The organism is Xenophilus sp. Marseille-Q4582 (assembly GCF_916700565.1).
Classification (GTDB): domain Bacteria; phylum Pseudomonadota; class Gammaproteobacteria; order Burkholderiales; family Burkholderiaceae_C; genus Xenophilus.
The window spans coordinates 717204-772579 of sequence record NZ_CAKAKO010000006.1 but is presented as its reverse complement, the minus strand read 5'-3'; the positions used below and the strand labels follow the sequence as shown (position 1 = coordinate 772579).

The following is a 55376-nucleotide window of genomic DNA, read 5'->3' as shown; positions in this document are numbered from 1 at the left end:
TCCATGCGCAAGATCCGCGCGGCCGCATGAACGCGCCTTTTGCCGGCCGCGACGAACGCGGCGGCATGCGGGGCGGGGACCGTCCCGCGGCCGGCGGCCGCGAGGGCGGCTTCCGCGGTGGCGCGCCGGCGCGGGGCGGCAGCGAACGCGGCGCCGCCTGGGGTGAGCGCGAGCCGCGCAGCTTCTCGGGCCACAAGCCGCATGGCGGCAAGCCCGCCGCCGGCCACGGCGGAGGGCGCGCGCCGGCGGGCCGCGTCTTCGTGCCGCGCAACCGCTGATCGCCGGGCGCATGCGCCGGCCCCCCGGCCGTCGGGCGCTGGCGGGCTTCAGCGCATCCCGGCGGCAGCGCCTTCGCGCGCGATGAGGCTGGCTGGAGCGGGCCGGTCCGCCCGCGGCCTCCAGGGCTTTTGCGGCGGTCTTAGACTGCCCGTCCCTTCATCGACCCGAGGACCCTGGCCATGCTCGACGACGATCTCCAACGCGATTTCGACTCCCTGCGCCCCGGCGAAAGCACCGAAGCCGGCGCCTCGCGGCGCACCGCCCTGAAGGCTGCGCTGGGCGTGGGCTACGCCGCCGCCACGCTGCCGGTGCTGGCGCAGAACGTGGTGCAGACGCCGGCCGAGGGGCTCACCGCCGGCCCCATCCAGTTCACCGTCAACGGCTTCCAGGTGCCGGCCTACCGTGCCGCGCCCGCCGGCAAGACCGGCCTGCCGGTGGTGCTGGTGATCCAGGAAATCTTCGGCGTGCACGAATACATCGCCGACACCTGCCGCCGCTTCGCCAAGGCCGGCTACCTGGCCATCGCGCCGGAGCTCTATGCGCGCCAGGGCGACCCCAAGGCCTACACCGAGATTCCCAGGCTGCAGGCCGAACTGGTGTCCAAGGTGCCCGATGCGCAGGTGCTGGCCGACCTGGACGGCGCGCTGGCCTGGGCGGCGGCCCATGGCGGCGATGTGTCCAAGGCCGGCATCACCGGCTTCTGCTGGGGCGGGCGCATCACCTGGCTCTATGCGGCCACGGGCAAGGTCCAGGCCGGCGTGGCCTGGTACGGCCGGCTGGTCGGGCAGGCCAGCGAGCTCACACCCCGACACCCGGTCGATGTGGCGGCCGAGCTCAAAGCCCCTGTGCTGGGCCTGTACGGCGGCAAGGACCAGGGCATCCCCCTTGACACTGTTGATAAGATGAAATCATCTTTGGCGGCGGGCAGTGCCGCCGCCAAGGCATCCCGGTTCGTCATCTATCCAGAGGCGGGCCATGCGTTCCACGCGGACTATCGGCCCAGCTACCAGAAGGCGGCAGCGGACGATGGCTGGCAGCGGGCGCTGGCCTGGTTCAGGGAACACGGAGTGGCCTGAGCGCCGCGCAGCCTGCCTGCTGCCGGCCGGCCGCCCGTGGGGCGGCTTTTTTCTGACTGGCAAAGGGGCTGGCGCCGATGGCCGGCCCGTGGTGGGCAACATGGATCTGGTGATCATTCTGGCCGCGACCTTGGTCGCGGGCGTGGGAAGCGTGTGGGTGGCGGGTGCGCTGTTGCGCCTGGGCGTGCGCGGCGGCGAGGGCGAAGAGCACGGGCCGCAGCATCTGCTGAGCCTGGCGGCCGGCGCGCTGCTGGCCACGGCCTTCATGCATCTGCTGCCCGAGGCCTTCCACAGCGCGGTGGACCCTTCGGTGCTGTTCGGCGTGCTGCTGTTCGGGCTGGTGCTGTTCTTCCTGCTCGACAAGGCCGAGCTGTGGCACCACGGGCATGAGCATGGCGAGGCCGCCCCGGCCGACGCGCAGGCGCATGCCGGGCATTCGCATGCCCATGGCGGCCATCATCACGCGCATGCGCATTCCCATGCGCACCGCCACGGCCATCCGCACCGCAGCGGCGGCTGGACGCTGCTGACCGGGGACAGCGTGCATTGCTTCGGCGATGGCGTGCTGATCGCTTCCGCCTTCGTGGCCGACTGGCGCCTTGGCGTGCTGGCGGCGCTGGCGGTGCTGGCGCACGAAGTGCCGCACCACGTGGGAGACCTCGTGGTGCTGCGGCGCAGCTCGCCCGATGCGCGCGTGGCGCTGCTCAAGGTGTCGCTGGCCGGCACCGTCACCGCGCTGGGCGGCCTGGCCGGCTGGTGGCTGGTGGACCAATTGCCGGCCTGGCTGCCGTACCTGCTGGTGCTGGCCAGCAGCAGCTTCGTGTACGTGGCGCTGGCCGACCTGATTCCGCAGCTGCAGCGCCAACTGAGTCCGCGGCAGACCGTGTCCCAGGTGGCCTGGCTGGTGGCCGGCATCCTGCTGGTCACGCTGGTGAGCCGGCTGGCGCACGGCGCGACCGGGCATTCGCATGAGCACGGTGGGCACGACCATGCGCCGGGCGCGCACAGCCATGCACACGACGAAGACGCGCATGCGAAGGAGGGCGATGCAGGCCATTCGCACGCCGATTCGGGCCACGGCCATGAACACGAGCATGAACATGGCACGTCGCCGGCCGCCGTGGCGCCGCAGACCGCGCCTGCGATGGCACCCGCTGCGCCGGCGCCCGAAGCGCAGCCGGCGCCCACCGTCCCCTCATCGGCCCCCGCAGCCCACCCGCATTCGCACGGCTCAGGCCAGCCGCATCGTCACTGAAGGCCAGGAACGCACGCCGTGCCGGCCGCTTCCTGCTCGTTCAGCGGCCCCGCAGTGCGGCGCGGCGGAAGCAGTGCTGCGCATGGTCCTGCACCATGCCCGTGGCCTGCATCCAGGCGTGCACGATGGTCGGGCCGACGAACTTGAAGCCGCGCTGCTTGAGCACCTTGGATGCGTGTTCGGACCGCGGCGTGGACGCCTGGACCGACAGCCCGTCGCCATGCAGCACGCGGCCTTCGGTGAAGGACCAGCAGAAGGCCGCGAAGTCTTCGCCGCGCGCCGCCATCTCGTTGTAGATCCTGGCGCCGCCGATCGTGGCCAGGATCTTGGCGCGGGCGCGGATGATGCCCGCGTCGCCCATCAGCCGTTCCACATCCTCGGGCCCGAACTGCGCCACCCGCTGGGGATCGAAGCCCGCGAAGGCCGCGCGCAGCGCCTCGCGCTTGCGCAACACGGTGATCCATGCCAGCCCGGCCTGGAAGCTCTCCAGCATGAGCATTTCCCACAGCATGCGCGGATCGCGCTGCGGCACGCCCCACTCGTGGTCGTGGTAGGCCTGCATCTGCGGATCGCTGCCGGCCCAGGCGCAGCGGGTCGGGGCGATCACGGTCATGCGATCACTTGTCGCTGTACTGGGTCACGCTGTCCGCGGCCATGCTGTAGCCGCTGGTGCCCATCATCGAATCGTTGCGCTGCGTCTGCAGGCGGCCCGTGATCCACACGGTGTCCATGGCCTTGAACTTGGCCGGTTTGACGGGGCGCACGTGCAGGATCTGGTTGGCCGGCGGCGGCGGCGTGTGGATGCAGGCCCCGAAATAGGGCACGAGCAGGAATTCGGTCAGGCCGGCCTTGTCCTCTTCCAGGGGCACCACGAAGCCCGGCAGCCGCACCAGCTGGCCATTGAGTTCGGGGCTGGTGGGCGCGTTGTTCAGCGCTTCCTGCAGCTTCATCAGCAGTTCGGCCGCGCGCGGGTCGGCGTCGTCCAGCGTCGCCAGGTCGATGCCCTTGAGGTCCTTCATCGGATCCCAGTCCTTGGGCACCAGCTCTTCCCAGGTGATCTGCCGCGCGCCGCTCGCGGGCTTGGCGGATGTGCCCTTGCCGCCCAGAGGATTGGCGGCGGTGGTCGCGGCAGGCGCCGGGCCGGCGGCGAGGGCCGGGCCGGCCAGCAGCGCGGCCAGCAGGAGGCCGATGGCAGAACGTGGGAGCTTCATGGCAAGTTCCAGGAACAAGAAAGGCGAGGCAGAGAAAGGGACGGCGCGTGACGGCGATTGTCCGCTCAGGTGCGGGGCGACAGCCCATCGGCCAGTGACAGGCGGTAGGCGCGGATGCCCGGCAGCAGGCTGGCGAGCCAGCCGGACAGCAGCACGGCGCCCGCGAGCAGCCATTCCTGCGACGTGGGGGCAGACAGCGAGAGCGCGAGCCCGTGCTGCGCCTGCAGCCAGGGCCCCAGCAGCAGCACGCCGACGGCCGCCAGCACGGCGCCCAGCAGCACACCGAGCGCGGTGACCAGGGCGCCTTCCAGCGCGAGCAGCGCCAGCACGTGCCAGGGCCCGGCGCCCACGGCGCGCAGCACGGCCAGCTCCCGCCGGCGCTCGTTCAGGCCGGCCAGCACCACCGACACCAGGCCGGCCAGGCTGACCACGCCGACCAGCGCCGACATGGCGAGCAGCGCCTTCTCGCCGGCGCCGATCACCTGCCACAGCTCGTCCAGCGCCACCCCGGGCAGGATGGCCATCAGCGGTTCCTGGCGGTAGGTCGAGACCCAGCGCTGCACCGAGAACACGGCGGCGCGGCTTTGCAGGCCGACCAGCGCCGCCGTCACGGTCTTGGGCGTGAGGTCGAACTTGCGCACCTGCTCGGCCGGCACCTTGAAGCCGGGCAGCGGCGCGCCGCCCGCCCAGTCCAGGTGCAGGGCTTCCATCGCTTCCAGGCCGATGTGCACCGTGCGGTCCACCGGCGTGCCCGTGCGCGCGAGGATGCCCACCACGGTGAACGGCTTGTCGCCATGCTCGGTCGCCAGCGGCCCGCTGGTGACGCCCGCGCCGTGGGCCAGCGTGATGGACTGGCCCAGCCGGTAGCCCAGCTGCTCGGCCACGTCGGCGCCCAGCACGGCGTCGAACAAGGCCTCGAAGGGCCGGCCCTCGCGCAGGGCCAGCGCCTGCTTCGCGCCGTAGCGGAAATGCGTGAAGTAGTCGGGCGTGGTGGCCAGCACCGGAAAGCCGCGGTGCGAATCGCCCAGCGAGATGGGCACCACCCAGGCCACGCGCGGCTGCGCCTGGAGCGCCTGCACGCTGTCCCAGCGCATGTTGTTGGTCGCGCTGCCGATGCGGAACACCGAATACAGCAGCAGCTGCGTGCTGCCGGTGCGCGCGCCCACGATCAGGTCGGTGCCCGACACGGCGGCCGTGAAATTGGCGCGCAGCTCCGTGCGCAGCCGCTCGGTGCCCAGCAGCAGCAGGGTGGCCAGCGCGATGGACAGCAGCGTGAGCGCGAGCGTGAAGCGCCGGTTCCAGGCGCTGCGCCAGGCGATGGACAGCAGCGCGCTCATGGGTTGACCCCGACTGTCGCGGCGCGGTTGATCCCGGGCAGCAGCACCTGGCGCGCGAAGCGGGCGGCGATGCGCCGGTCGTGGCTCACAAAGACCAGTGCACTCCCGTGTGCGCCGCAGGCCTGCATCAGCACGTCGAGGAAGGCGTCGCGGCTGTCCTCGTCCAGCGCGGAGGTGGGCTCGTCGGCGATCACCAGTTCGGGCCGGCCGACCAGCGCCCGCGCCGCCGCCACGCGCTGCTGCTGGCCCACCGACAGCTGTAGCGCGGGCCGCGACCACAGCGCGGGCGCGAGCCCCATGCGCGCGAGCAGTTCCTCGGCCTGCGCGCGCGAGCCCTGCGCGCGCCGCCGGGCCGAGAAACGCAGCGGCAGCAGCACGTTGTCCATCACGCTCAGGTAGGGCAGCAGGTTGAACTGCTGGAAGATGTAGCCCACGTGCGCCACGCGGTGCGCATCGCGCGTGCTGCCGCGCAGCCGGGCCCAGTCCTGGCCGCGCAGGCGCACCTGGCCTTCGCGTGCGACCAGCACGCCGGCCAGCAGCGACAGCAGCGTGCTCTTGCCGCTGCCGCTCGGGCCGTGCAGGAACACGGCCTCGCCGGGCGCCACGGCGAAATGGTCGATGTCCAGGCAGGGGGCGGCAGCGCCGGGCCAGGCAAAGCGCAGCGCCCGGACGTCGATCAGCGCGTCGGCGGCGTCGACGCTCACGGCGTCCAGCTCAGTCGGCTCGCGGGGCGCTTGAGGCTGCGCTTGTGCTGGCCCTCGGCGCTGACGATCTCGGCGTCGATCTGGCGCACGCGCGGGAAGGCCTTGAACAGCTCCAGCTCGATGAACTTCACGCGGTCAGCGGCCGTGCAGTTGAAGGCGAAGCTGGCCAGCATCTCGGCATGCTCGTCCTTGGGGGCGGCGTGCGCGCCCGGGCCGGTGCCCAGCACGGGCGCATCGAGCGTGACCGGCCCCAGCTTGCAGTTGCCGGCCGGGTCGATGCGGAACAGATGGTCGGCCGCGCGCAGGCGCGCGAGCGTCTGGTCGACGGTGTTCTTCTCGACATCGTTGCGCGGGCCGCGCTCGAAACCCACGAGGTTGTCCAGCGGCGTGCGCATCTCGATCACGATGGCCGGGCCTTCGACCGCCACGCCCAGCTCGACTTCGCCATGCACGTGCGCGCGCGGGCCGTGCGCGAGGGCCGCCCCGGCGGCCAGCAGCGCGAGGGCCACCAGGCCGGCGCGCGTGGCGAAGCGGGAGGCGGGAAAAGGAGGCAGGGCCGTGGGTCGGGGGTGGGTCATGCGTCTTCGTCCGTGCTTGTTCAGGCCTGCGCGCCCTGGCGCACCGGCAGGCTCGGGGTGTTGCTCCATTCGCTCCAGCTGCCGGCATAGAGCGCCGTGTCTCCGAGCCCCGCGATGCGCATGGCCAGCACGTTCGGCACGGCGCTCACGCCGCTGCCGCAATGGTGCACCACTGTCGCGGGGTCGCGCCCGGCCAGCAGCGCCTCGAACTCGGCGCGCAGCTGCGCGGCGGGCTTGAAGCGGCCATCGGGCCCGAGGTTCTCGGAGAAGGGGCGGTTCAGCGCCCCGGGGATGTGACCGGCGATCGGGTCCAGAGGTTCCACCTCACCGCGGTAACGGGCGGCAGCCCGTGCATCGATGAGCGTCTGGCCGGCCGCGTCGTCCAGGCGCGCCGCGACCTGCTGCGTGCCGACCAGCGCGACACGCGGCGGCTGCAGCACGAAGTTGCTCTGGAAATGCGCAGGCTCCTCGCCCTGGGCCAGCGGATGGCCGGCCGCCTGCCAGGCCTGCAGGCCGCCGTCGAGCACGGCCGCGGCGCCATGGCCGGCCCACTGCAGCATCCACCACAGGCGGCCGCAGTAGTTGGCGCCATTGCGGTCGTAGACCACGGCCTGCATGTCGTTGGCGAAGCCCACGCTGGACAGCCAGGTGGCGAAGCTCTCGCGGCTGGGCAGCGGATGGCGCCCGCCCGAGGCCGGCTGGCCGGCCTCCTGGGCGACCACCACCTGGCCGTCGCGGCCCGGCAGGCCGTGCCTGGCGCTGAGGGCCGTGTCCAGGTTCGCGTACACGGCGCCCGGGATGTGGGCCTCCAGATAGGCGGCCGGGCCGGCTTCGGGCTTCATGAGGTCGAAGCTGCAGTCGAAGACCATCAGCCGCGCCTTGTCGTTCATCAGGGCCTGCAGCTGCGGGACGGTGATCAGGGTGTCGTACATGGCGGACGGGTGAGAAGCGGACGGACCGGCCATTCTGACGTGGATGGCCGGGATGCGCAGTCGGCGCTCAGCGTTCTTCGGCCGGCGGCGCCTTGGGCACCGTGCGCTGGCGCAGGATGGTGGCCGTGACGCCGCTGCCCACGATCAGCGCCATGCCCAGCCAGCCCAGGGTGTCGATGGGGTCGTCGAAGAGCAGCACGCTGAACAGCGCCGCGAAGACGATGCCGCTGTAGTGCAGGTTGGCCACCAGCAGGGTGCCTGCCGGCGTGCGCGCGGTGCCGTAGGCGCGCGTCATGGCCAGCTGGCCCAGCGAGGCCAGCACGCCGATGGGCAGCAGCCAGGCGGCGTGCGTCCAGTTCCAGGGCGACATGCCCGTGAAGGCCATGCCAGCCAGGCCGAACACGGCGGAGCCGACCGCGAAATAGAAGACCACGCGCGCTTCGGGCTCGCCCAGGCGCGACAGCACCACCACCTGCATGTAGGCGAAGGCGGCCACCAGGCCGGACATGAGGCCGATCATGCTGGCGAAGCCCTGGTCCTGCGCCACCGTGGGGCGCAGCATCAGCAGCACGCCGCCGAAGGCCACCAGCACCGTGCACACCAGGGCGCCCTGCAGCGGCGGACGCGAGACGTTGCCGGGGCCGCCCACCGGCCGCGGGCGCGGCACCCAGGCCAGCAGCGCACCGGCGACCAGGAAGACGGCGATCCAGACGCTGCTCATGTAGTTCAGCGTCATGGCCGTGGCCAGCGGGATGTGGCCGATGGCGTAGAACCAGGCGCCCAGCGAGGCCGTGCCGACCAGGCTGCGCCAGGCATGCGCGCCCGGGTAGCGCGTGGCCAGCGAGACGCCCTGCGTGCGCGCCACGGCCGCGAGGAAGATCACGCTGATCACGCCGCGCCAGAACACCAGCTCGAAGCTGTTGAAGCCGGCCGAGGCGAACTTCACGCACACGCCCATCAGGCTGAAGAACAAGGCCGAAGCCACCATCCAGAGGGCTTGCATCAGGAACTTTCAACTCCCCAGGCCGCTTCGCGTCCCCCCTCTCATTCGGGAGGGGGCGCACCCGCGGGCCTGGCGAAGCCAGTTCCCCGGGTGCCCTGGGGGTTTCGCTGCGCTTGCCGGCCGGGATCGCGCGGTCACGTCGCGGGGCGGGCGCAGTGGGGTGGAGGGAAATGCGATCGCTGCCGGGTTGGGCGCGCGTCAGCGGCCGGCCAGGCGCGCCAGCGCGCCGGGCTGGGCCTGGAGCCGGCGCCGGTACCACTCATGGAAATGCTGCATGCCGTCTTCCATCGGACTCTGGTACGGGCCGACTTCGTTGTCGCCGCGTTCGTACAGCGCCCGGCGGCCGGCGTCCATGCGCTCGCCGATCTCGTCGTCCTCGATGCAGGTTTCCATGTAGGCCGCCTGCTGCGCTTCGACGAACTCGCGCTCGAAGGCGACGATTTCCTCGGGGTAGTAGAACTCCACCATGTTCAGCGTCTTGTCCGGCCCCTGCGGATGCAGGGTGGAGACGGTGAGCACGTGCGGATACCACTCCACCATGATGTGCGGGTAGTAGGTCAGCCAGATGGCGCCGTACTCGGGCGGCCGGCCTTCGCGGTACTTCAGCAGCTCTTCGTGCCAGCGCTGGTACACCGGGCTGCCCGCGCGGCCCAGCCGGTTGGCCACGCCCACCGTCTGCACCGAGTATTCGGGCTTGAACTCCCAGCGCAGGTCCTCGCAGGTCACGAAATTGCCCAGGCCGGGGTGGAAGGGGCCGACGTGGTAGTCCTCCAGGTAGACCTCGATGAAGGTCTTCCAGTTGTAGTTGCACTCGTGCATCTCCACGCGGTCGAGCTGGTAGCCCGTGAAGTCCAGCGCCGAGCGCGGGCCCATGTTCGCCAGGTCGCTGTCGATGTCGCGGCCGTTGTCCTCGAACAGCAGGCCGTTCCATTCGCGCAGGCCCCAGGTGTGCAGATTCAGGCACGGGTCTTCGGCGAAGTGCGGCGCACCCAGCAGCGTGCCGGTGGGCGAGGGGCCGGCGGCGTTGTAGGTCCAGCGGTGCAGCGGGCAGATGATGTGGCCGCCGGTGCGGCGGTCCAGCTCGCCGCGCCCGCGCAGGATCACGGCCTGGCGGTGGCGGCACACGTTGGACACGAGCTCGATGCCGCGCGGCGTGTGGATCAGCGCGCGGCCTTCCTTTTCCTGGGGCAGGGCGTAGTAGTGGCCGGCCTCCGGCACGGCGAGTCGATGGCCCACGTAGCGCGGACCCTGGGCGAAGAAGGTCTGCATTTCGAGGGCGTACAGCGCCTCGTCGAAATAGGCAGAAACCGGAAGTTGGCTGGAAGCCTGCTGCAGCTGAAGACTTAAATCAGACATGGGTGACCTGACCAAGCTCCCCACAGGGAGGTACGGAAGAAGACTCGATGACGCGCCAGAGCCCCGCCTCATTCCTGCGACTGAGCTGGCATGCCGCACGGGCAGGGGCCAACGTCTCCGCGGAAAAAGTTGCGCCGGCCAACCCGGAAGGCTGCCGGCGCGGGGATGAAGCGGGATTGTACCCCGGTTTTATCCGCCGGCCTTCTCCTTTCGTCCCGTCGGAAATAGCGGGCGCGGCGCGGGCCGCGGCGGGCGAGCCGGGGCGGCTCCTAGAATGGCCCGTTTCGTTCACCGTCTGCCGCATGCCGAAGGCCTCTTCTTCCTCCGCCCCCTTGCCCGCCACCCCCTTGCCCGACAGCTACGAAGCCGGCGTGCAGGAGCTGGATCAGCTGGTGGCCGCCCTGGAGGGAGGCCAGTTGCCGCTGGACCAGCTGCTGGTGAGCTACCAGCGCGGCGCGGCGCTGCTGGCCTTCTGCCGCGAACGGCTGCAGGCGGTGGAAGACCAGATCCAGGTGCTGGACGCCGGCGTGCTCAAGCCGTGGCAGGGGGCATGACGGTGAGTGCCCCCTGGTCCGCGGCCGCGTTGGCGGCCTGGTCGGCGCCGCGTCTGGCGGCGGTGGAAGCGGCGCTCTCGCGCTGGGTGGGCGTGCAGGCGCCGGCCGGCCTGGGCGATGCCATGCGCTATGCGGTGCTGGACGGCGGCAAGCGCCTGCGCCCGCTGCTGGTGCTGGCCGCCAGCGAGGCCGTGCAGCCCCAGGCCAGCGCCGACGCCCGTGCGGGCCTGGCGCAGGCGGCGCTGCGTGCCGCTTGCGCGGTCGAGCTGATCCACGCTTACTCCCTGGTGCATGACGACCTGCCATGCATGGACAACGACGTGCTGCGCCGGGGCAAGCCGACGGCGCATGTGCAGTTCGGCGAAGCGCCGGCCCTGCTGGCCGGCGACGCGCTGCAGGCCCTGGCCTTCGAACTGCTGGTGCCCGACGACGACGCCATCCCGGCCCGCGTGCAGGCCCGCCTGGCGCGCCTGCTGGCGCGCGCGGCCGGCAGCCAGGGCATGGCCGGCGGCCAGGCCATCGACCTCGACAGCGTGGGCCGGCGCCTGGACGAGGCGCAGCTGCAGCAGATGCACCGCCTCAAGACCGGCGCGCTGCTGCAAGGCAGCGTGGAAATGGGCGCGGCCTGCGCGGGCGATCTGCCGGCGCAGGCGGCGGCCGCCCTGCGCGACTACGGCGCCGCGCTGGGCCTGGCCTTCCAGGTGGTGGACGACATCCTCGATGTGGTCGCCGATTCCCAGACCCTGGGCAAGACGGCCGGCAAGGATGCCGCCGACGACAAACCCACCTATGTGTCGCTGCTGGGGCTGGACGGCGCCCGCGCGCGCGCGCAGGTGCTGCTCGCGCAGGCGCTGGACGCGCTGTCAGGCTCGCAGTTGTCCGACACCGCCGCCCTGCGGGCCCTGGCCCACATGGTGGTGGACCGCGACCGGTGACACCCCCCGGCGCCCGCGCAACGGATAAAGACATGGCCCCACTGCTTCCCACCATCAACGACCCCGCGGACCTGCGCCGGCTGGAGCGCGCGCAGCTCAAGCAGCTGGCCGACGAGGTGCGCGCCTGCGTGCTCGACAACGTGTCGCGCACCGGCGGCCACCTCAGCTCCAACCTGGGCACCGTGGAACTCACGGTGGCGCTGCACTACGTCTTCGACACGCCGGCCGACCGCATCGTGTGGGACGTGGGCCACCAGACCTACCCGCACAAGATCCTCACGGGCCGGCGCGAGCGCATGCCCACGCTGCGCCAGCTGGGTGGCATCTCGGGCTTCCCGCAGCGCGCCGAAAGCGTGTACGACACCTTCGGCACCGCGCATTCGTCCACCAGCATCTCGGCTGCGCTGGGCATGGCCCTGGCCGCGCGCCAGAAGGGCGAGGACCGCCATGCCGTCGCCGTGATCGGCGACGGCGCCATGACGGCCGGCATGGCCTTCGAGGCGCTGAACAACGCGGGCGTGCATGACGACGTGCGCCTCCTGGTGATCCTGAACGACAACGACATGTCGATCAGCCCGCCCGTGGGGGCGCTCAACCGCTACCTGGCGCAGCTGATGAGCGGCCAGTTCTACGCCGCGGCCAAGAACGTGGGCAAGAGCGTGCTCAAGAATGCGCCGCCACTGTTCGAGCTGGCCAAGCGCTTCGAGCAGCAGGCCAAGGGCATGGTCGTGCCGGCCACGCTGTTCGAGAAGTTCGGCTTCAACTACATCGGCCCCATCGACGGCCACGACCTCGATTCGCTGATCCCCACGCTGGAGAACATCAAGCAGCTCAAGGGCCCGCAGTTCCTGCACGTGGTGACCAAGAAGGGCCAGGGCTACAAGCTGGCCGAGGCCGATCCGGTGGCCTACCACGGGCCGGGCAAGTTCGATCCTTCGGTGGGCCTGGTCAAGCCGGCCACGGCGCCCAAGCGCACCTTCACGCAGGTCTTCGGCCAGTGGCTGTGCGACATGGCGGCGCAGGACGGCCGGCTGGTCGGCATCACGCCGGCCATGCGCGAAGGCTCGGGCATGGTCGAATTCCACCAACGCTTTCCCGAGCGCTACCACGACGTGGGCATCGCCGAGCAGCACGCCGTGACCTTCGCCGCCGGCCTGGCCTGCGAAGGGCTCAAGCCGGTGGTCGCCATCTACTCCACCTTCCTGCAGCGCGCCTACGACCAGCTGATCCACGACGTGGCGATCCAGAACCTGCCGGTGGTCTTCGCGCTCGACCGCGCGGGCCTGGTAGGCGCGGACGGCGCCACGCATGCCGGCAACTACGACATCGCCTACCTGCGCTGCATCCCCAACATGGCCATCGCCTGCCCGGCCGACGAGGCCGAGTGCCGCCAGCTGCTGACCACGGCCTACGAGCAGAACCACCCGGTGGCCGTGCGCTACCCGCGCGGCGCGGGCGTGGGCACCGAGCCCGCGCTGTCGCTGCAGGGCCTGCCGTACGGCAAAGGCGAGGTGCGGCGTCAGGGCAAGCGCATCGCGATCCTGGCCTTCGGCACGCTGCTGTACCCCGCGCTGCAGGCCGCCGAGCAACTGGACGCCACCGTGGCCAACATGCGCTGGGCCAAGCCGCTGGACGAGGCGCTGCTGCAGCAGATTGCGCAGACGCACGATTCGCTCGTGACGGTGGAAGAGGGCGCCGTGATGGGCGGCGCCGGCAGCGCGGTGGCCGAGGCGCTGGCGCGGATGGGCCTGGTGCGCCCGATCCTGCAACTGGGCCTGCCCGACCGCTTCATCGAGCACGGCGACCCGGCCCGGCTGCTGTCGGCCGAGGGCCTCGATGCCGCGGGCATCGTGAACGCGATCACGCAACGCTTCGGCGCGGCCCCTGCCTGACGGCTTGCGCAGGGAAAACCCGCAGCAGGGGATGTAAGCGCGTTTTTACAATGGCCTTTGCCTCAAAAGGTTGGTAACGCGGCCACAAGCCGCGTTTTTTGTTTGTTTGATTTGGAGTTGTTCTCAATGGATCGTCGTTCCGTCATCAAGAACGCAGGCTTGGCTGGTGTGCTGGCCGCTGGTGTCGCCCCTGCTGTGCATGCTCAAGCGGCCGTCCGTTGGCGCCTGGCTTCGAGCTTCCCGCGCTCGCTGGACACCATCTTCGGCAGCGCCGAGAAGCTGTCGCAGACCGTGAAGGCCCTGTCGGGCGGCAAGTTCGAGATCACCGTGCACCCGGCCGGCGAACTGATGCCGGCCTTCGGCGTGGTCGATGCGCTGCAGGGCGACAACATCGAGATGGCCCAGACGGCCGCCTACTACTTCACCGGCAAGGATCCGGCCTTCGCCTTCAGCTGCGCCGTGCCCTTCGGCCTGACCGCGCGCCAGAACTCGGCCTGGAAGCTGCATGGCAACGGTGGCAAGCTGATGGACGAATTCTTCGCCCAGTACAACTTCCGTGCCGCCAGCGCCGGCAACACCACCACCCAGATGGGCGGCTGGTACCGCAAGGAGATCAAGACGCCCGAAGACCTCAAGGGCCTGAAGATGCGCATGGGCGGCGGCGTGTTCGGCGAGGGCATGGCCAAGCTGGGCGTGGTCTCGCAGAATATGCCCGCCGGCGACATCTACCAGGCGCTGGAAAAGGGCACGCTGGATGCGGCCGAATTCACGGTGCCACATGACGATGCCAAGCTGGGCTTCCACAAGGTGGCGCCGTTCTACTACTACCCCGGCTGGTGGGAAGGTGGCGCCGACCTGGAGTTCTTCATCAACCTGAAGAAGTACAACGCGCTGTCGGCCGAGAACAAGGCCATCCTCGACGCCGCCATGGCCGTGGCCGCTGCGGACATGACTGCCAAGTACGACGCGCTGAACCCCATCGCGCTCAAGAAGCTGGTGGCCGAGAAGACCCAGCTCAAGGCCTTCCCCAAGTCCGTCATCGACGCCGGCTTCAAGGCCTGCATGGAGACCTTCGCCGAGCACGAAGCCAAGTCGCCGACCTTCAAGAAGATCCACCAGGACATGCGTGCCTTCCAGCGCGACCAGATCCTGTGGAACCGCTTCTCGGAGTACCCGTACAACCAGTACATGAACGGCGTGAAGATCTGAGCCCGGGTCCCGCCTGCGGGCGAATGCCCGCAGGCGCCGGACCGGCCCGCGAGCCGAATGAAAAAAGCCGCGCATTGCGCGGCTTTTTCGTGGGCGATGGGGAAACGGGGCCGGGCCCTCGGGGGCGCGTGCCCATCTTCTTGGCGCCGTGCCGCCGGTGTCGTGGCGGCCGGCGCACAGGGGAGGCGCCGGGCGCGACGCCAGGGCCCATCCGCGGCCAAGGAAAAAAGCCTGCGCGGTGCGCAGGCTCTGGTTGCCGCAGGCGCCCCCGTCGAAGAACGGGCCGAAGGAGCCGGTGGCCGCTCCTCAGTTCTGGGTCGGTGCGGGCTTCATCGACTCCTGCAGCGCCTTGAGCGGATCGTCCGGCGTGGCTTCGGGCGCATCGCTGCTGCTGCCCGGCGCGGCGGATTCCGGCGCCGGCTGACCAGGGCTTTGCGGCTCGCTGGAGCCGTAGCCTTCGTCGGAGCCATAGCCTTCATCGGAACCATAGCCTTCGCCCGAGCCATAGCCGCTGTCGGGGGACGGCTGCAGGCTTTCGCGCATCTGGTCGCCGATGGCCTTCATGTCGTATTCCTGCACCTTGTCCAGGCTGCCCGTGACCAGGTTCGGGAAGGCGATCATCACGCCGACCATGAACAGCTGAATGATCAGGAAGGGAATGGCGCCCTTGTAGATCTGCATGGTCGTGACCGGGTCCATCACCTTCTTGGTCACGCGGTCCACGTAAGGCTTGTCGGGCGCCACGGAGCGCAGGAAGAACAGCGCGAAGCCGAAAGGCGGGTGCATGAACGAGGTCTGCATGTTCATGGCCAGCAGCACGCCGAACCAGATCAGGTCGATGCCCAGCTTGTCGGCCACGGGCGCCAGCAGCGGCACCACGATGAAGGACAGCTCGAAGTAGTCCAGGAAGAAGGCCAGGAAGAAGACCAGGATGTTGACGACGATCAGGAAGCCGACCTGGCCGCCCGGCAGGCTGGCCAGCAGGTGCTCCACCCAGATCGGGCCGTCGGCGGCCTGGAACACCAGGCCGAAGACCGTGGCGCCGATCAGGATGAACATCACGAAGCTGCCCAGCTTGGTGGTGGCCGCGAGGGCCTGCTTGAGCAGCTTCATGTCCAGGCGCTTGCGCACCCAGGCCATGATCAGCGCGCCCATGGCGCCCATGGCGCCGCCTTCGGTGGGGGTGGCGATGCCCAGGAAGATGGTGCCCAGCACCAGGAAGATCAGCAGCAGCGGCGGGATCAGCACGAAGGTCACGCGCTCGGCCAGGCGGGACAGCAGGCCCAGCTTGGCGTACTTGTTGAGCAGCGCGATGACCAGCGCCACGAAGGCGCCACCGCACATGGCGACCACGATCTTCTCGTCGGTGGCGACCGAGGTCACTTCCTTGTCCAGCCACCAGCTGTGGACCTCGGGCATGTGGCGGGCCAGGAAGACCGACACCAGGAAGGAGATCACCATCAGCACCAGCAGCGACTGGTAGCCGCCGCTGCCGTTGGCCTCGCGGTACACACGGGCCTCGGCCGGCAGCGCCGGCACGCTGGCCGGCTTGAAGATGGCGAGGCCGGCGATATAGGCCACGTAGCAGCCCATCAGCATGAAGGCCGGCACGAAGGCGCCCTTGTACATGTCGCCCACGCTGCGGCCCAACTGGTCGGCCATGATGATCAGCACCAACGAAGGCGGCAAAATCTGCGCCAGCGTGCCGGATGCGGCGATCACGCCACTGGTGAACTTCCGGTCATAGCCGTAGCGCAGCATGATGGGCAGCGAGATCAGGCCCATGGAGATCACGGAGGCGGCGACCACGCCCGTGGTGGCGGCCAGCAGCGCGCCCACGAAGACCACCGCCAGCGCCAGGCCGCCGCGCATCGGGCCGAACACCTGGCCGACCGTGTCGAGCAGGTCCTCGGCCATGCCGCTGCGCTCCAGGATCAGGCCCATCAGGGTGAAGAAGGGCACGGCCAGCAGCGTGTCGTTGGCCATGATGCCGATCAGGCGCTGCGGCAGCCAGGCCAGCACGGAGGACGGGAACACGCCCAGCTCGATGCCGATGATGCCGAAGGTGAGGCCGCAGGCCCCGAGGCTGAAGGCCACGGGAAAGCCCAGCAGCAGGAACACGATCAGCCCCGCGAACATGATCGGGGCGAAATTGGTGGTGATGAACTCCACTTGGATGCTCCCTCGTTCTCAGCGTGCGGCCGCGGCGCCGGGGGCCTGGGCGGCTTCTTGCTCGGCACGCTGGCGCAGCACCTCGGCCAGTTCTTCCTCGGCGCTCTTCTCGCCCGGCTTGATGGTCGGGTCGGGGCCGTCGCCGGTCAGGAAGGCGATACGCTTGATCAGCTCGGACCAGCCCTGCAGCATCAGCAGCGTGAAGCCGACGGGCAGCGCCAGCCACACGGGCCATCGGATCAGCCCGCCCGAGTTGCCGGACATCTCGCCGGTGGCGTACTGCTGCATCGTCATCGGCACCGTGTAGTACAGCACCAGCAGGCACAGGGGCGTGAGGAAGAGCGCGAAGCCGACGATGTCGATCCAGATCTGCGCCTTCTTGGGCAGGCGGCTGTTCAGCACGTCGATGCGCACGTGCTCGCGCTGCAGCAAGGTGAAGCCCGCGGCCACCAGGAAGGACCATGCGAACAGGTACCACTGCACTTCGAGGAAGGCGTTGGAACTGGTGCGGAAGATGTAGCGGACCAGCGCATTGAGCGCGCTGATGGCGGTGGATGCCATGATCAGCCAGATCACGACCTTGCCGACCTGCGCGTTCATCCAGTCGATGGCGCGCGAGAGCTTGAGCAAGCCTTGCATGTCTACTCCAATTTATAAAGGGCGGTACCCTGATACGAACGCACCCGACGCGCCGGCCTTGTGTGCCAACGGATCGGGTGCGTGAGGCGGCAGAATTTTAGTTGTACCCGGATGTTGCCCGCCGCCGGGGTATCCCCGCGGGTGGGCCGGTTGCGGCACTGCGCCCGCAATAATGTGCGGATGGATGAATCCCAGCGGGACCGCCGCGCAGAGCCGAGCGCCTATCTGACGCCAGTGGGCTCCATCGATGCGCCCGCCATGCGCGGCGCCGGCGCCGAACTGCTGTCGCTCGCGCTGATCGACGCGCGCAACCACACGCTGCACCTGCTGTCGCAGTTCGAGCAGGCGCTGGGATCGGCCGAGCTGCGGCTGCCCGCGGCGCTGCCGGATCACCTGCCGCCGCCGCGCTGGCTGGCCGGCCACCTGGGCTGGTTCGCCGAAGCCTGGATCGCGCGCAACACGCAGCGCGCGCTCGGCGCGGCCTGCCCCGCGCGGCCGACCCGGCTGGCCTCGCTGGACCCGGGCGCCGACGCCGCCTGGGACCCGCAATGCTGCCCGCCTGCGCAGCGCAACGGCCCCGACGTGCCGGGCATGGCCGAAGCGCGCGCCTACCTGCTCGAAACGCTGGAAGGCACGCTGGAGCTGCTGGAGCGGGCCGACATGAGCGACGCCGGCCTGTACTTCTACCGCCTCGCGCTGTTCCACGAAGACCTGCGCAGCGAACAGCTGCTGGTGGTCGCGCAGACGCTGGGCCTGTCGCTGGGTTGGGAGCCGCCGGCGCCGGGCGCCGCCCGCGAAGCCCTGGGGCTGCCGGCCACGCGCTGGACCCTGGGCGCGGGATCGTCGCCGGGCTTTCACTGGGCGCAGGAAAGCGGGCAACTCGCGCTGGCGGTGCCGGAGTTCGAAATCGATGCCCAGCCCGTGAGCTGGCAGCAGTACGCCGAATTCGTGGCCGATGGCGGCTACGACCGCGAAGCGCTCTGGCACCCCGAGGGCTGGGCCTGGCGGCAGGCGCAGGCGCGTCGCGCGCCGCGCCATGTGGCGCAGATCGGCACCGGCCGCGGCCCGGGCGGCGAGGGCGGCGGCGTGCTCGTGCAGCGCTTCGGCCGCATGGTGCGCGCCGCCGGCACGCAGCCCGCGCAGCACCTGAGCTGGTGGGAGGCCGATGCCTGGGCGCGCTGGGCCGGCCGCCGGCTGCCGGGCGAGGCCGAATGGGAGATCGCCGCCGTCACGGCCGCGCGCCGCGGCTTCCGCTGGGGCGAGGTGCGCGAATGGGTGGCGCAGCCGCTGGCGCCCTGGCCCGGCTTCACCGCCGACCCCTGGAGCGCCGGGAGCGAGTTCGATCCGGTGCCGGCCTTCGGCCGCGCGCGCGTGCTGCGCGGCGCCAGCTTTGCCACGCGGGCCCGCGCGCGCAGCGAGCGCGCCCGCGACTTTGCGCTGCCCGGGACGGACACCGGCTTCACGGGCTTTCGCACCTGCGCGCTGTGAGCGTGCCGCCGGCACCTTCCGGCGACCGCCCGCGCTGCTTCAGCCCAGCATGTCGCGGATGCGGTGCGCCAGCTCGTCCACGCGAAAGGGCTTGCTGATCATCTCCATGCCCGTGCCCAGGAAGCTGCCCCGGTTCGTGGCGTATTCCGAGTAGCCCGTCATGAACAGCACGCGCAGCGCCGGGCGGTGCAGGCGGGCGATCTCGGCCAGCTGCCGCCCGTTCACCCCGGGCAGGCCCACGTCGCTCACCAGCAGGTCGATGCGCGCGTCCGAGCGCAGGATGGGCAGCGCGGCGCGGCCGTCGGCCGCCTGCAGCGCGCGGTAGCCCAGCTCGTCCAGCACCTCCAGCACCAGCAGGCGCACGCCCGGGTCGTCCTCGACCACCAGCACCACCTCGCCCTGGCCCTGCGGCAGCGCGGCAGGCTCGGCGCGGGGCGCCTCGGCCTGGACCCCGCGCGCATGCGGCAGCAGCAAGGACACGGTGGTGCCGCGCCCCGGGCTGCTGTCGATGCGCACATGGCCGCCGGCCTGCTGCGCGAAGCCGTAGATCATCGACAGGCCCAGCCCCGTGCCCTGGCCGATGGGCTTGGTGGTGAAGAACGGGTCGAAAGCCTGGGCCAGCACGTCGGCCGACATGCCGGTGCCGGTGTCGCGCACCGCGATCACCAGGTAGGGCCCGGGCGCGAGGCCATCGATGTTCTGCACCTCGGCCGCGCCCAATTCCGTGTTGCGGGTCGACAGGTGCAGTTCGCCGCCGTGCGGCATGGCGTCGCGCGCGTTGATGGCGAGGTTCAGGATCGCGCTTTCGAGCTGGCTTTCATCGCCGAAGGCGGGGCAGGCATCGGGCGCGAGCTGCATGCGCAGCTGGATCTGCTCGCCCAGCGTGCGCGTCAGCAGCTCTTCCATCGAGCCGATCAGCGCGTTCACGTCCACCGCGCGCAGGTCCAGCGACTGCCTGCGCGAGAAGGCCAGCAGCCGCTGCACCAGCGAGGCCGCGCGCTGGGCAGATTGCGTGGCGCTGTCCATGAAGCGCTCCAGGTCGTCCACCTGGCCCTTGGCCACCCGGCGGCGCATCACTTCCAGCGCGCCGGTGATGCCCTGCAGCATGTTGTTGAAGTCGTGCGCGATGCCGCCCGTGAGCTGGCCGATGGCCTCCATCTTCTGGCTGTGGCGCAGCCGCTGTTCCGATTCGCGCATGGCCGTCACGTCCCGGCCCACGGCATGGATGAAGCCTTCGTGCGGCACGGCCGACCACGACAGCGTGCGCAGGCTGCCGTCCTTGTGCATCCAGCGGTTCTCGAAGCGCGTGAGCACCTGGCCCTGGTTGACGCGCTGCATCTGGCTGGCCGAGAGCTGCCGGTCGTCCTCGACCACGAAGTCCAGGATCTGCCGGCCCAGCAGTTCCGCTTCGGTCCAGCCCAGCAGGGCATGCCACGCGGGATTCACGGCTTCGATGCGGCCTGCCAGATCGGTGACCACCATGGCCTCGGTGGCCAGGCGCCAGAGCCGGTCGCGTTCGCGCGTGCGCTGCTCCACGCGCTGCTCCAGTGTGGCGTTGAGCCGCTGCAGTTCCAGGCGCGATTCGTGGCGCTCGGTCACGTCCTGCACCACGCCGCGCATCAGCACGGGCCGGCCCTGCGCGTCGTTCACGATCTCCGCGCGCCGCGCCACCCAGCGGCGCGCACCGTCGTCGGCGCGCAGGATCGGGTACTCGACGGCCAGCGGCGCATGGCCGGCGCGGCGGCTGGCCGAGTCCGACATCGGGTCGCCGGGGTCCTGCGGGTCCTGCGGGGCGCGCAGCGCCTCGATCCGCGCGGACGGGATCACGCTCTGCTCGGGCAGGCCGAAGATGCGGCAAAAGCCCGGCGAGGCATAGACGCAGTCGTGGAGGATGTCGAGCTGGAACACGCCCACGCCGCCGGCGTCCTGGGCCATGCGCCATTGCGCATTCAGCTCGCGCAGGCGCGCCTCGTTGAGCGCCAGCGCCTGCGTGGCACGCACCCGCTGCGTGGTTTCGCTGACGATGCACAGGACGCCGCCCACGGCGCCATCGGCTTGGCGGATCGGCGAATAGGAGATGTCGAAGAACACCTCTTCCAGGTGGCCGTGGCGGTTGATGTGGAAAGGCCGGTCGCGGGCCGACACGGTCTCGCCCAGCGAATAGACGCGGTCGAGCAGCGGCTGCAGGTCGTCCCACAGCTCACCCCAGTGCTCGATGGCGGGCCGGCCCATGGCGCCCGGGTGCTTGGCGCCAATGGTGGGCGCATAGGCATCGTTGTAGAAGGCCACGAACTCCGGCCCCCAGAACAGCACGATCTGCGCTTGCGAAGGCAGCGCCAGGTCCAGCACCGAACGCAGGGCGGCGGGCCACGCTTGGGGCTCGCCCAGCGGTGTGGCGTGGGCGTGCAGGCTGCGGATGCGCGCGGCGGCCTCTCCGGAGACATGGGGCCAGACGGCGGGGGAAGGCGCGGAATGCATGAGGGGGCGGGCGATGTGGGCGCGATTGTGCGAAGCGCCTCCCCCCACGCCTGTCAGCCGGAGGCGCGAACGCGGCCCCGGTCCGCGCAGGCCCGGGCGCGGCCACTTCCGCCGGGCCAGCCAGCCCGGCTCAGCCCACCACGCGGCCGTGGTCCATGCGCACCACGGCCTGGGCCAGTGCGTCCACATCCTGCGGATCGTGGGTCACGATCAACGCCGGCACCGGCACGCGCGCCAGCATCTCCGCCAGTTCGGCGCGCAGCCGTGCGCGCAGCGGTGCGTCCAGTGCGGACAGCGGCTCGTCCAGCAGCAGCAGTTGCGGCTGCGCCGCCAGCGCGCGCGCCAGGGCCACGCGCTGGCGCTGGCCGCCCGACAGATCGCGCGGCAGGGCGCCCCGCAGCGTGGCGATGTCGAAGCGCTGCAGCAGGCCGTCGATCTGTGCCGCCGCCTCCGGCGTCCGTGCGCCGAAGCGCAGGTTCTGCAGCACCGTCATGTGCGGGAACAGGGCGTAATCCTGGAACAGGTAGCCGATACGGCGCCGGCGCGCGGGCAGGTCCACGCCGGCCGCGCTGTCGAGCAGCACACGGCCCTGCACGCGCACATGGCCGCGCGCGCCCGGCAGCAGCCCGGCCACGATCTGCAGCAAGGTGGACTTGCCCGAGCCCGAGGCGCCCAGCAGCGCCGTGCGCGGCGCCTCGCTGCGAAAGGCGGCGTCCAGCGCGAAGCGGCGTTCGCCGGCGCGCAGCAGGGCCTGCACGTGCAGGTCCAGAACGGGGGCGGAGGGGGGCGGGCTTGCGCGCAAGGGGGAAGACTCAGTGTCTGGGCTGCAGCAGCCGGCTGGCGACGACCAGCAGCACGATGCACACGGCCGAGATCAGCAGGGTCAGGCGCAGGGCGAGGGGATCGTCGCCGGCCTGCACCGCGCTGTAGACGGCCACCGACAGCGTCTGCGTGCGCCCGGGCAGGTTGCCCGCGATCATCAGGGTGGCGCCGAACTCGCCCATGGCGCGCGCGAAGGTCAGCGCCAGGCCGGCGCCGATGCCGCGCAGGGCCAGCGGCAGGCTGATGCGCAGGAACACTTCCCACTCGGGAGCGCCCAGCGTGCGTGCGGCCTGCGCGAAGCGGGCGTCGGTGTCCTCGAAGGCCGCGCGCGCGGCCTTGTAGATCAGCGGCAGGGCCACCACGGCCGCGGCCAGCACGGCGCCCTGCCAGGTGAAGAGCAGCGTGATGCCGAAGCTGCTTTCCAGCCACCGGCCCAGTGGTCCCTGGCGGCCCACGAGCACGATCAGGTAATAGCCCACCACCGTGGGCGGCAGCACCATGGGCAGCACCAGCGCGGCATCGATCACCGCATGGCCCGCAAAGCGCCGCCGCGCCATCCACCAGCCCAGACCGACGCCCAGCACGCCGGCCAGCAGCGTGGCCAGTAGCGCGACCTTGAGCGTGAGCCAGAGGGGCGTCAGCATGCGGCGAAAGAACTCAGAAGGTGTGAATGAATCCCGCGTGGCCGAGCAGACCGTCCAGGGGTGCGCCATCGAGGCGCAAAGCGCAGCCATAGCTCGGGCTATGGCGAGCATTTGCAACGATGAGGGCGTGCACCTGGGCGGGATGAGCGGGCATGTGGGGTTCGTTCACACCTTCTCAGGGCAGCCATGGGACCGGCTTGGCCGGACCGTCGGGTGTGCTTCCATCGCGCAGCAGAGGGCGTCGCCGTGCAGCGGCCTGGGGGGGACTCATTGGACGGCGCTGAAACCGAAGCCCTGCAGGATCTTCTGCCCCTGGGCGCCGCGCACGAAGGCGATGAAGGCCTGGGCCGTGGCGGCCTGCCTGCTGGCCGCCACCTGCGCGATGGGGTAGCTCACGGGCGTCTGCGTGGGCACGGCGAAGGCGATGCGTGTCTCGTCCTTGCGGTGGATGGCGTCGGTGCGGTAGACGAAGCCGGCGTCCACCTCCTGGCGCGCCACGTAGTCCAGCACCTGGCGCACGCTCTCACTGAAGATCCACTTCGGTTGCAGCGCGGCCGTCAGGCCGGCCTGTTCGACGACGGTCTGCGTGTAGCGGCCCACGGGCACCGAGGCCGGCGTGCCGGTGGCGATGCGCTTGTAGGCATCGCTTTCCAGGTCCTTGAGCTCGGCCGGGGTCTGTGTGCGCTTGGCCGGCACGATCAGCACCAGCTCGTTGCGCACGAAGTCGGCGCGCGAGCCCTCGGCGATCAGCCGGGCCGCCACGGCCTTGTCCATGGTCGGCTGGTCGGCCGAGGCGAACACGTCCACCGGCGCGCCTTGCTGCATCTGGGCCAGCAGCGCGCCCGAGGCGGCGAAGTTGAACGTGACCTTGTGGCCCGGGTGGGCCTGTTCGAAGGCCTGGCCCACGGCCTGGAAGGCGTTGGTGAGGCTGGCTGCGGCCGACACCACGATCTCCTGGGCCCAGGCGGCGCCGCCGCCCAGGCCCAGGACGGCCGCAAGGCCGAGGTGGCGCAGCAAGCGCAGGCGGGGGCGTGCCGGCATGTCGATGTCCTTTTCGCTATTCATGGAAGGAATAGCGAAATGTAGCAGCATCCGCCGGCCGGCATGCTGGGCCCGGCCGCACAATGCGCGCCATGCAAGACCGCCCGCAAGACCGCGGCGCGCTGAGTGCCGCCCTGGGCCACAGCGCGACCGACAAGCGCATCGAGATCCTGCGCGGCATCGGCCGCACGGGCAGCATTTCGCAGGCCGCCCGCGACGCCGGCGTGAGCTACAAGGCCGCCTGGCAGGCCGTGGCCACGCTCACCAACCTGGCCGGTGTGCCCCTGGTGGAGCGCGTGGTGGGCGGCGCCGGCGGCGGCGGCGCGCGCCTGACGGCGCAAGGCCAGGCGCTGCTGCAGATGGCCCAGGCCTATGACCGCGCGCGGCGCGCCCTCGCCGGCCCGCAAGCCGAAGGCCGCGGCGCCGGCAGCGCCGCGGCCAGCCTGCGCGTGCGCACCAGCATGCGCAACCAGCTGCCCGGCACCATCGAAGCCCTGCAAATTCGCGGCCGGCAGGTGCTGGTATGGATGCGGCTGGGCGACGGCGCGGCCGAAGGCGCCGGGGCGCCGGCGGCCCGCCTAACGGCCGCCGTCACGCAGGAGAGCGCGCAGCTGCTGGGCCTGCAGGCGGGCCTGCCCGCCCTCGCGCTGTGCAAGGCGACGGCCGTGCGCGTGCAGGCGCTGGACGGCGCGCCGGGCGAGGGCGCGGGCGTGAATGCGCTGGCGGGCACGGTGGCGCGGGTGTCACGCGCGCGAGCCGCCGATCAGGGCGCCGACCAGGGCGACGAGCTGGGCGTGCGGTTGGCCGGCTGCGGGCTGGAACTGGTGGGCTTCGCGGCACCGGGCGTGTCCCTGCGCCGCCGCCAGCGGGTATGGGCGCGGCTGGAAGCCTCGGCCGTGGTCCTGGCCCTGCCGGGCTGAGAAGGTGTGAACGAACCCCACATGCCCGCTCATCCCGCCCAGGTGCACGCCCTCATCGTTGCAAATGCTCGCCATAGCCCGAGCTATGGCTGCGCTTTGCGCCTCGATGGCGCACCCCTGGACGGTCTGCTCGGCCACGCCGGATTCATTCACACCTTCTGAGCCGACGGCCATTTGGTGTCAGCCGGCGAGCTGCGCCAAGGGGGCGCGCACGTCGTCGGCGCGGGTCGGGCGCACGACGCGCGCGACCTCCTGGCCGTCGCGCAGGAAGATCAGCGTGGGCCAGAGCTTGACGCCGAAGCTGCGCCCCAGCGGGATGCCGCTGCCGTCTTCCAGCTTCATGTGGCGCAGGCCCGCGGGCGCCTCGGCCAGGGCCTCGGCGATCACCGGCTGGGCCGCCTTGCAGATGCCGCACCAGTTGGCGCCGAATTCCAGCACGGTGAGGCCGGGCTGCGCGTCCACCTCGTCGCGCTTGGGATGGTCGGTGGCGTAGGGAGTCGTCATGGAGCGATTGTGGGCCCGCACGCATCGAGGGCCTGTCGGCCCATGCGCCGCGCCCCTGGCGGAAGCCGGCCGTCGCCGGCGGAGGGGACAGCTGCCTGCTAGCGCCGCCGGCGGCCGGCGCCGAGCTGCCGATAGACGGTCGCGCGGCTCACGCCCAGCGCGCGCGCGGCCTCGGCCACGTTGCCATGCGCATCGCGCACGGCCTGCTCGATCATGCGGCCCTGCAACTCGCGCAGGCCGGGCGTGGCGCGCACCCCGCCGCCGGCGCCGGTGCTGCGCGCGCCGGGCCCGGGGCGCCAGGCCCGCGCCTGCAGCCGCAGTCCAGACCACAGCGGCAGCTCCACCGCCTGCGGATGCCGCGCCGCCGCGTCGAAGAGCAGGTCGACGGGCACGGCCAGCAGCTCGCCCGCGTGCGTGTCGCCGGGCGCGCCGGCGCGCAGGGGCAGCAGCTGCCGCGCGGTGCTGTTCGCGCCCAGCACGCGGCCGTCCGCGTCGAGCGCCATCACGCCGTCGTCCACGGGCGGCGATCCGTCCTCCAGCCCCGGCGCGCCGAGGCAGCCGGGCCAGTTGAACTGCAGCCACAGGGCGGCGGGCAGCGCCTTGAGCAGCCCATGCCCGATGGCGCCCGCGGCCTGCCGGGCCAGGTGCTGCAGTTCGGGGCGTTCGGGCACGTCCACGCCCGTGAGATCCAGCATGCCCGCGCACTGCCCCTGCGGATCGAACAGCGGCGCGCCGGCGCAGGTGTAGACCTGCGTGTCGTCGAAGAAATGCTCGCCGCGGTGCAGCCACACGGTGCGCCGCTCGGCCAGCGCCAGGCCGATGGCCGTGGTGCCCACGGCGGCTTCCGACAGGTCGACGCCCACGCGCGCGATGTCCTGCGCGGCGCGCGGCGCGTCGGGCGGCACGGCCGCGGTCTCGATGACCTGGCCTTGCGCGTCGGTGAGCATGGCGAAGTAATGCGTGCCCGCGATGGCGCGCGCGAGCTGGGCCAGCACGGGCGCGGCCGCCTCGCGCAGGGGGCGCTGCCGCTCCTCGGCCTCGCGCCGCCGGTGCAGCGGCACGGGGTCGAACACGATGCGCTGGCCCGGCCGCCGGCCCGCGGCCAGGCAGCGCTGCCAGGAGCGCGTGATGGCGCTGTCGATGCCCGCGGCGGCGGTGCCGGCGGCCGGCACGCGCTCGCCCAGCAGCCAGTGGCGCCGCGCGAGCGCGATGGCGTCGCCGCGCGTGAAGCCGGTGGGATCGGGCAGGCAGGCGGCCATGGCGCTTGTGTCGTCAGCTTTGGTGGTCTTGCCGCTTGCGAGTGCGCGCGGCGGTGGGGCTGTTCCATTTTGAGAATTTCCAGCCGGGGCCGCAACGAACCTCGGGTTTTGCCTAGGCGCTGCGGCCGGTGCGCCTGTCGACCATGCATGGGCCGCAAGCCTGCGGCGTGCCCGAGCGCAGCGCCTGCCACGCTCCCGGCGCGCGGCAGGGCCCCAGCCATCTCATCACACGGAGACAGCCAGCATGCAGGTATCCCTCACCGTCAACGGGCGCGAGGTGTCCATCGACGCGCCGCCCCACACCCTCCTGGTCTACGCCCTCCGCGATCACCTGCGGCTCACGGGCACGCACGTGGGCTGCGACACGGCGCAATGCGGCGCCTGCACCGTGCACCTGAACGGGCGCGCCATCAAGAGCTGCAACGTGCTGCTCGCCCAGGTGGCGGGCGCCGAAGTCACGACCATCGAAGGCCTGGCGCAGAAAGACGGCACGCTGCATCCCATGCAGGCCGCGTTCAAGGAATGCCACGGCCTGCAGTGCGGCTTCTGCACGCCGGGCATGGTGATGAGCGCCATCGACCTGTGCCAGCAGCATCCGAATGCCGACGCGCAGCAGGTGCGTGCACTGCTGGACGGCAACCTGTGCCGCTGCACGGGCTACCAGAACATCGTCAAGGCCGTGCAGATGGGCGGGCAGGCGATGGCGTCGTCGCAACCGGCTTCGGCCTGAACCGGGAGAGTGGCCATGGGTGCTTCCGATTTCGCCAAGCTGCCGCACATCGGCGAGGCCGTGCGCCGCAAGGAAGACGCACGCTTCCTGACCGGGGCCGGCAACTACACCGACGACATCGTGCTGCCGAACCAGGCGCACGCGGTCTTCGTGCGCTCGCCGCATGCGCATGCGGCGATCCGCTCGGTCGACACGGCCGAGGCCGAGAAGATGCCCGGCGTGGTCGGCATCTTCAGCGGCAAGGACATCGACGGCAAGATGGGCGGGCTGCCCTGCGGCTGGCTCATCAACAATCCCGACGGCTCGCCGATGAAGGAGCCGCCACACCCCATCCTGGCCATCGGCAAGGTGCGCTACGTGGGCGACCACGTGGCCATGGTGGTGGCCGAGACCGCCGAGCAGGCCCGCAACGCCGCCGAGGCCGTGGTGGTCGACTATGAGGTGCTGCCGGCGCTCGTGAACGTGGCCGATGCCGCGAAGAAGCAGAGCGGGGTCACGATCCATGACGCCGCGCCCGACAACCAATGCTACAAGTGGACGCTGGGCAACAAGGCCGCCGTGGAGGCCGCCTTCGCGGGCGCGGCGCACATCACGAAGCTGGACCTGGTCAACAACCGCCTGATCCCCAACGCCATCGAGCCGCGCGTGGCCATCGCCGGCTACAACCGCGCCGGCGACGAGTACACGCTCTACGTGTCCAACCAGAACCCGCACGTCGAGCGCCTGCTGATGACGGCCTTCGTGTTGGGCCTGCCCGAGCACAAGGTGCGCGTGATCGCGCCCGACGTGGGCGGAGGATTCGGCTCCAAGATCTACCTCTATGCCGAGGACGTGGCCCTGACCTGGGCCAGCAAGCAGCTCAACCGCAACATCAAGTGGACGGCCGACCGCAGCGAGGCCTTCCTGAGCGATGCGCATGGCCGCGACCATCTGAGCCACGCCGAGATGGCGATGGACGCGGACGGCCACTTCCTGGCCATGCGCGTGCACACCGACGCGAACCTGGGGGCGTACCTGTCGACCTTCTCCACGGCCATTCCCACCATCCTCTACGCCACGCTGCTCGCGGGCCAGTACCGCACGCCGCAGGTGTACGTGGAAGTGGACGCCTGGTTCACCAACACCGCGCCGGTCGACGCCTACCGCGGCGCGGGCCGGCCCGAGGCCACCTACCTGCTGGAGCGCCTGGTCACGCGCTGCGGCTGGGAGATGGGCCTGGGCCAGGACGAGATCCGCAAGCGCAACTTCATCACCGAGTTCCCGTACCAGACGCCCGTGGCGCTGCAGTACGACGTGGGCGACTACCACGCCTGCATGAAGCGCGCGCAGGAACTGGCGGAGGTGAGCGGCTTCGAGGCGCGCCGGGCCGCGAGCGAGCGGGCCGGCAAGCTGCGCGGCATCGGCTACAGCAGCTACATCGAGGCCTGCGGCCTGGCGCCGTCGAACATCGCGGGTGCGCTGGGTGCGCGCGCGGGCCTGTTCGAGGCGGGCGAGGTGCGCGTGCATCCGACCGGCAGCGTAACGGTGTTCACCGGCTCGCACAGCCACGGCCAGGGCCATGAGACCACCTTCGCGCAGGTGGTGGCGGCGCGCCTGGGCATTCCGGTGGAGAACGTGGACGTGGTACACGGCGACACGGGCCGCATCCCCTTCGGCATGGGCACCTACGGCTCGCGCTCCATCAGCGTGGGCGGCGCGGCCATCATGCGCGCGCTCGACAAGATCGAGGCCAAGGCCAAGAAGATCGCCGCGCACCTGATGGAAGCGAACGACGCCGACATCGAGTTCGCGGGCGGCGAGTTCACCGTCAAGGGCACCGACAAGAAGATCCCCTTCGGCCAGGTGGCACTCACGGCCTACGTCCCGCACAACTACCCGCTCGACAAGCTGGAGCCGGGCCTGAACGAGACGGCCTTTTACGACCCGACCAACTTCACCTATCCGGCCGGCACCTACATCTGCGAGGTGGAGATCGACAAGGCCACGGGCGAAGTCAGGATCGACCGCTTCACCGCGGTGGACGACTTCGGCACCATCATCAACCCGATGATCGTGGAAGGCCAGGTGCATGGCGGCATCGTGCAGGGCATCGGCCAGGCGCTGATGGAGAACTGCGTCTACGACAGCGAGACCGGCCAGCTGCTCACGGGCAGCTTCATGGACTACGCCATGCCGCGCGCGGAGGACTTCCCCGAGTTCCGGCTCGACACGGTCTGCACGCCCTGCACGCACAACCCGCTGGGCACCAAGGGCTGCGGCGAGGCCGGGGCCATCGGCTCGCCGCCGGCAGTCATCAACGCCGTGCTCGACGCGCTGCGCCCGCTGGGCGTGAAGGACTTCGACATGCCGGCCTCGCCGGTGCGCGTGTGGGAAGCCATGCGCAAGGGCCGCACCAGCGCGACCCAGCAGCCCGAGCAGGCGCCGCTCACGGCCAGCACCCAGGGCCGTCCGACCTGAACGCGAGGAGACACAAGCCATGTATGCATTCACCCTCGAGCGCCCGCAGGCGCTGGCCGACGTGCAGAAGGCCGTGGCCGCCGGCGGCAAGCCGCTGGCCGGCGGACAGACGCTGCTCGCGTCGATGAAGCTGCGCCTGTCGGCCCATGAGCAGTTGGTGGACCTCGGTGCCTGTGCCGAGCTGCGCGGCATCCGCCGCGAGGGCGACGCGCTGGTGATCGGCGCCATGGCGCGCCATGCCGAGGTGGGCGCCAGCGACCTCGTGCGCAGCGCCTACCCCGCGCTCGCGGACCTCGCCTCGCGCATCGGTGATCGCCAGGTGCGCCAGATGGGCACGATCGGCGGCTCGGTGGCCAACAACGACCCGGCGGCCTGCTACCCGAGCGCGGTGCTGGCTTCGGGCGCCACGGTGCAGACGACGAAGCGCGAGATCGCGGCCGACGACTTCTTCCAGGGCCTGTTCACCACGGCGCTGGAAGAGGGCGAGCTGATCACCGCGATCCGCTTCCCGCTGCCGCAGCAGGCGGCCTACGAGAAGCTGCGCCAGAAGGCCTCGCACTTCCCGCTGGTCGGCGTGTTCGTGGCGCGCTTTGCCGGCAACGGCGTCCGCGTGGCGATCACGGGCGCGGGCAATGGCGTGTTCCGGCATGCGGGGCTCGAAGCGGCGCTGTCGAACAGCTTCACGCCCGAAGCGGCGGCAGGCGTGGCCATCGACGACAGCGGGCTCAACAGCGACCTGCACGCCACCGCCGCGTACCGCGCCCACCTCATCGGCGTGCTCGCCCAGCGCGCGGTGACCAAGGCGCTGGGATGAGGCGCGGCCGCCCCGGCATGCCGTGCTCCTTGCCCGATGGCTGATGCTTCGCTGAACGCCGCCGCCGCGCCATTCGGCTCCATCGATGCGCTGGTGCAGGGGCTGGCGGACTGCGGCTATCTGGCCGATCGCCGCCTGGCCACCGCCGTCTACCTGGCCCTCCGGCTCCAGCGGCCGCTGCTGCTGGAAGGCGAGCCCGGCGTGGGCAAGACCGAACTGGCCAAGGCCCTCGCGGCCGCGCTGCGGCGCGAGCTGCTGCGCCTGCAGTGCTACGACGGCCTGGAGCAGCGCGAGGCGCTGTACGAGTGGAACTACGCCGCGCAGCTGCTGCACATGCGCGCGGCCAAGGCCCGAGGGTCGGTCGAGGACATCGAGGCCGAGGTCCACCAGCCGCGCTACCTGATCCGCCGCCCCCTGCTGCAGGCGCTACAGGCGCCGCCTCCGGGCGCGGTGCTGCTGATCGACGAAGTGGACCGGGCCGATGAGCCTTTCGAGGCCTTCCTGCTCGAATACCTGGGCGAGTACCAGGTCAGCATCCCCGAGCTGGGCACGGTGCGCGCGGCGGTGCCGCCCGTGACGATCCTGACCAGCAACCGCACGCGCGAGCTGCATGACGCTGTCAAGCGCCGCTGTCTCTACCACTGGCTGGACTACCCCGCGCGCGAGCGCGAACTCGCCATCGTGCGCGCGCGGGTGCCGGACGCGGGCGCGGCGCTGTCGGCCCAGGTGGCCGATTTCGTGCAGCGCCTGCGCGGCCAGCCCTTCGCCAATGCCTTCCAGCGCGCCCCTGGCATCGCGGAAAGCGTCGAATGGGCGCGCGCGCTGGTGGCGCTGGACACCGTGTCGCTGGACCCGGAAGTGGTGGTGGACACGGCCGGCATCCTGTTCAAGCAGCGCGACGACGTGGCGGCCCTGAACGCGCAGCTGGCCACCGAACTGCTCGCGCCCGCCGACGGCGCCTGAGAAGGTGTGAACGAACCCGACATGCCCGCTCATTGCGCCAAAACACACCCGCTCTGCGTTGCAAATGCTCGCCATAGCCCGAGCTATGGCTGCGCTTTGCGCCTTGATCGGTCGCGTTTTCCCGGCCTGCTCGGCCACGCCGGATTCATTCACACCTTCTGAGACCGGTGAGATGAAAGCCCCGCGCCACTGCGCTTCGCGCGATCCGCTGTCCTCCGAGGGGACGCCGCATGGCTTCGGGCGGGGCGCCACGGGGATGGAACGCGTCCACCAGCTCGGCGATGCGCGGCGCGGCAAGCTGCTGCCCAACCTGATCGGCTTCGGCCGCGCGCTGCGGCGCGCCGGCGCGCCGGTCGATGCCGCGCGCATGGCGCTCGCCGCGCAGGCCGCGCAGCTGGTGGGCGTGCAGGACCGCCACGACCTCGGCGCCGCACTGGAAGCCGTGCTGGTGAGCCGTGAGCAGGACCGTGAAGTCTTCCGCGAACTCTTCGACGCCTGGTTCCGCGACCCCGAGCTCGCGCACCGCATGCTGGCGCAGATGCTGCCCACGGCCGAAGGCCGCGCCGAGCCGCCGAAGGCCCGGCCGCGCGTGCGCGAGGCGCTGGCCGCCCCTTGCGCACCGCGGACCGAAGCGCAGAACGACCGCGAAGTGCAGTTCGACGCCGCCATGACCGCGAGCGATCGCCAGCGTCTGCGGCAGGCCGACTTCAACGCACTGGGCGCTGCCGAGTACCGGCTGGTCGAGCGGCTGGCACGCGAGATCGCGCTGCCCGTGCCCACCGTGCCGGGCCGCCGCTTGCGCGTGACCGGGCAGGCGCGGGCGCAGGCCCGCCTGCACTGGCCCGGCGCCTGGCGCGAAGCGTCCCGCACGGGTGGCGAACTGCTGCGCCTGCCGCGGCTGGTACGGCGCGAGCAGCCGCTGCCCCTCCTGGTGCTGGTGGACGTGTCGGGCTCGATGGAGCGCTATGCGCGGCTGCTGCTGGCCTTCCTGCATGCGGCCACGCGCGGGGCGGCGGGCGGGCGCGCGCGGCGCGACGTCTTCGCCTTCGGCACTTCACTGACCGATCTCACGCCGGCCTTCCGCATGGCCGACACCGACGCCATGCTGGGGCGTGCGAGCGCCTCGATCACGGATTTCGCCGGCGGCACACGCCTGGGCGACTGCCTGGCGCAGCTGCGGCGGCAGCACGCGCGCCGGCTCGTGGGCGGCCGCACGCTGGTGCTGCTCATCAGCGATGGCCTGGACACCGGCGAGCCCGGCGCCCTGCGGCAAGAGCTGCAATGGCTGCGCCGCCAGAGCCGTCGGCTGCTGTGGCTCAACCCGCTGCTGCGCTTCGAAGGCTATGCGCCGCTGGCGCGCGGCGCCGCCGAGTTGCAGCGCGCGAGCGACGCCCTGCTCGCCGTGCACAACCTGCAGGCGCTGGAAGACCTGGCGCAAAGCATCGCCGCACTGCTGCAGCGCGGTCCCTCTTTCGCATCGAACCGGCATTGAAGGAAGCCACCATGGACATGCAAGGCAAGCGCGAACTCGCCGTGACCCAGCAACAGGCCTGGGACGCGCTCAACGACCCCGACACGCTCAAGGGCTGCCTGCCGGGCTGCGACCGCTTCGAGGCCACGGGCGACGGCGAGTACGCCGTGACGATGGCCGTGAAGGTCGGCCCGGTCTCGGCCAAGTTCAACGGCAAGGTGACGCTCAGCGACATGGACCCGCCCGCGAGCTACCGGCTCGCGTTCGAAGGGCAGGGCGGCGTGGCCGGCTTCGGCAAGGGCGCTTCGTCGGTCTCGCTCACGCCCACGGGGGCGGGCTGCGAGCTGGCCTACACCGTGCAGGCCCAGGTGGGCGGCAAGATCGCGCAGATGGGCCAGCGCCTCATCGACGGCGCGGCCAAGTCCATGGCCGACGACTTCTTCAAGCGCTTCGAGGCCGAGATGCAGCGCCGCCACGGGCCGGCGCCCGAGGCCGGCGCCGATGCGCCGCCGGCCGAAGCCGACAAGCCGGGCCGCATGGCAGGCCTCATGCAGAAGATGGGCTTCGGCCGCAAGGACCCGGCCGGCGAAGAGGCCGGCTGACAATCGCCGCACGATGGAAAACTTGGATGTGAGGGTGCTGCGGCACCTGCGCGACTGGCGGCTGGCGGGCCGCCGCGCGCTGCTGGCCACGGTGGTGCGCACCTGGGGCTCGTCGCCGCGGCCGATCGGCTCGATCATGGCGCTGGCCGAAGACGGGGCGGTGGTCGGCTCGGTGTCGGGCGGCTGCATCGAGGACGACCTGGTCGCGCGCCACAGCCGGCTGGGCGGCCAGGCGATGCCCGGCGGCGCGCCGCGGCAGGTGCGCTACGGCGTGACGGCCGACGAGGCCCATCGCTTCGGCCTGCCCTGCGGCGGCACGCTGGAACTGCTGCTGGAGTTCGACCCCGATGCGCAGGCGCTGGCCGACCTGGTGGCGCAGCTGGAAGCCGGCCGCCTGGTGCAGCGCGAGGTGGACCTGGCCGACGGGCGGGTGCGCCTGCAGCCGGCGGCGGCACCGGCGGCGCTGGAGATCGACGCGCTGCGCCTGGTCAACACCTTCGGCCCCGAATACCGCATGCTGCTGATCGGCGCCGGCCAGCTGGCCGAGTACCTGGCGACGATGGCGAACTTCTCGGGCTTCGCGGTCACGCTGTGCGACCCGCGCGCCGAGTACCGCGGCAGCTGGCAGGTGCCCGGCGTGGCGCTGTCCACCGACATGCCCGACGATGCGGTGCGCGCCTTCGCGCCCGACAGCCGCAGCTGCGTGGTCGCGCTCACGCACGATCCCAAGCTCGACGACCTGGCCCTGCTGGAGGCGCTGGACAGCCCCGCCTTCTACGTGGGCGCGATCGGCTCGCGCCGCAATGCACAGGCGCGGCGCGAGCGCATGATCGAGCACTTTGGCCAGAGCGAGGCCTCGCTCGCACGCCTGCGCGGCCCCATCGGCATCTACATCGGCAGCAAGACACCGCCGGAGATCGCGGTGAGCGTGATGGCGGAGATCCTGGCGGTCAAGAATGCCGTGACGCTGCCGCGCGAGATCGAGGTGGCCGCGGCCAAGGAATTGCGCGCGGCGCCGGCATGACAGGCCGGCCCTTCCCGCGTCGTGGCGCCCTGCCGCGGCGCGGGCGCCCGAGGCCCGCGGCAGCTGCCCGGCATCCCCTCAGAAGGTGTGAATGAATCCGGCGTGGCCGAGCAGGCCGCGAAAACGCGACCGATCAAGGCGCAAAGCGCAGCCATAGCTCGGGCTATGGCGAGCATTTGCAACGCAGAGCGGGTGTGTTTTGGCGCAATGAGCGGGCATGTCGGGTTCGTTCACACCTTCTCAGGTCTTGATGCCGCGCATCAGGATCACGCCGCCGAGCGTGCTGGTGTCGCTGCGCATGCGGCGGGCCAGCACGTCGCTGTCGCCGCCGCGCGCCTGCCAGCCGGCCTTCAGCAGCGCCTGCACCACAGGTTCGGAACGCAGCACCTGGGACAGTGCGGCATTGAGCTTGTGCACATGCGCCGCCGGCAGCGTGGCCGGGGCCGCGAGCGCGGTCCAGATCTCCAGGTCGGCGCCGCGCACGTCGGCTTCGCGCAGCGTGGGCCAGTCGCCGGTCAGCGGGCTGCGCTCGGGCGAGGTGATGCCGATCATCTTGAGCTTGCCCGCCTGGATGTGCGGTGCCGCCAGGCCCGGCGGCAGCAGCGCCATCTGGATCTCGCCCTTGAGCATGGCCTCGATCACCTGCGGGTTGCCGCTGAAGGGCTTGTGTTCCGCCCGGATGCTGATGCGCATCTTCAGCAGTTCCATGCCCAGGTGGCCCACCGTGCCGTTGCCGGGCGTGCCGTACTTGGCGTCCGTGCCCTGGTTGCGCGCCCACAGCAGCAGCTCGGCCGGCGTCTTGCCGGCGGCCTGGCCGCTCACGGCCAGCACCAGCGGCGCCGTGCCCATCAGCCCCACGGGCGCGAAGTCCTTTTCGGGGTCGAAAGGCGTCTTCGGGTCCAGCAGGCGGGCGATGGTCATGTTGCCGTTGATCAGCGCGCCCAGCGTGTGTTCGTCGCGCGCCTGGGCCACCTCCAGCGCCGCGTGGTTGCCGCTGGCGCCCGGCTTGTTCTCGACCAGCACCGGCTGGCCCAGCAGGCGCCCCAGCGGCTCGGCCACGGCGCGCGCGGCCAGGTCCGGCGAGGCGCCGGCCGGGAAGCCCACCAGCAGGCGCAGCGGCTTGTTGGGCCAGGTGCCGCCCGAAGGGGCTGGGGCGGGACGCGGCGCCGCCCGGTCCTGCGCCCCGGCCGGCCAGCCCAGCAGGGCGACGGCGCCGGCGGCGCAGGAATGGAGAAGACGGCGTCTGGTCAGCAGCATGAAAGTCCGCAGGTATCAAAAAGAAACAGCGGACCTTATCTAACAAAATTTAACAGTGCCAGCGCAGCCCTAAGTATTCGGATGAGCGGCAAGGTCTTTGCGGCTGTGGCAGGACGTCGCGCAGGCGACTGCCCTGGCCGCCGCGCGTCCAAGCCGGATCAGCTGGGCAGGCTGGACTTGGCCTGGGGCAGGCCGGAAGGCGGAGGCACCTTGGGGTTGCCGTGCTGGCGCTCGCGGAACAGGGCGGCCCGCATCAGGAAGATGGTGGTCACGGGCGCCGTGAGCGCGACGAAAAAGGTGATGAGGATGGCGTGCAGGAACAGGTGGAAGCCCTGCACCGAGAAGTACAGCACCGTGGCGGCCGTGATGGCCCATACGCCCAGCGTGGCGCCCAGCGTGGGTGCGTGGATGCGGCGGAAGAAGGTGGGTAGCCGCACCAGGCCGAAAGAGCCCAGCGCCGCCACGGCCGCGCCGATCATCACCAGCCCGGCCACGAGGGCCTCGGCCCACCAGGGAAGAGGAGCCGCGCTCATTCGATGACCTCCCCGCGCAGGATGAACTTGGCCAGCGCCGTGGAGCCGACGAAGCCGAAGAGCGCGATCAGCATCGCCGCTTCGAAGTACACGCTGCTGGTGTAGAGGATGCCCAGCACCAGCATGGTGAGCATGCCGTTGATGTAGAGGCAGTCCAGGCCCATCACGCGGTCCTGCGCCGAGGGGCCGACGATCAGCCGGTAGAGCGCGCACAGCATGGCCAGCGCCAGCAGGAACAGAGCGGCCTTCAGGGCCCAGAGCAGGACGGGGGTCATGGGGCTCCTTCGAAGATTTGCATCAGCGGCTTCTCGTAGCGCGCCTTGATCATGTCGATCATGCCCTGCTCGTCCTTGAGTTCGAACACGTGCAGCAGCAGCACCGAGCGGTCCATGCTGAGCTCGGCCCAGGCGGTGCCGGGCGTGAGGCAGACGATCATGGCCAGCCCCGCGAGGACGTTGGGGTCGCGCGTGTCCAGCGGCACGCGCAGGAAGGCCGAATGGATGTCGGCATTGCGCTTGAACAGCAACCCCTTGCCCACCAGCAAGGCCGAGCGGACCATGTCACGCAGCACCACGAGCGTGAGCCGCACCAGCACGCCGGGGCGGCGCATCACCACGGCGGCGGGCCGCAGGCTGCGCGTGATCAGCGGCACCACCAGCGCCACCAGCAGCGCCGACAGCAGCGTGGCCGGGTGCAGCGACTGGTGCAGCAGGATCCAGACGATGAAGAGCGTGGCCGACAGGGTGAGCGAGGGCAGCAGTCGCGCCATCATGGCGTGGCCTCCTTGAGGGTGGGTCCCGGAATCTGCCGCGCGCCCATCACGGCGTCGCGGTAGAGCGAGGGATGGGCCAGGGCGTTGGCGGTGGCGCGCACGTGCTGCATCACGGGCTCGGCCACCACCGTGAGCGCGAGGCAGGCCGTCAGCAGGATGGCCACGGGCAGCACTTCCAGCGCGGGCAGCGCGGGCAGCGCGCCGTGCGGCTGCGTCCAGAAATAGCGGATGCCGGCGCGGCACAGCGCCACCAGGCTCAGGAAGCCCGACACCAGGACCAGCGCGACGAAGAGCCAGCCACTGCGGTCCAGCGTGCCTTCGAACAGGCCCGACAGCATGGCGACCTTGCCCACGAAGCCCGACAGCGGGGGCAGGCCGGCGATGAGCAGGGTGCAGCCCACGAAGCTCAGGCCCAGGAAGGCCACGCCCGCCGGAATGGCGCGGCCGAACAGCGCCTGCTGGTCGTCGTCGAGGTTCACGTCCTCCAGGGCCTTGAGGTCTTCGCTCAGGAAGGGCGCGCGGCCCGCCAGCTCGTGTGGCGCGATGCTCATGCCCGCGTTGCGCCAGCGCTCGATGATGTCGATCAGCAGGAAGAAGGCGGCGGCCGCGAGCGAGGAACTCAGCAGGTAGTACAGGGCGCCCGACCACACGGCCGGCTGGCCCAGGCCCACGGCCGCGAGCAGCGTGCCCGCCGAGATCAGCACGCTGTAGCTGGCCAGCTGCGCCAGCTTCTGCGTGCCCACGATACCCAGCGCCGCCACCCCCAGCGTGGCCATGCCCAGGCCCAGCAGCACCGTCTGGCCGAACTGCGCCGAGGCACCCCCGTCCTGCGGAAAGAGCGTGGCCCAGGTGCGCAGCACCACGTACACGCCCAGCTTGGTGAGCAGGGCGAACACGGCGCTGACCGGTGGCACCGCCGAGCTGTAGCCGGGCACCAGCCAGAAGTTCAGCGGCCAGGCGCCGGCCTTGGCGAAGAAGGCGGTGGCCAGGATGGCGGCCGCCGCGTGCACCAGGCCGCGGTCCTCGGGCGCCAGTTGGGCGATGCGCAGGCCCATGTCGGCCAGGTTCAGCGTGCCGGTCACGCCATACAGCACGGCCGCGCCGATCAGGAACAGCGAGGAGGCCGCCAGGTTGATGGCGATGTAGTGCAGCCCGGCCGACACGCGCCGGCGCCCCGAGCCATGCAGCAGCAGCCCATAGGAAGAGGCCAGCATCACCTCGAAGAACACGAAGAGGTTGAACAGGTCGCCCGTGAGGAAGGCGCCGTTCAGGCCCATGAGCTGCAGCTGCAGCAGCGGGTGGAAGTGCACGCCCGCGCGGTCCCAGCGCGAGGTGGAATAGATGGAGGCGGCAAAGGCCACCACGCCCGTGAGCGCCACCATCATGGCCGACAGCCGGTCGGCCACCAGCACGATGCCGAAGGGCGCCTGCCAGTTGCCGGCCAGGTACACGCCGATGGAGCCGGCGCCCGTGCCGGTATCCGGGGCATTGACCCAGCGCAGCAGCGCCAGCGCCACCACCAGGCCGACGAGGCCCGAGACGACGGACAGGGCCGACTTGATGCGCCGGTGCCGCTCCTGCAGCAGCAGCATGAGCGCGGCCGTCAGCATGGGCACGAGGATGGGCGCCGCCACCAGGTGCGGCATCGCGAAATCGAGCAGGCGATCGAGAAGGGGGACCATGGGGATCACTCGTCCTGCTCCTCGCCGTCCACGTGGTCGGTGTCATTGAGGCCGCGCGAGGCCAGCATCACGACCAGAAAGAGGGCCGTCATGGCGAAGCCGATCACGATGGCCGTGAGCACCAGCGCCTGCGGCATCGGGTCGGCCGTGTTGGCCAGCGTGGCCGTGAAGCCGGGCACCAGCACGGGTTCGCTGTCGACCCTGAGCCGGCCCATGCTGAAGATGAACAGGTTCACCGCGTAGGAGATCAGCGTCAGGCCCATGATGACCTGGAAGGTCCGGGGCCGCAGCAGCAGGTAGACGCCGGACGACGTGAGCACGCCGATGGCAATGGCCAGGACGATTTCCATCAGCGGTCCCCCTGCATCACTTCGTTGTACGTTCTTATGGCTTCGTGCGCCGCTTCGCGGTCCGCCAGCCGCTGGACCTGGGCGTCGACGGTGCGCTCCACTTCTCTTTCTGCCTGTTCCTCCACCCAGCGGTGGCTGCGGATGGACTGGTGGGCCAGTGCGGTGAGGATCAGCATGGTCGCGCCCAGCACCAGCGCGAACACGCCGATGTCGAAGAACAGGGCGCTGGGCACGTGCAGCTCGCCCAGCACCGGCAGCGTGAGGTGCGCCGTGTGCGAGGTGAGGAAGGGATAGCCGACCACGATGGCGCCGCCGCCCGTCGCCAGCGCCATCATCAGGCCGACGGCGATCCAGCGGCGCGGGTAGATGCGCAGGTGCTCTTCCACCCATTCGGCGCCCGAGACGATGAACTGCAGCATGAGCGCCACCGACATCACGAGGCCGGCCACGAAGCCGCCGCCCGGCGAGTTGTGGCCGCGCATGAAGAAGTACACCGACACCAGCACGGACAGCGGCAGCAGCAGGCGCACGAGCACGGCGGGCACCATGAGGTAGCCGACGGCCGTGTCCTTGGCGCGGCGCGGGTTCAGCAGGTCGCTGCCGTCATGCAGCTGCGCGCGCTGCTGGGGCGGCAGGGCCATCGATTCCTCGGCCGGGCGGAAGCGGCGCAGCAGCGCGTACACGGTGAGCGCCACGATGCCCAGCACGGTGATCTCGCCGAAGGTGTCGAAGCCGCGGAAGTCCACCAGCATCACGTTCACCACGTTGGTGCCGCCGCCTTCGGTGAGCGCGCGCTCCAGGAAGAAGGGCGAGATGCTGCGGTCCTGCGGCCGCGTCATCATCATCCAGGCCAGGGCCGCCATGCCGGCGCCCGCGATGATCGCCACGGTCAGGTCGCGCCCGCGGCGGCTCCAGGCGCGCACGCGGCCCAGCGTGCCGTCGTAGACCGGCTTCACCTCGGCTTTGCGCATCGGCAGCCAGCGCAGGCCCAGCAGGATCAGCAGCGTGGTCACCACCTCCACCACCAGCTGGGTCAGGGCCAGGTCGGGGGCCGAGAACCACATGTAGGTCAGGCAGCTCACCAGGCCGGCGACCGAGGCGCCCGTGAGTGCGGCCAGCCGGTGGAACTTGGCCTGCCAGGCCGCGAAGACGGCGGCCGTGCAGCCGATCACCCAGGTCATCGCGAACATGGGCGAGAAGGGCAGCGGCTCGCGGCTGCCCGCGCCGGAGGGCACGAAGAACAGCGCGGCCGCGGCGCCCAGCAGTGCCACCAGCACCAGCAGGAAGAGTTGCGGCTGCAGGCGGCGCGTGCCCAGCACGCGGCGGCTGCGCCGGCCGATCTCCGACAGCTGCGCCAATGCATGCTCGAACAGGCGCTGCGCGTCGATGGCGTGGATCAAGGGCGTGCGCGACAGGCCGCCCGCTTCGCGGCGGCGCCGCTGCAGCAGGTAGATGGCGGCACCCCCCGCCAGTGCGACGAAGCTCATCACCAGCGGCAGGTTGAAGCCGTGCCACACGGCCAGGCTGTACTCGGGCAAGCGGCCGCCCACGACGGGCGCGGCCGAGGCGGCCAGGAAGCTGCCCACCGACCACGCCGGCAGCATGCCCACCACCAGGCAGGCCAGCACCAGCAGTTCGACCGGCACGCGCATCCAGTGCGGAGGCTCGTGCGGCGGCTTGGGCACCTGGTCGCCGCAGGGCGGGCCGAAGAACACGTCGAACACGAAACGCGCCGAGTAGGCCACGCTGAAGGCGCCAGCCACCGTGGCCAGCACGGGCAGGGCGAATTCCAGCCAGGGCGCGGCGTCGAGGAACACCGTCTCGGCGAAGAACATCTCCTTGGACAGGAAGCCGTTGAGCAGCGGCACCCCGGCCATCGAGGCGCTGGCGATGATGGCCAGCGTGCTGGTGATCGGCATCGCCTTCATCAGGCCGCTCAGGCGGTGGATGTCGCGCGTGCCGGTCTCGTGGTCGATGATGCCGGCGGCCATGAACAGCGAGGCCTTGAAGGTCGCGTGGTTCATGATGTGGAAAACCGCGGCCACGGCCGCCAGCGGGCTGTTCATGCCCAGCAGCAGGGTGATCAGGCCCAGGTGCGAGATGGTGGAATAGGCCAGCAGCGCCTTCAGGTCGCGCTGGAACATGGCGATGTAGCCGCCCACCAGCAGCGTGATGGCGCCCGCGCCGCCCACCAGCCAGAACCAGGCCTCGGTGCCCGAGAGCGCGGGCCACAGCCGCGCCATCAGGAACACGCCCAGCTTCACCATGGTGGCCGAATGCAGGTAGGCGGACACCGGCGTGGGCGCGGCCATGGCGCGCGGCAGCCAGAAGTGGAAGGGGAACTGCGCGCTCTTGGTGAAGGCGCCCAGCAGCACCAGCACCAGCGCCACGGGGTACAGCGCATGGGCGCGGATCTCCTCGCCCGAGGCCAGCACGACGTCCAGCTCGTAGCTGCCCGCGATGTGGCCGATGACCAGCACGCCGCCCAGCAGCGCCAGGCCGCCCGCGCCGGTCACGGTGAGCGCCATGCGCGCGCCGCGCCGCGCGTCGCGCCGGTGGTGCCAGTAGCCGATGAGCAGGAAGGAGAACAGGCTGGTGAGCTCCCAGAACATCACCATCTGGACCAGGTTGCCCGAGAGCACCACGCCCACCATCGAGCCCATGAAGGCCAGGAAGAAGGCGAAGAAGCGCGGCACCGGGTCGGAGGCCGACATGTAGTAGCGCGCGTACAGCACCACCAGCGCGCCGATGCCCAGCACCAACATGCAGAACAGCCAAGCGAAGCCGTCCATGCGCAAGGAAAGGTTCAGCCCCAGCAGCGGCAGCCAGCTCACTTCATAGCGCAGCACGTTGCCGTCCGCCAGCTGCGGGAACATCCACGCGACGCTGGCCGCACAGCCGATGGCGACCAGTCCGGCCAGTGTCGATTCGCTGTTTCGCGCGTTCGATGGCAGAAGAGCCGCCAGGACGCTGGCAAGGAAGGGAAGAACGACGAGCAGGACGAGGGGCATTGCGATGAATTCTATCGAACGACCCTGTTGGAATCATTGAAAAGGGCTTGCGGGAACGGGGCTTGCTTGGGTTCCTTTTGCCAATGAACGCAATGCCGGCTGCGAAGGGCGAATCGATCAGTGGGCGGTCAGGTGATGTGCGCTGAGAAGGCCCAGCCAGGTCAAGGTCAGCGAGCCCGCGAGATGCAGGCCGGCCTGGACCAGCGCGAGGCCGGGGCGGCCCTGCATCAGATGCGCCACCACCTCCGCGGAGAAGGTCGAGAAGGTGGTCAATCCCCCGAGGAATCCGGTCACCAGCAGCAGCCGCCAGGTCGGGTCGAGTTGGGGCAGTGCCTGGAACAGGCCGAGCGCCAGGCCGACCAGGTAGCCGCCCAGCAGGTTGGCGGCCAGCGTTCCCAGGGGCACGGCCCCATGTCCGTTGAGCCACAGGGACAGCGCCCACCGCAGCAGCGCCCCCACACCGGCGCCGAAGAACACGGCCAGGGCCGCTAGCATGGATGAATGACTGCTGAGCATTGTCAGAACGGCACTGTAGCCGCGAACCCGCCTTGGCTTGGCCTGGTGATGCTGGACACGCGCTTTCCGCGGCCGCTGGGTGACATCGGCCATCCCGACAGCTTCGGCTGCGCCACGCGTCAGGTGCGCGTCGCGGGGGCGTGGCCGCACGAGGTGGTGCGTTCGCCATCCGCGTTGCGGGCCATGGCGCCGGCTTTCGTGGACGCCGTGAAGGGCCTGGCCGATCAGGGCGCGTGCGCCGTGACGACCAGTTGCGGATTTCTGGTGTTGATTCAGGATCTGCTCCAGACGGCCGCGACCGTGCCGGTGCGCACGTCCAGCCTGCTGCAGTTGCCGGCGCTGCTGAGGTCCGAGCCGCAGGTGGGCGTTCTGACCATCAGCGCCGAAGCGCTGACGCCGGCCCATCTGGCGGCGGCAGGCGTGCCTGCCGCCCGGCTGGCTGACGTGCGGGTGCAGGGCGTGGCGCCAGACAGCCATTTCGTCGCTGCCATCCTGGGCAATGCCTCGGCGCTCGACCTCGTGCGCGCCGAGGCCGAGGTGGTGGCCGCAGCCCGGGCCCTGCAGACCCGCGCGCCGCAACTGCGCACCGTGGTGCTGGAATGCACGAACCTGCCGCCCTATGCCGAAGCGGTGTCGCGGGCGACAGGCTGGCGCTGCCTGTCGTTGCTGGACGATGCCTTGCTGCGGGAGGCGCTCAGTTCATCATCTGTTGAGGCAGCCACGTGACCAGGCCGGGGAACAGGTAGATCAGCAGCACGGCCAGGCACATCAGCAGGAACATCGGTGCCGCGACCTTGGCGATCCAGGGCAGCTCACGCCCGATCATGCCCTGGAGCACGAACAGGTTGAAGCCCACGGGCGGCGTGATCTGCGCCATTTCCACGACCAGCACCACGAAGATGCCGAACCAGATCGGGTCGATGCCGGCCTTTTGCACCGTGGGCATCAGCACGCCCATGGTCAGCACCACCATGGAGATGCCGTCCAGGAAGCAGCCCAGGACGATGAAGAACACGGCCAGCGCCGCGATCAACTGGCCCTGCGTGAGCCCCATCGTGGCGATCCATTCCGCCAGGTGCCGCGGCAGGCCGATGTAGCCCATGGACAGTGTGAGAAAGGCGGCGCCTGCGAGGATCAGCGCGATCATGCAATACAGCCTTGTGGCGCCCAGCAGCGCATCGCGGAAGGTGGCCCAGTTCAGCGAGCCCTGCGCCGCCGAGATGATGAGCGAGCCCACCACGCCCAGCGCCGCCGCCTCGGTGGCCGTGGCGATGCCGGTATAGATGGAGCCGAGCACGGCGATGATCAGCAGCACCACCGGGATCAGGCTGCGCGAGGCCGCGAGCTTCTGCCCGAAGGTGGTCTTGGCGTCGGCCGCCGGCACTTGGTCCGGGTTGCGCAGCGCCCACAGAACGATGTAGCCCGAGAACAGCAGGCCCAGCACCAAGCCGGGAACGACCCCGGCGATGAACAGCCGCGCGATCGAGACCTCCGCCGCCACGCCGTAGACGATCATGATGATGGACGGCGGGATCAGCAGGCCCAGCGTGCTGGCGCCGGCCAGCGTGCCCACCACCATGTGGTCGGGGTAGCCGCGGCGCTTGAGCTCGGGCAGCGTCATCTTGCCGATGGTGGCGCAGGTGGCGGCGCTGGAGCCCGACACCGCCGCGAAGATGGTGCAGCCCACCACGTTGGTGTGCAGCAGCCGCCCGGGCAGGGCCTGCATCCAGGGCGACAGGCCCTTGAACATGTCCTGGCTCAGCCGCGTGCGGAACAGGATCTCGCCCATCCAGACGAACAGCGGCAGTGCCGTGAGCGTCCAGCTGGAGGCCGAGCCCCAGATCGTGACGGCCATGGCGTCGCCAGCAGGCCGCGCCGAGAACATCTGCATGCCGATCCAGGCCACGCCTGACAGCGTGAGCCCGATCCAGACGCCGCTGCCCAGGATCAGGAACAGCGACAGCACCAGCAGGCCGGTGATGGCGAGATCACTCATTGCGCAGTGCCTCCCCGCTCGTGGACTGCTGGCGCTGGCCGCGCAGTTCCAGTACCAGTTCGTCGACGAAGGCGATGGCGAACACCATGGTGCCGAGCGCCATGGCCAGCTGCGGGATCCACAGCGGCGTGGCGTCGTTGGAGGTGGAGATGTCGTGGAAGGCGTGCGACTGCCAGGCCAGCCGGCAGCTGTAGAAGGCAAACAGCAGCGCCAGCAGCGTGGCCACACCCAGCGACCAGAGCTCCAGGCCCTTGCGCGCGCCACCCTTGAGCGCGTTGATGAGCAGCGTCACGCGGATGTGCTCGCCCTTCTTGAGGGTGTGGGCCAGCGCCAGGAAGCCGGCGGCGGCCATCAGGTAGCCGGCATAGGCGTCGATGCCGGGGATGTTGAAGTGGAACTGCCGGCCCAGGATGGACAGCAGCACGGCGATGAGCAGCGCCACCATGAACAGCGCCGCCAGCCAGGCGGCGCCGTCATAGAGCGCGTCGAGCAGGCGGCGCACCGGGGCTTACTTGCGGTAGGCGTCGATCAGGGCCTTGCCGTCGGCGCCGGCTTTCTCCAGCCACTCCTTGAGCATGGTGTCGCCGACCTTGGCCATGTCGGCCTTGAGCTGCGCGGGCGGCGGCAGAATGTTCATGCCGTTGGCCTTGAGCTTGTCCTGGGTGTCGGTGTTCTCCTTCTTGGAGGCGGCCCAGCCGCGCGTCTCGGCCTCGGCCGCGGCCTTGAGCACGGCGGCCTTGGTCGGCGCGTCCAGTGCGTCCAGGGCGGCCTTGTTGACGATCACGGCGTTCTTGGGCAGCCAGGCCTGCGTGTCGTACCAGTACTTGATGTGCTCGTAGGTCTTGCTGTCGAAGCCGGTGGAGCCCGAGGACATGTAGGACTCGACCACGCCCGTGGCCATGGCCTGCGAGAGTTCGGCGGCCTGCACCGTGACGGGCTGGGCACCCACCAGTTCGGCGATGCGCGCGGTGGCCGGGCTGTAAGCGCGCCACTTCACGCCCTTGAGGTCGGCCGCGGACTGGATCGGCTTCTTGACGTAGATGCCCTGCGGCGGCCAGGGCACGGTGTAGAGCAGCGACATGCCTTGCTCGCCGAGCTTCTTCTCGAGCAACGGCTTTTGAGCTTGGTAGAGCTTCCAGGCGGAGTCATAGCTGTCGGCCAGGAAGGGCAGGCCGTCGGCGCCGAACACCTGCCATTCGTTCTGGAAGTTCACCAGCAGGATCTCTCCGGCCTGCGCCTGGCCGCCCTGCACGGCACGCTTGATCTCGGGCGCCTTGAAGAGCGACGCGTTGGCATGCACCGTGATCTTGAGCTTGCCGGCACTGGCCTTGTCCGCGTCGGCGGCGAACTGGATCAGATTGGCGGTGTGGTAGTTCGTGGCCGGGTAGGCGGAGGGGAGGTCCCACTTGGTCTGCGCCGACGCGAGGCCGGCAACGGTGAAGGTCGCGAGCAGGAAGACATTCTTGCAATGGCGCATGCGTTCTCCAGAAAGAGGTCATCGAAGCGAGGGCAGCTTATGAGCAAATATCGCGCCATGAATTCGGGCATTCCCGTGCCTCGGCATGCGGGGCATGCGCCATGGCGTTCCTTTGAGATGGGTCAAGGATGCTTCTTGGCGGCGCGCGTGCGGCGCAAGGGCTGGGTAAGCTGCACGCTTTGATCGCGCTGCTTGTCGTACCCGTGAACCGAACATCTGTCCCGCCTCGGCTTCCGCCGGTGCGGCGAATCGGCCTGATGCAGCCGCTGGCCTGGCTGGCGCTGGCCTGGCGCGACATGGTGCGCGTCGGGTGGATCAGCTGGGCGCAGGGTGTGGCACTGGCCCTGTTCGGTGCTGTGCTCGTGGCCGTCGCGCACGACCGATTCTGGCTGCTGGCGGGCGCGCTGTCGGGGTTCCTGGTGGTCGCTCCGGTGCTGGCCACCGGCTTCTATGCGCTTTCGCGCGCGCTGGAGCGAGGGGAGCGGGCTGACGCTGCGCTGGTGCAACGCACCTGGCTGGGCTGGCAGCACGAGCGGGGCCCCGACTACTGGTGCCTCGTGCGCTTCGGCGCGTTGCTCTCGCTGGCCGCGACCGGCTGGGTGGCGGTGTCGGCAGCGTTCATCACGCTGCACGCGCCGCAGCCCATTGCCACGCCCCTGGATTTCGCGCGCTACGTGGTGCTGGCGCGCGAAGGTTGGCTGTTCGAGCTCTGGCTGCTGTTGGGCAGCCTGCTGGCGGCCCCTATCTACGCCTCGAGCGTGGTGGCCATGCCGTTGCTGCTGGACCGCAGGATCTCGGTGCGGCTGGCGGTGCTGGCCAGTTGGCAGGTGGTGCTGGCCAACCCGGTCGCGATGGCGTTGTGGGCGGTGCTGATCCTGGGCTTCACCCTGCTGGGGCTGGGCGCGCTGCTGATCGGCCTGGTGCCGGTCATGCCCATGCTGGGCCACGCCAGCTGGCACGCGTACCGCGACCTGGTGGATGCCGGTGCCTGGCCGCTGCGCGAGGCGGGCTCCGCCGAGCCGCAAGGGCGTGCCTGATGTTCGGCTACACCGAAGAGCAGCTTTCGGGCTTCTTCCTGACCTGGGGCATCGGCGCCTTCATCCTCTACATGGTGTTCATCATCGGCCAGCTGGCCTGGAAGTCGAAGGCCGGCAAGTTCGGCACCTTCGTGATGTTCCTGGGCCTGGGCGTGGGCTTCATCGGCTACCTGGCCAAGGTCGTGATCCAGTGGTGGATGGAGCGGTAGGCGGGGTGCGTCCCCCCGGGTGCGACCTTCAATGCAGGGGCTGGCCATCAAAAAGCCGCCCGGAGGCGGCTCGATCCAGGTGCGGACACGCAGGCTTACTTCTTGGCTGCGGGTGCAGCCGTTGCGGCCTTGGGCGCGTCCGCGTAGGGCTTGCCGTTGACCGTGAGGCCCGCGCCTGACAGTTTGGTGGCCGCCTTCTCCTTCACGCCCTTGACGCGGGCCATGAAGTCGGCCCAGTCCTTGAACTCGCCCTGCTTGCGGGCGTCCAGGATGCGCTGCGACAGCGCCGGCCCCACGCCGGGCAGAGCGTCGAGCTCGGCAGCGCTGCCCTTGTTGGCCTCGACGGCGGCCAGCGCGCCCATCGAACCCAGGGCCAGGATGGCGGAAACAAAAAGTCTTTTCAGCATGCTTTCACTCCCTGACTGGTTGAAGTCCAGCGGCCGCCGATCGGCCGCCTCCCGTGCGCCCATGGCGCAAGCTGATGAAAACGCGCAGGGCGGTGCAGCGTCAAGGCGCAGGGCCCCAGGCGCGTGTGAAGAAATGCGCAGGCTGACGAGTGCATCGAGCGGGAAAACAAGTTGCGGCCTCGGCAAGAAAGAACAAAGCCGGCCCGCCACACAGGCGAGCCGGCTTTGCGCATGGTGCAGGCGCTCGCGCGAGCGAGCCGGGCGGGCTTACTGAATGGTGAGGGCCACCGTCTTGTTGACCGGAGCCAGTTTGGCCAGCTTCAGGGTCAGCACGCCGTTCTCCAGCTTGGCTTCGCTGGCCGCGACATCGATGTCCTGCGGCAGTTCATAAGCGGCCTTGTACTGGCGTGCGGCTTCCGCCTGCGTTTCGATGCGGACCACCGCACCTTCAATGCCGATGCTCAGCTGTTCGCGGGCGATGCCGGGCACGTCCAGGCGCAGGGTCCAGCCCTTGTCGTCTTCCTGCACATCGAGGCTGCGGCGCGCGCCGACGAAGGCATCGTTGACGAAGCGTTCGAAGTGGCGGTCGAAATGGCGAGGGGCGACGAAGGCGCGGTTGCGCAGGGCGGGTGCGAAGAACATGGTCAATCTCCTTGAAGGCAGAAACAACGAAGGGGACAGGGAATGTGCGTCCCGTACACTGCGCGGCCCTTGTCGTGACACGGTGCCGCTTGGGGACCATCTAGGCCCCGGCGCCAGCCTTTTCAAGAGCATGTCCATCTCCTATTTTTCGCGTCGCCACCTCTTGAAATCCGGTGCTGCGGCGCTAGGCGCGGCCGCGCTGAGGCCTGCGCAGGCGCAGTCTTCCGCCCCGATCCGGCTGGCGCTGGTCGAAAGCCTCAGCGGCCCCTTTGCCAACACGGGCGAGGCCGTGTTCCGCAACCTGCTGTGGGCCGTGGAGCGCGTCAATGCGCGCGGCGGCATCGCATTGCCCGGCGGCGCGCGGCCGCTGCAACTGGACCGCTATGACAGCAAGGGCCAGAACGACGAGGCGCTTTCAGCCATGCGCGCGGCGCTCGATGGCGGCGCGCTGGCCGTGCTGCAGGGCAACTCGTCGGCCACGGCCGCGGCACTGCTCGACGGCCTGGCCAAGCACAACGAGCGCAACAGGGGGCGCCAGGCGCTGTACCTGAATTACTCGGCCGTGGACCCGGTGCTGACCAACGAGCGCTGCAGCTTCTGGCATTTCCGCTTCGACGCCCATGCCGACATGCGCGTGACGGCGCTGATGGACGTGCTCAGGGACGACCGGGAGGTGCAGGCGGCCTACCTGATCGGCCAGGACTACAGCTTCGGCCAGGCCGTGCTGCGCGAATCGAAGCGGCAGCTGGGCCTGCTGCGTCCCGACGTGCGCATCGTGGGCGAAGAGCTGCATCCCATGGGCCGCGTGAAGGACTTCGCGCCCTATGCGGTGAAGATCAAGGCCAGCGGCGCGCAGGCCGTGATCACGGGCAACTGGGGCAACGACCTGACGCTGCTGGTGAAGGCGGCGCGCGAGGTCGGCTTCGACGGCAAGTTCTACACCTTCTACGGCAATGCGCTGGGCGCGCCCGCGGCGCTGGGCGAGGCGGGCGTCGGCAAGGTGATTGCCGTGGCCGACTGGCTGCCCAACGTGCCCACGCCCGAGTCGGCCGAGTTCTACCGCGCCTTCCGGGCGCGCTTCCCGAACCCGGCCGAGGACTATGTGCACATGCGCATGCAGCTGCTGATCGAGGCGCTGGCCCAGTCGCTGGCCCAGGCGCGCAGCACCGAGGCCGTGGCGGTGGCCCGCAAGCTGGAGCAGGCGCACGTGCGCCTGGCCGGCCGCAGCGGCCACATGCGGGCCGCCGACCACCAGTTCCAGCAGGCGCTGGTGGTGGGCGTGATGGACCGCCAGGGCACGCCCGGGGTGCCTTTCGACGTCGAAGGCTCGGGCTATGGCTTTCGCGTGATCAAGGAAATCGCCCCGGCGCGCGCCGAGATGCCGCACAGCTGCCGCATGGAGCGGCCCGCGTAGCGCGCCCGCCCGGCGAAGCGCGAGCGGCGGCGCTATGCTCGCCGGCCTTCCTCTTTTTTTGCCCGCTGCCTGCCATGCGCCCTGCCGTCCAGAACCTCGAAGCCTCCAAGATCCGCGAAGTCGCCAATGCCGGGCTGGGGCGCGAGGACGTGCTGGCCTTCTGGTTCGGGGAAAGCGACGAGGTCACGCCCGAGCCCGTGCGGCGCGCGGCCATCGAGTCCATCGAGCGCGGCGAGACCTTCTATGCCCACAACCTGGGCCTGCCCGAGCTGCGCGCCGCCATCGCGGCCTATGCGAGCGGCCTGCACGGCCCGGTGGACGCGTCGCGCATCGCCGTCACCTCGGGGGGCGTGAACGCGCTGATGCTGGCGGTGCAGGCGCTGGTGGACGCCGGCGACGAGGTGGTGGCCGTCACGCCGGTCTGGCCCAACCTCACGGCGCAGCCGGCCATCCTGGGCGCGCGCGTGCGCTGCGTGCCGCTGCAGCCGAAGGCGGGAGCCTGGCAGCTCGATCTGCCCGCGCTGCTGGCCGCCATCACGCCGGGCACGCGCCTGCTGATCGTCAACGCGCCCAACAACCCCACCGGCTGGACGCTCACGCGGCCCGAGCAGCAGGCGATCCTGGACCACTGCCGCCGCACGGGCACCTGGATCCTGGCCGACGAGGTGTACGAGCGGCTGTATTTCGAAGATTCTGCGAACGGCTGCGCGCCCAGCTTCCTCGACATCGCCGCGCCCGAGGACCGGCTGGTGGTGGCGCACAGCTTCTCCAAGAGCTTCCTCATGACCGGCTGGCGCCTGGGCTGGCTGGTGCTGCCGCCCGGGCTGGTCGACGCCATGGGCAAGCTGATCGAGTTCAACACCTCCTGCACCAGCGTGTTCACGCAGCGCGCGGGCCTGGCGGCCCTGGCGCAGGCGCACGAGATCACGCCACGCGTGGTGGCGCATCTGCGCCGCTGCCGGGACACGCTGGTGCCGCTGCTGGCGGCGCTGCCGTCCGTGCAGGTGCAGAGCCCGCCCGGCGGCATGTACGCCTTCTTCCGCCTCGAGGGTTTCGACGACTCGTTGGCCGTGGCCAAGCGCCTGGTGGCCGAGGCCGGCCTGGGCCTGGCGCCGGGCAATGCCTTCGCGCCCGAGGCGCAGGGCTGGCTGCGCTGGTGCTTTGCCTCGCGCGATCCGGGCCGGCTGGCCGAGGGCGTGCGCCGCCTGCAGGGCTGGCTTTCGGCCCAGGGCGGGCGCTGATTCCGGGCCGGGCTATAATCCCCGGGTTTTGCATTTCGCAAGGCGCACGGCGCGAGCAGTTCCAGCACGCGCCGCAAGTCAAACATCACGGAACAGGAAAGCTTTCAAATGATCGCCTCTCAAATCAAGGCCGAGATCGTCAAGGACAACGCACGCGCGGCCAACGACACCGGCAGCCCGGAAGTGCAGGTCGCCATCCTGACGGCCCGCATCAACGAACTCACCCCCCACTTCAAGACGCACGCCAAGGACCACCACGGCCGTCGCGGCCTGCTGCGCATGGTGAGCCGTCGCCGCAAGCTGCTGGACTACCTCAAGTCCAAGGACGCCGAGCGTTACACCGCCCTGATCGCCAAGCTGGGCCTGCGCAAGTAAGCACCGGCCTTTGCGAGAACGCCTGAGTTAGCGCGCTAGCTCAGGCGTTTTTTACTTCGGAGCCCGCACGCAGAGCGAAGCTGTGTCATTCCAGAGGGGTTTGCGTCCGTGCCGCCGTGCAGCCGGCCGGTGGCGAATCCCCCTGGAATGGCATCGTGTTCTGTGAGGCGCTCCGCCTTCCGCGGGTCTCGCCCGCATTCGAAACAGGAGCCAATATGAGCCTCTTCAACAAAGTCACCAAGTCCTTCCAGTGGGGCGACAAGACGGTCGTCATGGAAACGGGCGAGATCGCCCGCCAGGCCACCGGCGCCGTGCTGGTCGACATCGAAGGCACCGTGGTGCTGGCCACCGTGGTGGCCTCCAAGACCGCCAAGCCGGGCCAGGACTTCTTCCCGCTGACCGTCGACTACATCGAGAAGACCTACGCCGCCGGCAAGATCCCCGGCAGCTTCTTCAAGCGCGAGGCCAAGCCCAGCGAACTGGAAACCCTCACCAGCCGCCTGATCGACCGCCCGATCCGCCCGCTGTTCCCCGAAGGCTTCCTCAACGAAGTGCACGTGGTGATCCACACCGTGTCGCTGAACCCCGAAGTCGATGCCGACATCGCGGCCATGATCGCCGTGAGCGCGGCCCTGTCCGTGTCGGGCATCCCCTTCAACGGCCCCATCGGCGCCGCCCGCGTGGGCTACATCAATGGCGAGTACGTGCTGAACCCGGGCCAGACCGCGCGCAAGAACTCGCAGATGGACCTGGTCGTGGCCGGCACCGAAGCCGCCGTGCTGATGGTCGAGTCCGAAGCGCTGCAGCTGTCGGAAGAGATCATGCTGGGCGCCGTGGTCTTCGGCCACGAGCAGGGCAAGGTAGCCATCGAGGCCATCCACGAGCTGACCCGCGACGCCGGCAAGCCGCTGTGGACCGAGAACGGCACCTGGGCGCCCGAAGCCAAGGACGAAGCCTTCATCGCCAAGATCAAGGGCCTGGCCGAAGAGAAGCTGCGCGCGGTCTACCAGATCCGCAGCAAGCAGGCCCGCACCCAGGCCCTGCGCGAGGCCAATGCCAGCGTGTTCGAAGCGCTGAAGGCCGACGGCGCCGAGTTCGACGCCGGCAAGGTCAGCGACCTGCTGTTCGCCATCGAGGCGGACATCGTGCGCAGCCAGATCCTGCAGGGCGAGCCCCGCATCGACGGCCGCGACACACGCACCGTGCGCCCGATCGAGATCCGCAACAGCGTGCTGCCGCGCACCCACGGCTCGGCCCTGTTCACGCGCGGCGAGACGCAGGCGCTGGTGGTGACCACGCTGGGCACCGAGCGCGACGCGCAGCGCATCGACGCGCTGGCCGGCGAGTTCGAGGATCGCTTCCTGTTCCACTACAACATGCCTCCCTTCGCCACCGGCGAGGTGGGCCGCATGGGCTCCACCAAGCGCCGCGAAGTGGGCCACGGCCGCCTGGCCAAGCGCGCGCTGGTGGCCGTGCTGCCGGGCAAGGAGGAGTTCCCCTACACCGTGCGCGTGGTCTCGGAGATTACCGAGTCGAACGGCTCCTCGTCCATGGCCTCGGTCTGCGGCGGCTGCCTGTCGATGATGGACGCCGGCGTGCCGCTGAAGGCGCACGTGGCCGGCATCGCCATGGGCCTGATCAAGGAAGGCAACAAGTTCGCGGTGCTGACCGACATCCTGGGCGACGAGGACCACCTGGGCGACATGGACTTCAAGGTGGCCGGCACGACCAACGGCATCACCGCCCTGCAGATGGACATCAAGATCCAGGGCATCACCAAGGAGATCATGCAGGTCGCCCTGAGCCAGGCCAAGGAAGCGCGCATGCACATCCTGGGCAAGATGCAGGAAGCGATGGGCGAGGCTAAGACCGAGGTGTCGCAGTTCGCCCCGCGCCTGACCACGCTGAAGATCAACCCCGAGAAGATCCGCGACGTGATCGGCAAGGGCGGCGCCGTGATCCGCGGCATGCAGGAAGAGTTCGGCACGCAGATCAACATCGACGAGGACGGCACCATCACCATCGCGTCGACCGATCCGGCGGCCGCCGAAGCCACCAAGCAGCGCATCGAGCAGATCACGGCCGAAGTCGAGATCGGCAAGGTGTACGAAGGCCCGGTCACCAAGATCCTGGACTTCGGCGCGCTGATCAACCTGCTGCCGGGCAAGGACGGCCTGCTGCACATCAGCCAGATCGCGCACGAGCGTGTCGAGAAGGTCACCGACTACCTGTCGGAAGGCCAGATCGTGAAGGTCAAGGTGCTCGAGACCGATGACAAGGGCCGCGTGAAGCTGTCCATGAAGGCCCTGGCCGAGCGTCCGGCCGGCGCGCCCGAATTCGGCGAGCGCCCCCCGCGCGACGAGCGCGAGGGCCGCGGCGAGCGCCGCGAACGCGGTGAGCGTGCCGAGCGCAACGGCGACCGTGCCGAGCGCGGCGAGCGTGCACCGCGCGAAGAGCGCCAGCCCCGCGCCGAGCGTGGCGAGCGCGCGGCGGTGGAGGCCGAGCAGCAGCAACAGCAGCAGGCGCCGCGCGGCGACGACCAGCAGGCTTGAGGCGAAGGGCAGGGCGCCCCTTCCGCTGTGCGCAGCGGGGCGTCCGCCGCTTCAAGGCCCTGAAGCCATTCCCTTCTCCTCACCTGCGAGTTCCGCATGAAAGCCATCGAGATCTCTGCCTATGGCGCCCCTGAAGTGCTGCGCCTGACCGAGCGTGCCGATCCGGTCGCCGGCGCGGGTGAAGCACTGATCCGCGTGGCGGCCAGCGGCGTGAACCGCCCCGATGTGCTGCAGCGCACCGGCCATTACCCGGTGCCGCCGGGCGCTTCCGACCTGCCGGGCCTGGAAGTGGCGGGCGAGATCGTGGCCGGCGATGCGCAGGCACTGGCCCAGGCGGGCCTGCGCATCGGCCAGCGCGTGTGCGCGCTGGTGGCCGGCGGCGGTTACGCGCAGTTGTGCGTGGCGCCCGTCGCGCAATGCCTGCCAGTGCCCGACGGGCTGGACGACGTGGAGGCGGCCTGCCTGCCGGAGACCTTCTTCACCGTCTGGAGCAATGTGTTCGAGCGCGGCCGCCTGCAGGCCGGTGAAACCCTGCTCGTGCAGGGCGGCACCAGCGGCATCGGCGTCACCGCCATCCAGCTGGCGAAGGCTCTGGGCGCGCGCGTGATCGCGACGGCCGGCAGCGACGAGAAATGCAGCGCCTGCGTGCAACTCGGCGCCGATCACGCGGTCAACTACCGCACGCAGGACTTCGTGGCCGAGGTCAAGGCCCACACCGCAGGCCGCGGCGCCGACGTGATCCTGGACATGGTGGCGGGCGACTACGTCGCGCGCGAGATCGACTGCCTGGCTGACGACGGCCGGCTGGTCATCATCGCCGTGCAAGGTGGGGTGAAGAGCGATTTCAACGCCGGGCAGGTGCTGCGCCGGCGGCTGACGATCACGGGCTCCACGCTGCGCCCGCGCCCGGTGGCGTTCAAGGGGGCCATCGCGCAGGCGCTGCGCGAGAAGGTGTGGCCGCTGCTGGCGTCGGGCCGGGTGCGTCCCGTCATCCACAGCCGTTTCGAGGCGGCACAGGCGGCGCAGGCCCACCGGCTCATGGAATCCAACCAGCACGTCGGCAAGATCGTGCTGACCTGGTGATTTTTTCCGGACGATGAACCACGTGAAGAAGAAGCTCATTGCGGGCAACTGGAAGATGAATGGCAGCCTGGCGTCCAACGAGGCGCTGGTGCAGGCGCTGCGCGCCGGCCTGAACGCCCCGGCGGCGGACGTGGCCGTGTGCGTGCCCGCACCCTACCTGGCGCAGGTGCAGGCGCTGGTGGCGGGCACGCCGATCGCGCTGGGCGCGCAGGACGTGTCGGCCCATGCGCAGGGCGCTTACACGGGCGAGCAGTCGGCCGCCATGCTCAAGGACTTCGGCGTGCGCTTCGCCATCGTCGGCCACTCGGAGCGCCGCCAGTACCACGGCGAAAGCGACGAAGTCGTGGCGGCCAAGGCGGGTGCGGCGCTCGGTGCAGGCATCACGCCCATCGTGTGCGTGGGCGAAACGCTGGCGCAGCGCGAGGCCGGCCACACCGAGGAGGTGGTGCGCCGCCAGCTGGCGGCCGTGATCC

Annotated in this window: 53 protein-coding genes and 1 pseudogene (2 of these 54 cut by a window edge); 25 read left to right on the top strand and 29 right to left on the bottom strand. The window is 70.4% G+C overall.

Annotation, left to right across the window (positions count from 1 at the left end):
• The 3 genes and pseudogenes from LG388_RS23840 to LG388_RS23830 all read left to right on the top strand — a co-directional run.
• Window positions 1–278 carry the final stretch of a DEAD/DEAH box helicase gene (locus tag LG388_RS23840; protein ID WP_225785033.1) on the top strand. 1615 nt of this gene lie to the left of the window's left edge, so the window shows 278 of its 1893 coding nt (coding positions 1616–1893); the start codon falls outside the window, past its left edge; its stop codon occupies window positions 276–278.
• A 180-nt stretch (window positions 279–458) separates the two neighbouring features.
• On the top strand, window positions 459–1355 hold the full coding sequence (locus tag LG388_RS23835; protein WP_225785032.1) for a dienelactone hydrolase family protein: 897 nt from the start codon (window positions 459–461) through the stop codon (window positions 1353–1355).
• A gap of 100 nt (window positions 1356–1455) precedes the next feature.
• A pseudogene (locus tag LG388_RS23830) lies at window positions 1456–2379 on the top strand (ZIP family metal transporter); the annotation flags it as partial.
• Between the two features lie 271 nt (window positions 2380–2650).
• Here the strand turns inward: LG388_RS23830 and LG388_RS23825 are convergent.
• The 8 genes from LG388_RS23825 to LG388_RS23790 form a co-directional block, all read right to left on the bottom strand.
• A complete protein-coding gene (locus tag LG388_RS23825) occupies window positions 2651–3223 on the bottom strand; it encodes a DNA-3-methyladenine glycosylase I (protein WP_225785031.1) in 573 nt (190 codons plus the stop codon).
• Between the two features lie 4 nt (window positions 3224–3227).
• Window positions 3228–3821, bottom strand: a complete 594-nt coding sequence (locus LG388_RS23820; protein WP_225785030.1) for a DUF3299 domain-containing protein — start codon at window positions 3819–3821, stop codon at window positions 3228–3230.
• Between the two features lie 65 nt (window positions 3822–3886).
• A complete protein-coding gene (locus LG388_RS23815; RefSeq protein WP_225785029.1) occupies window positions 3887–5158 on the bottom strand; it encodes an ABC transporter permease in 1272 nt (423 codons plus the stop codon).
• A complete protein-coding gene (locus LG388_RS23810; RefSeq protein ID WP_225785028.1) occupies window positions 5155–5862 on the bottom strand; it encodes an ABC transporter ATP-binding protein in 708 nt (235 codons plus the stop codon). Before LG388_RS23810 ends, LG388_RS23815 begins: the two co-directional genes overlap by 4 nt.
• Window positions 5859–6440 (bottom strand): DUF2796 domain-containing protein, encoded by a 582-nt coding sequence (locus tag LG388_RS23805; RefSeq protein ID WP_225785027.1) that lies wholly within the window; start codon window positions 6438–6440, stop codon window positions 5859–5861. The genes LG388_RS23810 and LG388_RS23805 overlap by 4 nt, the downstream gene beginning before the upstream one ends.
• A 20-nt stretch (window positions 6441–6460) precedes the next feature.
• Complete coding sequence (locus LG388_RS23800) at window positions 6461–7372, bottom strand: sulfurtransferase (RefSeq protein ID WP_225785026.1); 912 nt, start codon at window positions 7370–7372, stop codon at window positions 6461–6463.
• Window positions 7373–7439: 67 nt separating this feature from the next.
• Window positions 7440–8375 (bottom strand): DMT family transporter, encoded by a 936-nt coding sequence (locus LG388_RS23795; protein ID WP_225785025.1) that lies wholly within the window; start codon window positions 8373–8375, stop codon window positions 7440–7442.
• Window positions 8376–8573: 198 nt separating this feature from the next.
• Entirely contained in the window at window positions 8574–9731 is a 1158-nt protein-coding gene (locus tag LG388_RS23790; RefSeq protein WP_225785024.1) for an aromatic ring-hydroxylating dioxygenase subunit alpha, read from the bottom strand.
• 302 nt (window positions 9732–10033) lie between these two features.
• Between LG388_RS23790 and xseB the strand changes: the two genes are divergently transcribed.
• The 4 genes from xseB to LG388_RS23770 all read left to right on the top strand — a co-directional run bounded on the left by xseB (window position 10034) and on the right by LG388_RS23770 (window position 14321).
• Window positions 10034–10285: an exodeoxyribonuclease VII small subunit gene (xseB, locus tag LG388_RS23785; protein WP_225785023.1), complete on the top strand. Its 252-nt coding sequence runs from the start codon at window positions 10034–10036 to the stop codon at window positions 10283–10285.
• A complete protein-coding gene (locus tag LG388_RS23780) occupies window positions 10282–11220 on the top strand; it encodes a polyprenyl synthetase family protein (RefSeq protein WP_225785022.1) in 939 nt (312 codons plus the stop codon). Before xseB ends, LG388_RS23780 begins: the two co-directional genes overlap by 4 nt.
• Before the next feature lie 32 nt (window positions 11221–11252).
• Window positions 11253–13112 carry a 1-deoxy-D-xylulose-5-phosphate synthase gene (dxs, locus tag LG388_RS23775; protein WP_225785021.1) on the top strand — a complete coding sequence of 620 codons (1860 nt, stop codon included), beginning with the start codon at window positions 11253–11255 and terminating at the stop codon, window positions 13110–13112.
• A gap of 126 nt (window positions 13113–13238) precedes the next feature.
• Window positions 13239–14321, top strand: coding sequence for a TRAP transporter substrate-binding protein (locus LG388_RS23770; protein WP_225785020.1), 1083 nt, complete (start codon window positions 13239–13241; stop codon window positions 14319–14321).
• Window positions 14322–14627: 306 nt separating this feature from the next.
• On the opposite strand, the gene LG388_RS23765 is transcribed toward LG388_RS23770, so the two are convergent.
• Window positions 14628–16493, bottom strand: a complete 1866-nt coding sequence (locus LG388_RS23765) for a TRAP transporter large permease subunit (RefSeq protein WP_225785019.1) — start codon at window positions 16491–16493, stop codon at window positions 14628–14630.
• Between the two features lie 18 nt (window positions 16494–16511).
• Window positions 16512–17132, bottom strand: a complete 621-nt coding sequence (locus LG388_RS23760; RefSeq protein ID WP_225785018.1) for a TRAP transporter small permease subunit — start codon at window positions 17130–17132, stop codon at window positions 16512–16514.
• Between the two features lie 180 nt (window positions 17133–17312).
• On the opposite strand from LG388_RS23760, the gene LG388_RS23755 reads away from it, so the two are divergent.
• A complete protein-coding gene (locus LG388_RS23755; RefSeq protein WP_225785017.1) occupies window positions 17313–18620 on the top strand; it encodes an SUMF1/EgtB/PvdO family nonheme iron enzyme in 1308 nt (435 codons plus the stop codon).
• 39 nt (window positions 18621–18659) lie between these two features.
• On the opposite strand, the gene LG388_RS23750 is transcribed toward LG388_RS23755, so the two are convergent.
• The 4 genes from LG388_RS23750 to modA all read right to left on the bottom strand — a co-directional run bounded on the left by LG388_RS23750 (window position 18660) and on the right by modA (window position 23629).
• Window positions 18660–21098 carry a PAS domain S-box protein gene (locus LG388_RS23750; RefSeq protein WP_225785016.1) on the bottom strand — a complete coding sequence of 813 codons (2439 nt, stop codon included), beginning with the start codon at window positions 21096–21098 and terminating at the stop codon, window positions 18660–18662.
• Between the two features lie 130 nt (window positions 21099–21228).
• Complete coding sequence (locus LG388_RS23745) at window positions 21229–21855, bottom strand: ATP-binding cassette domain-containing protein (RefSeq protein WP_225785015.1); 627 nt, start codon at window positions 21853–21855, stop codon at window positions 21229–21231.
• A gap of 55 nt (window positions 21856–21910) precedes the next feature.
• The gene (gene modB / locus LG388_RS23740) at window positions 21911–22564 is read right to left on the bottom strand and encodes a molybdate ABC transporter permease subunit (protein WP_225785014.1); all 654 of its coding nucleotides are present in this window, start codon (window positions 22562–22564) and stop codon (window positions 21911–21913) included.
• Window positions 22565–22831: 267 nt separating this feature from the next.
• On the bottom strand, window positions 22832–23629 hold the full coding sequence (modA, locus tag LG388_RS23735) for a molybdate ABC transporter substrate-binding protein (RefSeq protein WP_225785013.1): 798 nt from the start codon (window positions 23627–23629) through the stop codon (window positions 22832–22834).
• 68 nt (window positions 23630–23697) lie between these two features.
• On the opposite strand from modA, the gene LG388_RS23730 reads away from it, so the two are divergent.
• Window positions 23698–24525, top strand: coding sequence for a TOBE domain-containing protein (locus LG388_RS23730; protein ID WP_225785012.1), 828 nt, complete (start codon window positions 23698–23700; stop codon window positions 24523–24525).
• Window positions 24526–24705: 180 nt separating this feature from the next.
• On the opposite strand, the gene LG388_RS23725 is transcribed toward LG388_RS23730, so the two are convergent.
• A complete protein-coding gene (locus tag LG388_RS23725) occupies window positions 24706–25029 on the bottom strand; it encodes a thioredoxin family protein (protein WP_225785011.1) in 324 nt (107 codons plus the stop codon).
• 98 nt (window positions 25030–25127) lie between these two features.
• The gene (locus tag LG388_RS23720; RefSeq protein ID WP_225785010.1) at window positions 25128–26288 is read right to left on the bottom strand and encodes a helix-turn-helix domain-containing protein; all 1161 of its coding nucleotides are present in this window, start codon (window positions 26286–26288) and stop codon (window positions 25128–25130) included.
• Window positions 26289–26532: 244 nt separating this feature from the next.
• Here LG388_RS23720 and LG388_RS23715 point away from each other — a divergent pair, with 244 nt between their 5' ends.
• The 7 genes from LG388_RS23715 to LG388_RS23685 all read left to right on the top strand — a co-directional run bounded on the left by LG388_RS23715 (window position 26533) and on the right by LG388_RS23685 (window position 34349).
• Window positions 26533–27018 carry a (2Fe-2S)-binding protein gene (locus tag LG388_RS23715; protein WP_225785009.1) on the top strand — a complete coding sequence of 162 codons (486 nt, stop codon included), beginning with the start codon at window positions 26533–26535 and terminating at the stop codon, window positions 27016–27018.
• Window positions 27019–27033: 15 nt separating this feature from the next.
• Window positions 27034–29475 carry a xanthine dehydrogenase family protein molybdopterin-binding subunit gene (locus LG388_RS23710; RefSeq protein WP_225785008.1) on the top strand — a complete coding sequence of 814 codons (2442 nt, stop codon included), beginning with the start codon at window positions 27034–27036 and terminating at the stop codon, window positions 29473–29475.
• Window positions 29476–29494: 19 nt separating this feature from the next.
• The gene (locus LG388_RS23705; RefSeq protein ID WP_225785007.1) at window positions 29495–30289 is read left to right on the top strand and encodes a xanthine dehydrogenase family protein subunit M; all 795 of its coding nucleotides are present in this window, start codon (window positions 29495–29497) and stop codon (window positions 30287–30289) included.
• A 36-nt stretch (window positions 30290–30325) separates the two neighbouring features.
• Window positions 30326–31252 carry a MoxR family ATPase gene (locus LG388_RS23700; RefSeq protein ID WP_225785006.1) on the top strand — a complete coding sequence of 309 codons (927 nt, stop codon included), beginning with the start codon at window positions 30326–30328 and terminating at the stop codon, window positions 31250–31252.
• Window positions 31253–31508: 256 nt separating this feature from the next.
• A complete protein-coding gene (locus tag LG388_RS23695) occupies window positions 31509–32744 on the top strand; it encodes a VWA domain-containing protein (RefSeq protein ID WP_225785005.1) in 1236 nt (411 codons plus the stop codon).
• Between the two features lie 11 nt (window positions 32745–32755).
• Complete coding sequence (locus LG388_RS23690; protein WP_225785004.1) at window positions 32756–33325, top strand: CoxG family protein; 570 nt, start codon at window positions 32756–32758, stop codon at window positions 33323–33325.
• A gap of 13 nt (window positions 33326–33338) precedes the next feature.
• A complete protein-coding gene (locus tag LG388_RS23685; protein WP_225785003.1) occupies window positions 33339–34349 on the top strand; it encodes an XdhC family protein in 1011 nt (336 codons plus the stop codon).
• Between the two features lie 240 nt (window positions 34350–34589).
• Here the strand turns inward: LG388_RS23685 and LG388_RS23680 are convergent, their stop codons facing one another.
• The 8 genes from LG388_RS23680 to crcB all read right to left on the bottom strand — a co-directional run bounded on the left by LG388_RS23680 (window position 34590) and on the right by crcB (window position 42449).
• The gene (locus tag LG388_RS23680; protein WP_225785002.1) at window positions 34590–35606 is read right to left on the bottom strand and encodes a tripartite tricarboxylate transporter substrate binding protein; all 1017 of its coding nucleotides are present in this window, start codon (window positions 35604–35606) and stop codon (window positions 34590–34592) included.
• A 158-nt stretch (window positions 35607–35764) separates the two neighbouring features.
• Complete coding sequence (gene mnhG / locus LG388_RS23675; protein WP_225785001.1) at window positions 35765–36139, bottom strand: monovalent cation/H(+) antiporter subunit G; 375 nt, start codon at window positions 36137–36139, stop codon at window positions 35765–35767.
• The gene (locus LG388_RS23670; protein ID WP_225785000.1) at window positions 36136–36414 is read right to left on the bottom strand and encodes a K+/H+ antiporter subunit F; all 279 of its coding nucleotides are present in this window, start codon (window positions 36412–36414) and stop codon (window positions 36136–36138) included. The genes mnhG and LG388_RS23670 overlap by 4 nt, the downstream gene beginning before the upstream one ends.
• Complete coding sequence (locus LG388_RS23665) at window positions 36411–36908, bottom strand: Na+/H+ antiporter subunit E (protein WP_225785189.1); 498 nt, start codon at window positions 36906–36908, stop codon at window positions 36411–36413. Before LG388_RS23665 ends, LG388_RS23670 begins: the two co-directional genes overlap by 4 nt.
• Window positions 36908–38593 (bottom strand): monovalent cation/H+ antiporter subunit D, encoded by a 1686-nt coding sequence (locus LG388_RS23660; protein ID WP_225784999.1) that lies wholly within the window; start codon window positions 38591–38593, stop codon window positions 36908–36910. The genes LG388_RS23665 and LG388_RS23660 overlap by 1 nt, the downstream gene beginning before the upstream one ends.
• Before the next feature lie 5 nt (window positions 38594–38598).
• Complete coding sequence (locus LG388_RS23655; RefSeq protein ID WP_225784998.1) at window positions 38599–38943, bottom strand: Na+/H+ antiporter subunit C; 345 nt, start codon at window positions 38941–38943, stop codon at window positions 38599–38601.
• Window positions 38943–41954, bottom strand: a complete 3012-nt coding sequence (locus tag LG388_RS23650; protein ID WP_225784997.1) for a monovalent cation/H+ antiporter subunit A — start codon at window positions 41952–41954, stop codon at window positions 38943–38945. Before LG388_RS23650 ends, LG388_RS23655 begins: the two co-directional genes overlap by 1 nt.
• Window positions 41955–42071: 117 nt before the next feature.
• Window positions 42072–42449 carry a fluoride efflux transporter CrcB gene (gene crcB, locus LG388_RS23645; RefSeq protein WP_225784996.1) on the bottom strand — a complete coding sequence of 126 codons (378 nt, stop codon included), beginning with the start codon at window positions 42447–42449 and terminating at the stop codon, window positions 42072–42074.
• A gap of 6 nt (window positions 42450–42455) precedes the next feature.
• Between crcB and LG388_RS23640 the strand changes: the two genes are divergently transcribed.
• Window positions 42456–43196: an aspartate/glutamate racemase family protein gene (locus LG388_RS23640; RefSeq protein ID WP_225784995.1), complete on the top strand. Its 741-nt coding sequence runs from the start codon at window positions 42456–42458 to the stop codon at window positions 43194–43196.
• Here the strand turns inward: LG388_RS23640 and LG388_RS23635 are convergent.
• Genes LG388_RS23635 through LG388_RS23625 form a run of 3 tightly spaced genes read right to left on the bottom strand, consistent with a single transcriptional unit; the run spans window position 43165 to window position 45943 of the window.
• Window positions 43165–44466: a TRAP transporter large permease gene (locus tag LG388_RS23635; protein WP_225784994.1), complete on the bottom strand. Its 1302-nt coding sequence runs from the start codon at window positions 44464–44466 to the stop codon at window positions 43165–43167. The genes LG388_RS23640 and LG388_RS23635 overlap by 32 nt on opposite strands.
• Window positions 44459–44968, bottom strand: a complete 510-nt coding sequence (locus LG388_RS23630) for a TRAP transporter small permease (RefSeq protein WP_225784993.1) — start codon at window positions 44966–44968, stop codon at window positions 44459–44461. Before LG388_RS23630 ends, LG388_RS23635 begins: the two co-directional genes overlap by 8 nt.
• A gap of 6 nt (window positions 44969–44974) precedes the next feature.
• Window positions 44975–45943, bottom strand: coding sequence for a TRAP transporter substrate-binding protein (locus LG388_RS23625; protein ID WP_225784992.1), 969 nt, complete (start codon window positions 45941–45943; stop codon window positions 44975–44977).
• Window positions 45944–46200: 257 nt separating this feature from the next.
• Between LG388_RS23625 and LG388_RS23620 the strand changes: the two genes are divergently transcribed.
• Together LG388_RS23620 and LG388_RS23615 are read left to right on the top strand one after the other, a co-directional pair.
• Window positions 46201–46980, top strand: a complete 780-nt coding sequence (locus tag LG388_RS23620) for a DUF2189 domain-containing protein (protein WP_225785188.1) — start codon at window positions 46201–46203, stop codon at window positions 46978–46980.
• Window positions 46977–47189, top strand: coding sequence for a DUF2788 domain-containing protein (locus LG388_RS23615; RefSeq protein ID WP_225785187.1), 213 nt, complete (start codon window positions 46977–46979; stop codon window positions 47187–47189). The genes LG388_RS23620 and LG388_RS23615 overlap by 4 nt, the downstream gene beginning before the upstream one ends.
• Before the next feature lie 95 nt (window positions 47190–47284).
• On the opposite strand, the gene LG388_RS23610 is transcribed toward LG388_RS23615, so the two are convergent.
• Together LG388_RS23610 and LG388_RS23605 are read right to left on the bottom strand one after the other, a co-directional pair.
• Complete coding sequence (locus LG388_RS23610) at window positions 47285–47596, bottom strand: helix-hairpin-helix domain-containing protein (RefSeq protein ID WP_225784991.1); 312 nt, start codon at window positions 47594–47596, stop codon at window positions 47285–47287.
• A gap of 267 nt (window positions 47597–47863) precedes the next feature.
• Window positions 47864–48238 (bottom strand): Hsp20/alpha crystallin family protein, encoded by a 375-nt coding sequence (locus LG388_RS23605; RefSeq protein ID WP_225784990.1) that lies wholly within the window; start codon window positions 48236–48238, stop codon window positions 47864–47866.
• 130 nt (window positions 48239–48368) lie between these two features.
• On the opposite strand from LG388_RS23605, the gene LG388_RS23600 reads away from it, so the two are divergent.
• The 6 genes from LG388_RS23600 to tpiA form a co-directional block, all read left to right on the top strand.
• Window positions 48369–49652 (top strand): branched-chain amino acid ABC transporter substrate-binding protein, encoded by a 1284-nt coding sequence (locus LG388_RS23600; protein ID WP_225784989.1) that lies wholly within the window; start codon window positions 48369–48371, stop codon window positions 49650–49652.
• 74 nt (window positions 49653–49726) lie between these two features.
• Entirely contained in the window at window positions 49727–50893 is a 1167-nt protein-coding gene (locus LG388_RS23595; RefSeq protein WP_225784988.1) for a pyridoxal phosphate-dependent aminotransferase, read from the top strand.
• Window positions 50894–51001: 108 nt separating this feature from the next.
• Window positions 51002–51268: a 30S ribosomal protein S15 gene (gene rpsO, locus LG388_RS23590; RefSeq protein ID WP_225784987.1), complete on the top strand. Its 267-nt coding sequence runs from the start codon at window positions 51002–51004 to the stop codon at window positions 51266–51268.
• A gap of 215 nt (window positions 51269–51483) precedes the next feature.
• Entirely contained in the window at window positions 51484–53820 is a 2337-nt protein-coding gene (gene pnp / locus LG388_RS23585; RefSeq protein ID WP_225784986.1) for a polyribonucleotide nucleotidyltransferase, read from the top strand.
• A 96-nt stretch (window positions 53821–53916) separates the two neighbouring features.
• A complete protein-coding gene (locus LG388_RS23580; RefSeq protein ID WP_225784985.1) occupies window positions 53917–54903 on the top strand; it encodes an NAD(P)H-quinone oxidoreductase in 987 nt (328 codons plus the stop codon).
• A 13-nt stretch (window positions 54904–54916) separates the two neighbouring features.
• Window positions 54917–55376, top strand: partial view of a triose-phosphate isomerase gene (gene tpiA, locus LG388_RS23575; protein WP_225784984.1) — the 5' portion only. It continues 296 nt past the right edge of the window; only the first 460 of its 756 coding nucleotides appear in the window; its start codon is at window positions 54917–54919; its stop codon lies off the right edge, out of view.

Bases quoted from the DNA above. Each gene is read 5' to 3' on its own strand.
- LG388_RS23770 (WP_225785020.1), top strand. From the start codon at position 13,239: ATGGATCGTCGTTCCGTCATCAAGAACGCAGGCTTGGCTGGTGTGCTG.
- LG388_RS23825 (WP_225785031.1), bottom strand. From the start codon at position 3,223: ATGACCGTGATCGCCCCGACCCGCTGCGCCTGGGCCGGCAGCGATCCG.
- LG388_RS23705 (WP_225785007.1), top strand. From the start codon at position 29,495: ATGTATGCATTCACCCTCGAGCGCCCGCAGGCGCTGGCCGACGTGCAG.
- xseB (WP_225785023.1), top strand. From the start codon at position 10,034: ATGCCGAAGGCCTCTTCTTCCTCCGCCCCCTTGCCCGCCACCCCCTTG.
- modA (WP_225785013.1), bottom strand. From the start codon at position 23,629: ATGAATAGCGAAAAGGACATCGACATGCCGGCACGCCCCCGCCTGCGC.
- LG388_RS23690 (WP_225785004.1), top strand. From the start codon at position 32,756: ATGGACATGCAAGGCAAGCGCGAACTCGCCGTGACCCAGCAACAGGCC.
- LG388_RS23680 (WP_225785002.1), bottom strand. From the start codon at position 35,606: ATGCTGCTGACCAGACGCCGTCTTCTCCATTCCTGCGCCGCCGGCGCC.
- LG388_RS23600 (WP_225784989.1), top strand. From the start codon at position 48,369: ATGTCCATCTCCTATTTTTCGCGTCGCCACCTCTTGAAATCCGGTGCT.
- LG388_RS23605 (WP_225784990.1), bottom strand. From the start codon at position 48,238: ATGTTCTTCGCACCCGCCCTGCGCAACCGCGCCTTCGTCGCCCCTCGC.
- LG388_RS23640 (WP_225784995.1), top strand. From the start codon at position 42,456: ATGACTGCTGAGCATTGTCAGAACGGCACTGTAGCCGCGAACCCGCCT.
- LG388_RS23655 (WP_225784998.1), bottom strand. From the start codon at position 38,943: ATGGAAATCGTCCTGGCCATTGCCATCGGCGTGCTCACGTCGTCCGGC.
- LG388_RS23780 (WP_225785022.1), top strand. From the start codon at position 10,282: ATGACGGTGAGTGCCCCCTGGTCCGCGGCCGCGTTGGCGGCCTGGTCG.
- LG388_RS23635 (WP_225784994.1), bottom strand. From the start codon at position 44,466: ATGAGTGATCTCGCCATCACCGGCCTGCTGGTGCTGTCGCTGTTCCTG.
- pnp (WP_225784986.1), top strand. From the start codon at position 51,484: ATGAGCCTCTTCAACAAAGTCACCAAGTCCTTCCAGTGGGGCGACAAG.
- LG388_RS23720 (WP_225785010.1), bottom strand. From the start codon at position 26,288: ATGGCCGCCTGCCTGCCCGATCCCACCGGCTTCACGCGCGGCGACGCC.
- LG388_RS23595 (WP_225784988.1), top strand. From the start codon at position 49,727: ATGCGCCCTGCCGTCCAGAACCTCGAAGCCTCCAAGATCCGCGAAGTC.
- LG388_RS23805 (WP_225785027.1), bottom strand. From the start codon at position 6,440: ATGACCCACCCCCGACCCACGGCCCTGCCTCCTTTTCCCGCCTCCCGC.
- LG388_RS23800 (WP_225785026.1), bottom strand. From the start codon at position 7,372: ATGTACGACACCCTGATCACCGTCCCGCAGCTGCAGGCCCTGATGAAC.
- LG388_RS23755 (WP_225785017.1), top strand. From the start codon at position 17,313: ATGGATGAATCCCAGCGGGACCGCCGCGCAGAGCCGAGCGCCTATCTG.
- LG388_RS23820 (WP_225785030.1), bottom strand. From the start codon at position 3,821: ATGAAGCTCCCACGTTCTGCCATCGGCCTCCTGCTGGCCGCGCTGCTG.
- LG388_RS23815 (WP_225785029.1), bottom strand. From the start codon at position 5,158: ATGAGCGCGCTGCTGTCCATCGCCTGGCGCAGCGCCTGGAACCGGCGC.
- LG388_RS23665 (WP_225785189.1), bottom strand. From the start codon at position 36,908: ATGGCGCGACTGCTGCCCTCGCTCACCCTGTCGGCCACGCTCTTCATC.
- LG388_RS23660 (WP_225784999.1), bottom strand. From the start codon at position 38,593: ATGGTCCCCCTTCTCGATCGCCTGCTCGATTTCGCGATGCCGCACCTG.
- LG388_RS23610 (WP_225784991.1), bottom strand. From the start codon at position 47,596: ATGCTGAAAAGACTTTTTGTTTCCGCCATCCTGGCCCTGGGTTCGATG.
- LG388_RS23620 (WP_225785188.1), top strand. From the start codon at position 46,201: ATGCAGCCGCTGGCCTGGCTGGCGCTGGCCTGGCGCGACATGGTGCGC.
- dxs (WP_225785021.1), top strand. From the start codon at position 11,253: ATGGCCCCACTGCTTCCCACCATCAACGACCCCGCGGACCTGCGCCGG.
- LG388_RS23715 (WP_225785009.1), top strand. From the start codon at position 26,533: ATGCAGGTATCCCTCACCGTCAACGGGCGCGAGGTGTCCATCGACGCG.
- LG388_RS23650 (WP_225784997.1), bottom strand. From the start codon at position 41,954: ATGCCCCTCGTCCTGCTCGTCGTTCTTCCCTTCCTTGCCAGCGTCCTG.
- LG388_RS23760 (WP_225785018.1), bottom strand. From the start codon at position 17,132: ATGCAAGGCTTGCTCAAGCTCTCGCGCGCCATCGACTGGATGAACGCG.
- modB (WP_225785014.1), bottom strand. From the start codon at position 22,564: ATGCTGACGCCCCTCTGGCTCACGCTCAAGGTCGCGCTACTGGCCACG.
- LG388_RS23835 (WP_225785032.1), top strand. From the start codon at position 459: ATGCTCGACGACGATCTCCAACGCGATTTCGACTCCCTGCGCCCCGGC.
- LG388_RS23695 (WP_225785005.1), top strand. From the start codon at position 31,509: ATGGAACGCGTCCACCAGCTCGGCGATGCGCGGCGCGGCAAGCTGCTG.
- crcB (WP_225784996.1), bottom strand. From the start codon at position 42,449: ATGCTAGCGGCCCTGGCCGTGTTCTTCGGCGCCGGTGTGGGGGCGCTG.
- LG388_RS23795 (WP_225785025.1), bottom strand. From the start codon at position 8,375: ATGCAAGCCCTCTGGATGGTGGCTTCGGCCTTGTTCTTCAGCCTGATG.
- LG388_RS23750 (WP_225785016.1), bottom strand. From the start codon at position 21,098: ATGCATTCCGCGCCTTCCCCCGCCGTCTGGCCCCATGTCTCCGGAGAG.
- mnhG (WP_225785001.1), bottom strand. From the start codon at position 36,139: ATGAGCGCGGCTCCTCTTCCCTGGTGGGCCGAGGCCCTCGTGGCCGGG.
- LG388_RS23710 (WP_225785008.1), top strand. From the start codon at position 27,034: ATGGGTGCTTCCGATTTCGCCAAGCTGCCGCACATCGGCGAGGCCGTG.
- LG388_RS23730 (WP_225785012.1), top strand. From the start codon at position 23,698: ATGCAAGACCGCCCGCAAGACCGCGGCGCGCTGAGTGCCGCCCTGGGC.
- LG388_RS23580 (WP_225784985.1), top strand. From the start codon at position 53,917: ATGAAAGCCATCGAGATCTCTGCCTATGGCGCCCCTGAAGTGCTGCGC.
- rpsO (WP_225784987.1), top strand. From the start codon at position 51,002: ATGATCGCCTCTCAAATCAAGGCCGAGATCGTCAAGGACAACGCACGC.
- LG388_RS23700 (WP_225785006.1), top strand. From the start codon at position 30,326: ATGGCTGATGCTTCGCTGAACGCCGCCGCCGCGCCATTCGGCTCCATC.
- LG388_RS23790 (WP_225785024.1), bottom strand. From the start codon at position 9,731: ATGTCTGATTTAAGTCTTCAGCTGCAGCAGGCTTCCAGCCAACTTCCG.
- LG388_RS23725 (WP_225785011.1), bottom strand. From the start codon at position 25,029: ATGACGACTCCCTACGCCACCGACCATCCCAAGCGCGACGAGGTGGAC.
- LG388_RS23670 (WP_225785000.1), bottom strand. From the start codon at position 36,414: ATGACCCCCGTCCTGCTCTGGGCCCTGAAGGCCGCTCTGTTCCTGCTG.
- LG388_RS23685 (WP_225785003.1), top strand. From the start codon at position 33,339: ATGGAAAACTTGGATGTGAGGGTGCTGCGGCACCTGCGCGACTGGCGG.
- LG388_RS23625 (WP_225784992.1), bottom strand. From the start codon at position 45,943: ATGCGCCATTGCAAGAATGTCTTCCTGCTCGCGACCTTCACCGTTGCC.